Genomic DNA, 55,387 nt, shown 5'->3' with positions numbered 1-55,387 from the left:
CCGTACAGATCGTCGGTTCCCTGCTCGTCATGGCGCTGCTCATCACCCCAGGCGCAGCGGCGGTACAGATTACCTCCTCCCCGCTGCGCGCGGTGGTGTGGTCCACCATCTTCGCGGAGGTCTCCGCCGTGGGCGGCCTGGTCCTCTCCCTGGCGCCGGGCCTGCCCGTCTCGGTCTTCGTCACGAGCATCTCTTTTGTTATTTACCTGGTCTGCCGCGGCATCGGCTGGGCTCGCAGCCGCAAGGCCGTCCGCGACGACGTCGCCGCCCGCCGCGCCTCCCAGGAACACTTCCGCGCCGCCACCGATCGCGCCGACGCCGAGACACACCACACCTCGACGCACGATGAGCACTGCGCGCATCAGGATTAGGCTAGATGCGTGACTTTGGAACGCCGTAGCCTCGAATTACAAGACCGCACCCGCACGTACCTCGTGTACCGCCCGAATGATGACGTCGAGCGCCAGAGAGACCTCCTCCTGTTCTTCCACGGCTCCCTGCAATCCGCGAACGTCATCCGCCGCTTCACTAACGGCACGTTCGATGACCTCGCCACCCGCCACGGCATGCTTGCGGTCTACCCCACCGGCGTGGAACAGCACTTTAACGATGCCCGCGCCACCCTGCCCGTCGCCGCGCGCGAGCTGGGCATCGATGACGTCGCCTTCACGCGCGCCATCCTCGACGAGCTGCGCGCGGAGCAGGAGATTAGCCGCGTGTTCCTCTGCGGCTTCTCCAACGGCGGGCAGATGGTTATCCGCTTGCTCTTCGACGCCCCCGGGCTTGCCGATGCCGCCTGCATCTTCGCCTCCACTCTCGGCGCCGGCGCCAACCATGCGCCCACCAATCCGGACTCGGCGTACCAACCCACCCCGGTCATGTTCGTCCACGGCACGGGCGACCGGCTCGCGCCCTATACGGGCGGAACGGCGGGCATTGACCCGAAGCGCACCCGCGGTGCCGTCACCGGCGCGCAGGAGAACGCCGCACGCTTCGCGGAGCTCAACCATGCCGCCGGCCCAGAGCGCACCCACCTTTTCCCCGACACCGTTGTCGACCGCTGGGAGCCGGCAGACGCCACCGGCGCGCCGGTCGAGCTCGTGAGCGTCGAGGGCATGGGCCACGTCATCCCGTCGGGCAACGAGCTGGACCCACGCCTGGGTAAAAACACGGATTCCTTCATCGCTGCCGAGCTCGTGGAGGAATTCTTCGGGCTCTAGACTGCACGTGCGCCCCATCGTGTCTCACTCCACTCAGCCCCAACCTCGGGTCGAGGCCGTTCGTAGGTGAGCGTCGAGAAGCAATAATTGTGGATTACCGACCAGTGCTTTGGCGATTCCTAGACGCTGTTTCATACCGAGCGAAGCATGCTCGCAGGAAACACTGTGGTGCAATGAAAGGCCTACAAGGGATAAAAGATCCTTCAGTTCATCATTCAGTGAACCTTGTTGTAGTGGTCGGCAATGTCGTTGACGATCGCGTAGAGGTCGCGTTCCATCGCGTAGGTTTTCTTTTCTCGCGTACTGACTAATCACACTTGCGACCCGTTGTTATCTAGAGAATTATTACGTCCCAGCGTGATGTTGCACACGTCTGTGCATGTATGCACTCTCGATGTCACGGTTTGCTGGCGAAGATTCTTCAAGTTACCCGCAGCTGAATCTGTACAAGGTGAAAACGGCAGGCAAAGGACCGAGTTGTCCTCGTCTCTAAGCCGTGGAACCCCAATCCTCCAGAACCTTGTATTCGGCACACGCACGCAATCTGAATGTTCAAGATGTGAAGTACTGGCCAGCAACCAAGAAGTAAAGATCGCCATCCAGCTTTCTCGGCCCTGAATCTAGCATCCGGAGGCGTAGAGAAACTCACGCAACGACTGAAACGCCAGCGTCTGTGTCACGTCGCGCAGCTCAAGGAAGAACCCATCTTCTGTAATTTCAACAATCCGCGCACCGGGGATGGCTGCCACAATCGGCGAGTGCGTCACCACGATGAACTGCGCACCCGCCTCCGCGGCGCGATGGATTTCCGCCATGAGCGTCATCTGCCGCACGAGCGAAAGCCCAGATTCCGGCTCGTCGAGGATGTAGAGCCCGCGCCCATCAAAGGAACGCTGCACGACGTCCATGACGGACTCGCCATGCGACATCGCGGTCGAACCAACGTTGTAGTGCGCCTCCGCTCGCAGGAAGTAGCCGTCCTTGGGCGCGGTACCTAGCCGCAGGCTCGCCCACCTCCGGAGGGGATTGATGGGACCGGCGGAGCGCTGCACACCCCATATCCCACCGCGCTCAGGAAAGCCGTACTCGAAGGCAATGCCCTCGGCGAGCGTCGACTTTCCTACCCCGTTGTCCCCGGTCAGCACGGTCACCGGCGCACGCAGGTCCAGTCCTTGGCGTCGCAGCGCCACGAAACCAGGAACGGAGGACACCCACTCAGGTCCGTGGCCGCCGTCCAGCGCGGCATAGGCGTCGACATAGAAGTCTCTCATTCGCCCTCCCCAATAAGAAACGCGGCGGTTCCCAATGGATCGGCAAGGAACTCGCGCGCGGCGTGGACAGCTTCCGTCGCTTCGGGAGCGACGGGCGCAATCCCCTTGTCGCCGAACGCGTAGACGGTCGCGCCTTGCATGCTGAGGAAGACTGGCGAGTGCGTCGCGAGGATGACCTGCGCGCCCTGGGCGGCGAGGCGCTCGAGCTGCGTGACAACCTCGACCTGCCGGGGATAGGACAAGCCGTCTTCCGGCTCGTCGAGAATGATCATTCCGTCAGAATGGAAGCGTCTCTCGACGAGGGCGAGCAGACCCTGGCCGTGGCTGAGAAACGGCAGGTCACTGAGCGGATCGGGATTCTCCGGGCTGTGGATCTGGTGGTGATACTCGCTCAAGTTGAGGAAGGTCTCGCCGCGCAAGAAGTACACGTCGCGCGGGTTGTGCGCCCGCGAGCAGATGAGCCACTCGGGATAGTCCTCGTCGCCGGTGGCAAACCGGGCGTGGCGCGAGCCGCCCTCGGGATTGACGCCAAGCCCCACGGCGATGGCCTCGAGCAGCGTGGATTTTCCGGCGCCGTTATCCCCCACGACGACGGTCACGGGCGTAGGCAAACGCAAGGCGCCGCCGGGCAGCGCTGCGATGAGCACGCCCAGGCGGCGCATGTGTTCCGGCACGCCGGGCAGTCCCTCCCCAATAAGCTCCGGGGCGGGACGCACACTCGTGAGGAACATGGCGACGAAAGCGTGAGCCTACTTCTGGGCCGCGCGACGCTGGCGGGCGAACTCGGAAAGCACCGCACCTGCCGCCACGGAGGCGTTGAGGGATTCAACCCAGTCGGTCATGGGGATGGACATGATGGCATCGCAGTTCTCGCGGACGAGGCGCGAAATGCCTTTGCCCTCAGAGCCGATGACGATGACAACGGGGTCGGTGCCACCGTTGTAAGTATCGAGGGTGTGCTCGCCTCCCGCATCCAGGCCAACGACCTGGTAGCCGGCTTTCTGGAATTCCTGCACGGTGCGGGTCACGTTGGTCACGCGCGCGACAGGCAGGCGTGCTGCGGTACCGGCCGAGGTGCGCCAAGCCACCGCGGTAACGGAGGCCGAACGGCGCTCCGGGATGATGACGCCGTGGCCGCCGAAAGCAGCGACGGAGCGGATAACCGCGCCGAGGTTACGGGGATCCGTAATGTTATCGAGGATGACGAACATACCCGGTTCCTGAGCATCGCGGGCCCGATCCATCAGGTCATGAACGTCGGCATACTTGTACGGCGGGATCTGCAGGCCAATGCCCTGGTGCATGCCGTTGCCGGTCATGCGATCCATCTCGTGGCGCTGGACCTCAAGAATCGGGATGTTGCGGGTATTGCACATGGCCACTGCCTCCGACAGGCGGGCATCATTACGCGTGCCCTGCACGATGTAGAGGGAGGTAGCAGGCACCTTGGCGTGCAGGCACTCGATGACCGGATTGCGGCCAACGACCATCTCCGCGGTCTCCTTGTGGTGGCGGCCCGAGTTGCGGCGTTCGCGCTCCAGCTTCGCCTTGTGCTTGGCGTGGTAGACGCGGTCCTCCGCCTTCGGCGTGGGCCCCTTGCCGGCTAGGCCCTTGCGGCGCTGACCGCCAGAGCCCTTCGTAGCGCCCTTCTTATTCGTCTTGCGGATACCTGCGCCGCCGCGGCCATGGGTACGTGCCATAATTCTTCTCCTTATGTTGTCCTCGGCTTCTGTGCTGTCCTAGGCCTTTGCCAAGGACGTTAATCCGCCAAGGACCAGGTGGGGCCGTCGGCGGTGTCGGTGATGGTAATACCCGCGGCTGCAAGGCGGTCGCGCACAGCGTCCGCAGTAGCCCAATCCTTTTCTGCGCGGGCGGTAGTGCGACGCTCCAACTCGGCTCGGACGAGGACGTCCAATGCCGCATCAGCGCCGCTTTCTTCGCCACTATCTTTCCACTGTTCATCGAGTGGATCAAAGCCAAGAACCGCAGCCATGACGCGCACCGCCCCGGCAAGGCGCTCGGCTTCCTCACGGTTGCCTTCTCCCAGCGCCTTATTGCCCGCGCGCACCGTGGTGTGGATTTCCGCCAGCGCCTTCGGGACAGCAATGTCATCGTTCATTGCGTCCTCGAAGGCCGCGGTCCACTGGCCCTTCTCGACGCCCTCGAACTTGCCCACAAAGTCCTCAATACGACGGTAGCCCGCCGCGGCCTCGGTCAGCGCTGCCTCAGAGTATTCGAGGACCGAACGGTAGTGCGCGGAACCCAGGTAGTAGCGCAGCTCCACCGGGCGGACGATATCCAGCATGTTGGCAATGGAAAGCACGTTACCTAGGGACTTGGACATCTTCTCACCGGACATGGTCACCCAGTGGTTGTGCATCCAATAGTTGGCAAACCTATCGCCGGCCGCATGGGACTGTGCAATCTCGTTCTCGTGGTGCGGGAACTGCAGGTCCAGGCCGCCGCAGTGGATATCGAACTCGCTACCCAGGTAGTAGGTGGACATGGCCGAGCACTCCAGATGCCAGCCCGGACGGCCGCGCCCCCAGGGAGTGGGCCAGGACGGCTCGCCCGGCTTAGCCGCCTTCCACAGGGCAAAGTCCTGTGGACTGCGCTTGCCAGCGTTGTCTGTTTCGCCCTGTTCCATCTCCTCGACGCGGTTGCCCGACAGCGCGCCGTAATCCGCCCCTTCCGTGGCATTCCACGCGGCGACATCAAAGTAAACGGAGCCAGCCTCATCGTCCTCCCCCGCTGGGCCCCCAGGCACGGCGTAGGCGAAGCCGGCGTCGATAAGCCTCTGCATGTACTCCACCATCTGGGTCACAAAACCCGTCGCGCGCGGCTCCACAGAGGGCGGCAGAACGCCCAGGGTGTTATAGGCCTTGGTGAACTCGCGCTCATAGGTGGATACCCACTCCCACCAAGGGCGGTCATTCTCGGCTGCCTTGGTCAAGATCTTGTCATCGATATCAGTGACGTTGCGCACGAGTGCCACGTCATAGCCCTGTGCAAGCAGCCAGCGGCGCAGGATGTCAAAGGCAACGCCGGAGCGCAGGTGCCCAATGTGCGGCTGGGACTGCGGGGTGGCACCACACAGGTAGATCGACGCATGGCCGGGACGAACCGGCTCGAACTCACGTTGGCTGCGGGTGGCGGTATCAAAAATGCGCAAAGTACTCACCCGGCCCAGTCTAATTGACCCCTTGATAGGATTTCACCACGGCCGATAGTCACACGGAGCAGGACTGGGCGCAGTGCCTGTCCATTCAACCCGATTTAGGTCGCGGATGGATGAGCAACGTCACTTTTAACACTGATACCTGGCGGCTTACAGCAGCGTGATGGGATTGTTCCGCACTCAATTGACCTAAGACAGGAAGGCGTCCCGTAAAAGGCATCTGTCACAAGGCATCTTTGGGTCCAAAAACGCCATCTGCCACGAATAAATGGCGTTTTCAGCCGTGAAAACGCCATTTGACTGATGCCTTTTGTCAGACGCCCTTTGCCAGATGCCTCTAGCACGTCGACGGAGGCACGCAACTGTTCACGGAGCTAACGGTAAAGCATAAGCTCGACGCGTCGGAGCTCGTCATATAAAGCGCGCTCCGCTTTCGAAAAGCGACCGGACTCTGCAAGCATCCGCAAATCTTCAGAGCTAAGGTTTTCACCAACCGCAGCTTCCAAGGCGTGCAGGAGTTCGTCGTGCCGAGCACGAAGTGCCTCGGTATTGGTAATTCGCATTGTCAAAGCCACAGCGTCCTCCTTTTCTGATGACTTTACGTTAGGAATTGGGAGCGCGCCAGACCACGGCGGTGGCCACGGCTGCGCGGCCCTCCTTACGGCCGGTGAAGCCGAGGTGATCCGTCGTCGTGGCCGAAACAGACACAGGGGCGCCGAGGATGTCACTCAGCACGGACTCGGCTTCCTTCCGCCGCGGTCCCATCTTGGGGCTCTGCCCAACCAACTGTGCGGCGGCGTTGCCGATAATGAAGCCTTCCTTCTCCAGCAGCTCGCGGCACTCGCGCAGCAGCTGGGCACCGGAGACCCCGTCGTACTCTGGCCGGCCCACGCCGACGAAGGAGCCGAGGTCGCCGAGGTTGGAGGCGGAGAGCAAGGCGTCGACAAGCGCGTGGCTCACCACATCACCATCGGAATGGCCCTCGCAGCCATCCACGTCCTCGAAGAGGAGACCTGCGATCCAACAGGGTTTTCCAGGCTCGATCTGGTGGGCGTCGGTGGCGATTCCCACGCGCGGGATAATCGGGTTAGTCACTAGGCACCTCGAAGATGGTCGGTTCGGCCTCATCCGTCACGGCCTTGGCCAGGACGAGGTCAATGGGGGTGGTGATCTTGAACGCGAAGGTATCTCCCTGCACGGTCTCCACGCGCTCGCCGTGCCATTCCATGAGGCTGGCGTCATCCGTGGCGACGAAGTCAGGGTCCTGCGCCCAATAGTCTAGGTTGGCGCGGCGCAGCGCGGCCAGGTTAAAACCCTGCGGCGTTTGCACAGCGCGCAGACGGAAACGGTCTGGGGTGGACAGGACCGTCTGGCCCTCCACCTCTTTGATGGTGTCTGCCACGGGAAGGACCGGGATGACTGCGGTGGCGCCGTCGAGCACGCGCTTGGCGACGCGCGCGATCATCCCCGGCGGCGTCAATGCCCGGGCGGCGTCGTGGATGAGCACCACGGCGTCCTCCTCCGGGATTGCTTGCAGTCCCGCCCAGACGGAATCGGCGCGCTCGCCCCCGCCGTGGACGATGCGAATGGGTACGTCAGAATCGATGCGGCCGAGGATGCTGGAGGCATAATCTTCCATGGCCGGGCTGACCAGCACGATGATCTCATCAACGAATTCGGAGGTGATCATCGCCCGAACGGAGCGCTCCAAGAGGGTGCGCCCGCGTAGCTCCACGTAGGCCTTGGGAACGTCTGCGCCGAGGCGTGTGCCCTGCCCGGCAGCCGCGACGAGAGCAATGACGCGGGGGGTGGGCTGGTCCTTAGTCTTCGTCGTCGAAGGAGAGGTCATCGAGATCGACGTCATTGTCAATGTCGGTGGTAATGGACTTGTCATCCACCAGGCCAGCGGCGCGGTGACGCTCGATGGTGGCGTTGATTTCCTCCATCATGGTGTCAGCCTTCTTCTCATCAACCGGCTTGGCCAGGGAGAGCTCACCGACCAGAATCTGGCGGGCCTTGGCCAGCATGCGCTTCTCACCAGCGGACAGGCCGCGGTCCTGGTCGCGGCGCCACAGGTCACGCACAACCTCGGCCACCTTGTTGATGTCGCCGGAGGCGAGGCGCTCCTGGTTGGCCTTGTAGCGGCGGGACCAGTTGCCGGCTTCCTCAACGTCTACTTCGCGCAGAACGGAAAAGACCTTCTCGAGGCCTTCCTTGCCCACGACATCACGCACGCCGACCATCTCAACGTTCTTGGAAGGCACGCGGACCACGAGGTCGGACTGGTTGATTTGGAGAACGAGGTATTCGAGCTCCTCGCCGCCCATCTCCCGGGTTTCAATCGCCGTAATCTTGGCGGCGCCGTGGTGGGGGTAGACGACGACCTCTCCGACCTTAAATTCCATTGCCACTCCTTGTGAAGCCTTTGAGACGGTGCCCATCGTGTGCTCTCGGCGTACTCTCGGTGGGCCGCATATACAGGGAATCTATTCTAGCACGCAGCCATCGTGCCCCGCTCCCCCGCCCGGGTACCGCCTGCCCGCCGCTTTACACCACGGTGACGCCCTATAGAAAGCTCGGCTACCCCCGGTCTACCCAAGGGGTTTGCTGGAAACTGTGTGCTTTCTTCCCAGAGGTACTAGGCTAAAGCGTTGATAAGCTTTGTGATCGCAATTCAATGGAGGACACTCACAGTGCAGTCCCTGAAGTCCGCCGCTCGCTGCGGTGCCATCATGTCAGTTACCGCCCTCTCCGCGCTGGCCTTGGCGTCCTGCTCGGCCGGTCATGTTGCTCAGACCGCGGAAAAGGTGATTGCTGTCGACGGCGCATCCGCAAGCTCCGAAGATGGAAAGGTGGCCGTGCGTGACGTCACCATTCAGGTTGAGCCGGACACCGGTGAGACCTCCCTCAAGTTCATCGCCGTCAACCAGGGCTACAAGGTCAACGACGTCGTCCTCGAGTCCGTCAGCGTCGACGGCCAGGATGTTCCTCTGGAGGGCGTCGAGCCGCTCCCCCGCGATCATTCCCTCTTTGCTGATTCCCAGACGAACCTGGACCGCCTCCCCAAGGACGGCAAGGATGAGAACATCACTTATGTGACCACCTCCCTGGAGAACGAGGACTACGCCTTCGGCGGCTCCCGCCCGGTGACCTTCACCTTCAACACCGGCACCATTGAGGTTGACGCCACCGTGTCCGCCTCCCCGCTGCAGTCCGGTGACTTCGACCGCGACCCGCAGTCCACCGAAGGCTACGCTGAGAACAAGTAAGCCTTTTCTTCAAAGCGCAACCGCCCCAGCTGCCAAAGTTTTCCCGGATCTTCGAATCGGGGAATCAACTTCGTCAGTTGGGGCGGTTGCGTTTCGTATTAGTGCTTCCGTAGATGCACAAAGGCCACCGCATGAGATACACGCGGTGGCCTTTTCTACAGTGCCAGTGAGGTGCTTAGGCCTGAGAAGAGGTCAGAGCCAGCACAACGATGGAGTTCACGATGCCCAGGGAGGACAGAGCAGCCGGAACCAGAAGAAGGTTCGGCGCCTGCGGGCCACCGACCTTAACCATCTGATCCATAACCTGGTTCAGCGGCTCCGGGTAGGTAGCAGCAGAAGCGGCCGGGGTGCCTGCAACGGCCAGAGAGGTAGCAGCGGCCAGGGCAACGAGGGTGCGACGAATCTTCATTTTGTCTCCTTGAATAGTGAGGTTTGTGTGTGAGAGGTCTGGACTAGGACAGCAGGTTCGACAGGAAGCCCAAGGAGGACAGGGCAGCCGGGACGAGGATGATGTTCTGAGCCTCGTAGCCAGCGGTGTTAGCAATCTGGGTCAGAACGGAAGCCAGCGGCTCCGGCGCCTGCGCTGCGGAAGCAGCCGGGGTACCAGCAAAAGCGATGGCAACAGCAGCGCCAGCGGCAACGAGAGTGCGACGAATCTTCATGAGAATTACCTTCTTACTAGAGAATCGGACAGATATGAAGAGGGACAGGCACACACATTGGAGTAACCTGCTTAACACTGTAACGCCTTCATGAGTAGCGCGCGCGGTAAGTGAAAAAGACCTACTTCATTTCACGAGCACACTGGATGTCCACGCGGCTTACTAGAGTGTGAGACATGGCAAAAAAGGTTCGTCCCGTCCACACGTGTTCTGAGTGTGGCTTCGTCTCCCCCAAGTGGCTCGGCCGCTGCCCTGAGTGTGGCTCATGGGGGACGCTGCAGGAAACCGCGGCGACTCAAAGCAGTACCGCCGCCCAAGCCGCCGTGTCTGGGCGGCGCCCCACAGGCTTGACGCCGACGAGCCCGGCGGTGCCGATAACGACGGTCGGCGCGTCAGCGACGAAGGCCATCAATACCGGCGTCGGGGAGCTTGACCGCGTTCTCGGCCGCGGCATCGTCCCTGGTTCGGTCGTGCTCATGGCGGGAGAGCCGGGAGTCGGCAAATCCACTCTGCTGCTGGAGGTAGCCTCCCGCTGGGCACAGTTGGGCCGCACTGCCCTGTACGCCACCGCGGAGGAATCCGCCGGGCAGGTTCGCGCCCGCGCGGAGCGCACCGGGGCGCTGCATGAGACGCTCTACCTTGCGGCCGAGTCAAACCTGGACGTCGTCTTTGGCCATGTAGAGCAGCTTAAGCCCAGCCTGCTCATCGTGGACTCCGTCCAAACCATGCACGCCGCCGGGGTCGAAGGCGTCGCTGGCGGCGTAGCGCAGTCACGCGCTGTGACCGCAGCGCTGACCACGCTAGCCAAAACCACCGGCATCCCTATCCTCCTCGTCGGGCACGTGACCAAGGATGGCAACGTCGCCGGTCCGCGCGTGCTCGAGCACCTCGTGGACGTTGTCTTGAACTTTGAAGGTGACCGCCAATCCTCACTGCGGCTGCTTCGCGGCCTGAAGAACCGCTTTGGCGCTACCGATGAGATGGGCTGCTTCGAGCAGACAGCGGCCGGAATCAGGGAGGTCGCGGATCCTTCCGGCCTCTTTCTCTCCCACCGCGGCAGCACCCCGGATGGCTCCGCGGTGACCGTCGCCATGGATGGTGTGCGCCCCATCTTGGCCGAGGTACAAGCGTTGACCGTCGATCCCGTGGCCAAGAACCCGCGGCGCGTGGTGACGGGGCTCGACGCCAACCGCGTCCCCATGGTGCTCGCGGTGCTGCAGGCCCGCGCGGGCGAGCGCACCAACGATAAGGACGCCTACGTGGCCACGGTGGGAGGAATGAAGATTCAGGAACCAGCCACGGATCTTGCCGTAGCGCTCGCCACGTGGTCCTCCTTGCACGAGCAGCCGCTACCACCGAAGACGGTGGTCATCGGTGAGGTGGGCCTAGCTGGCGAGGTGCGCCGTGTGCCGAACCTAGACCGCCGCTTGGCAGAAGCGTCCCGTTTGGGTTACCGCTACGCCATCGTCCCGCCCGGAAAGGTAGAGATCGGCGGCGGCATGCAGGTGCACCAAGCCGCAACGCTGAGCGAGGCGATTGCAGCGCTTAAAGCAAGTTAAACGGCAACGCTGGGGAGTAGTTTTCCCCGATGACGGTATGCAGGAAGTAAGCACCCGGCTCGGCTTCCTCACGCTCGGTACACTTGCCCGGTTCGGAGCGCTTGCGGGACCAATCCGCCTGGAAGTAGCGGGTCTCACCGGACTTGAAGGTCTGCTTGCCGGTTTCTACAGAGGCATAGCAGTCAGTATCGGCCCACACGCGCTCGTTAGAGCCCATCTTGTAAACCTCAAAGCGCAGCTGCTCTTCATCGAGGTCGATGGAGCAATCCTTTGTCGTCGGGTTAAAAACCTCCAGGTAGAAGGTCGGCATCTTACCGGCCGGGACGCTGTCCTCATTGGTCTTAGCCAGCACCTTGAGGTCCTGGAGGGAGCACGTCGTCTTGGACGGGTCCACGGTCAGCTCATCCGGCTTCGCCTCTGACGTTGGTTCTTCCTTGCCGGACTCGCCCGCCTCGGATTTCGCCGGTTCCGTCGAACCCGTCGCTTCGGCGGATTCCTTGGCTGAGGTGGGCTCCGTCGTTTCCGCTGCGGAGGTTGTTTTTTCCGAAGGTGCCAAGGTATCCGAAACCGCTGCCTGCTGCGACTCGGCCGCCGAGTCCTCCTTCGAACCGCCAAAGAGCGCGGTAGCAGCGAAGATAAGAACAACCACGAGTACCAAGATCGCCACGAGTGCGGCGACGCGACGACGCACGTAGATCTCTCGCGGCAGCTGCTTCGGGGTACGGGATGGCTCAGTCACAGGTCTTAGTTTAAGGGGACTCGAGCCCAACCCGGGCCAGCCCCAAGCCGCGTGTCTTGAGCAGCGGCTTCTACGCGCTTGGGGCCCGCCCAGCGCCCAGGGCTAATGAACTCCGTGCAGGACGACGGTTTCCACGCTGGAATCCTCAAGGAGGTAGCGCAGGCCGACGATGCCGAGCGTTCCGGCGTCGAGAAGCCGGCGTGCAGCCGGAATATCGGAGATGATCTGGGAAACCACCTGCGCGGTGTTTTCGCGCTCGAAGTCAGCGCGCTCTTCGCGGCCATCACGCTTGGCCACCATCGAGGCCGCGGCAACTTGCTCGATGATCGGGCGCTGCAGGCCCGTGGGCAATTCGCGACCATCCAGGAAGTCCTTGGCCGCGCCCACTGCGCCGCAGGACTGATGTCCCATGACAACGAGCAGGTTGGCGTGGAGGTTTTCTAAGGCATAATCCAGCGAGGCCATCACCGCGCTGTCCAAAATGTGGCCCGCGGTACGGATGACGAAGGCATCGCCGAAACCAATGTTGAACACGTGCTCGATCGGCGCGCGGGAGTCCGAGCAGGCCAATACGATGACGCGCGGATCCTGGCCCTGGGTCAGGCCAGCGCGCAGCTTCGCGTCCTGGTTAACGGCGATGAGGTTGCCCGTAACGAGGCGTTGATTACCTTGCTGGAGGGCTTCCCACACTTTCTGTGGATTTTGAGGAACTTTAGCTAAAGGCATGTTTCTTAGCTTAGACCTCAGCGCCCTACACTGAGGTGCCTATGGATACCCAAGCTGTCGTGGAATGGTTCGATGCCCATGAGCGCCCCCTGCCGTGGCGCCGACCGGGTACCTCAGCGTGGGGTGTGCTCTTAAGCGAGGTCATGAGCCAACAGACCCCCGTCGCACGCGTGGCCCCACAGTGGGAGGAGTGGATGCGCCGCTGGCCCACCCCACACGACCTCGCGGCGGCATCCAAAGCGGATGTACTGCGCGCCTGGGGAAAGCTGGGCTACCCGCGCCGCGCGCTGCGCTTGTGGGAGTGCGCGAAGGAGATTGGTGAGGGGGCGGTTCCGGGGGACGTCGACAAGCTCTTGGCGTTGCCCGGGATCGGTGAGTACACCGCGCGCGCCGTGGCGTGCTTCCATTTTGGCTACAACGTCCCGGTGGTGGATACCAACGTGCGCCGCGTCTATGCCCGCGCCGAGGAGGGCCGCTTCCTCGCGCCGCCTCCCACAAAACGCGAGCTGGCACAGGTGGAAGCACTGCTTCCGGAGGAGAATGGGCCACGTTTTTCCGCCGCGCTCATGGAGCTCGGTGCACTGGTGTGCACAGCCAAGAACCCCGACTGCGCCGCCTGCCCCATCAAAGCCTCGTGCGCGTGGCAGCTCGCGGGCTGTCCGGAACCCAGCGAAGAGGAGGCAGCGCGGGCAAAGAAGCGCGTGCAGAAGTTCACCGGCACGGACCGCCAGGTGCGCGGGCTGCTTCTCGACGTCCTCCGCGGCTCACCCCACCCAGTTCCCCAAGCCGACCTGGATGCGGTGTGGCCGGACGCGACGCAGCGCTCGCGGGCGCAGGCCTCGCTTATCGAGGATGGCCTAATGGACATCAACGAGCAGGGCCTGTTTCACCTGCCGCACTAGGCACGTGCGAGAAATCGATGAGGTGACCGAAGGTCCAATCGCGGTCAGTCAGCAGGCGGGCGAGGATGAGCCCGCAACCAATGGCCGCCACGGCCATCGAGGCAGTGGCGAAGTTGTTCAACGCCTGGTCCATGTTGCCAACATTAAGGTGATAAACCGTGCGGAACATGGAGGTTCCCGGGATCATGATGACGGACGCCGGCACCGTCGTGGTGATGCGCGGTAGATGCGCGCGCTTGGAGGCCACCGCGCCCAAGAGCCCCACGATGAGACCGCCGGCGAACGCGCCGACGTAGCTTGTGGCCCCGACCCCGATAAGGATAAGGCGAACGAGGTTGGCCACCGTTCCCACCGCGGCCGCCACGAGCACCATCCGGCGCGAGGAATTAAAGAGGAACGCGAATCCGGAAATGCCCAAGAAGCTGGCCGCCGCGGCGGCGAGGTACCACACCGGCGCATAGTCGGGGATGCCCGGTTCCGGAGTTAGCTCCGTGGTCCAGCTGACCAACGCCACGGTAAAGGTCGCGGCGGTGATCACCGTCAGCGCATAGGTCAGGCGGGAAAGCCCGGCCTCGAAGTCGAAGCGCGCGAGGTCAATGAGCGCGGAGAACAACGGGAAGCCGGGAATGAGGAAGAGCACCGCGGCCACGTAGCCCGAGGAAAACTCTGACGGGTCCGCCACTCCGGCGGCGGCCACGGCCTCGGTGGTGAAGAAGTACACGAGGCTGGCCACCGTTCCGGCTGCCACGATGCACCCCAGTTGGTGGACGTGCTTGCCGTGCAAAACCGCGCGGGTGAGCTGACCACAAAAGGCGGCGAGGGCTACCAGCAGAATCGCCAGCGGCGTAAAGAAGTTCAGGACCGCGAAAGAGGCGCACGCAATGGACGCCGCCGCAGCTAGGAGCCAGCGGTTCCACCGCTTGACCACGTTGGCCTCGATGACGTCGAGCATCTTTGTGAGTTCTTCCGCCGTGATGCCCGCGTACAGCCGGTGGTGGGTCAGGTCCTCAAGGGCTTCGATCCGGGAAGCGTCGACAGCCGGCGAATGCTGTTGCGCCACCACCGTGCGGAAGTCGCGGCCACGGTGGAACGTACAGGTGATCTGTGTGACGCCAACGTTGGCGTCGAGCCGATCAAAGCCGAGCGCGCGGGCGGCACGTTTCATGCCGCGCAGCACGCGGTAGCCGGACGTTCCCGCACCCATGAGCATCATGCCTAGGCGCAGGACGACGTCAGCCTCGTACCCCATACGGACATAGTCGCTGCTGGGGTGAGAAGTCATTAGCGCCAGCGCCCCCGGAAGTTCAGTCCACCGGGAAGATTGACCCACATGCCGCCGCGGGAGTTAAAGGTCACGGGACCGACCTTTGTCGACATCGAGGCACCGGAGCCGGAGAGATTGATCCAGCTATTTTTTCCGGTCTTCTTGCGCTTGCGAAAATAAATGCCCATGCGCGCTAGCTTAGCGCAGCGACGTCTCAGCGCAGCGAAGTCGCTGCGTACCGGCGACAGAACGATTACCCTTACGGCATGAATCTAATCTCTCCTCGCGCGCTCGCGGCGGCCCTTACGCTGGCGGCTTCTGCGCTGTTGCCCGTCACAGCATCGGCTACACCCGGCACGCCGACCTCTGCCCATCCGATTGACCACCTCGCAGGCGTCTCCGGCGTCACTGCGGAGAAGATCTCCTATGAGTCCACGCTCATGGACGGCTCCCCCGCCACCGTCACCGGCGTCATCTACGAGCCTTCCGCTGCCTGGAGCGGCCCGGGTGAGCGCCCCACCATCATCTTCGCACCCGGCACCCGCGGCGCGGGCGACCAGTGCGCTCCGTCCAATGCCACGCAGTCGGTGGGCAACGTCGCGCTGGGTCCGGCCAATCAGGTCACGCTCAATATGAACTACGAGTACGCACTGTATCAATACGCCGCGCAACAGGGCGTGCGCGTGGTCACGACCGACCTGGTTGGACTCGGCACACCAGGTCACCACACCTATGTCAACCACATCGAGGAAGCACACGCGGTTCTCGACGCCGCCCGCGCCGCCCTCCGCCACGCGAACGCGCCGGCCGATGCCCCCGTTGGCTTCGCCGGCTATTCCCAAGGAGGCGGTGCGGCCGCGGCCGCAGCCGAGTACGCGGAAACCTATGCACCGGAGCTCAACGTCAAGGGCACGTACGCCGGTGCCCCGCCGGCCGATCTTTTCGAGGTCATGAACGCGGTCGATGGCTCCTCCATCGTTCACGTTTTGGGCTATGCCATCAACGGCTATGCGGAACGCAGCCCTGATTTTTATAACGAGATCGTCACCGAGATGAACCCGCGCGGCATGCACTTCCTTGCCAGCGCCGCCCACGCCTGCATTGGTGATTCGATTGCGACGTGGGGCTTTACCCGCACCAGCCAGCTGACCAAGACGGGCGAGTCCTTCGGCGAACTTGTGCGCCGCAAACCGGCTGCCGCCCAGATGCTTGCGGAGCAACGACTGGGCCAGCGTGCCCTCAACGCCCCGATGCTGGTCATGAACTCCCCCACCGATGACCTCATCCCCTACGAGCAGTCCCGCACGATGGCGAGCAACTACTGCTCACTCGGTGGCGCCGTGCAGTTTGAGGCCGCGAACCCCGTCGATATTCTTCCCCGCTCCGGGGCTAACCACGCCGTTGGAATTGTGAACTCGGCTCCACGCGGCGTGGACTATCTGATCGACCGCTTCAAGGATGTCCCTGCACCCTCTAACTGCCAAGCTTCCTAAGGGCTTAGTGCAGGGGCTCTAGTGCAAACCACCCAAGGACGAGAATGGCTCCTCGGCCTGGATGTCGTGCAAGGGCACGCGCACCCAAGGCGAATCACTGTGTGCGAGCAGCTCGGTGATCCGTTGCGATTGATCCTTCATCGCAGCGGTGACGTCGGGCTCACCATCACTCGCCCAGATCATTCGACCCCACCAGAAACTTGCGGCTACGTCAGCCCACGACACGAAGTAGCGCTGCAGCGCCGCCACGGCCTTGTCTGAAATCTGAAGGAACTCTTCTGGAGAGATCCACCCCAGCTCCGTTGCCGGGCCACCAACGTTGTGAACACGGATTATGTCCCATGCGCGAGTAGTGGCGGGCAGTGCCGGGGCCGCTGCTTTGGCAAAGCCCTCCGAGCGCAACATCCTTACGAGATAGCGGAACTTATGTTCTCCACGACGCGGATCCGCGCCTTGGGCAATAAAGAAGTCTTTGAGGAACTCGACCTTTTCCTCCACTTCCGCATCTAGCTCGCGCTCGGGGACGTCCTTCATGGCGTATGCGAGGGGTAAAACCAGGTCATCTTCCACGTGCTGGCCACCTTCGAGCAGAGCATCAATAACCTGATACGCTTCCTGTGCACCAGTGACCCCCCAGTTTTGCTCGAGAGATGTTTTGTAGTACTTGGCCGCCCTTGCGTTGTTGCCCTCAACCCCTAGCGGGGTCGCAAACGCCTTATTGCTTTTGTACACCATTCCCCACGAGTGGCGGCGCACCTCATCTTTGCTCGGCGCCGGTTCCGGCCACGGGAACTTTGTAAGGCGGTAGATCCAAGTATCATCAAACTTTGCTGGCGTGAACGTTGAGCTCATACCCACACAACGTACCGAGGTTTCTGGCACGGTACCGTGGTGCCCCATCCATCACCCCTATGCTGGGGGGTGATCTACGCCATAATTCAGCACACCCAGTCACAGTTTTTGATGTGTTGTTAGTCTCGTGTGCATGACAGGACCCCAAATTGCAATGACAGACCGGCCAGATCTCGGTGCTGCACTTAAACGTGCTGGTGATTCCGAGATTGTGCACGCTGCCGCCGCAGCCGTTGTAGAAGGCCTTGGTGTCGACGAAATTGTGCTGGAAGCCGCCGCCACGAAAGCAAGCGGGGTGGATGGTGCCGCGTTTGTCACCAACCGAAGGATCCTCGTGACCGCCGATAAGAAGGATCCATCTCATTTTGAGTTCCTTGAACTTGACAACCTGGGCAACGTCACAGTTCTGCCCTACCAAGATGGCTGGGCCGTCGTGGCTCAGCTCTACAACACGTACAAAGTGTGGAGCGGGTTCACGGAAAAGGCCGCGCGTCGCGTGCAGTTTGCCGCCCAGTGGGCCCTGACCGCAGGCCGTGAAGCACGGACGGAGGCCTCGCGCGCGGTGTCTTCGGAGGAGCTTTTTAAGCGGTGGAAAGAAAACAAGCACCGTCTCAATCGCGACAGCGTGGAAGCGCGCGTTGAGTCGATGCGCTCCCTGTATTCCGATATTGATTCACGGTGGTGGACTGAATAATGAGCCGACTTGCATACCCGGGTTCGCCCGATCACCTTAACGGGGCGGAAGACACATCACACATCAAAGAAGGCCAGACAGTTGCGGATAATGGCTACCGCCATTTCATCAAGCATGGCTCACTACTAGACCCAGGCGCAGCTTCGAAGAATGCATCAGGCACCGCCTCCACGTCAAACCCCACCGCGGGCACGACAGGTTCCCATACCGATGCCCCGAAGCAAGGCCTCAGTGTAAAGAAGCAGCTGTTGCTCCTTCCGATAGTAATCGCGGTCATCGTGGTGGTAGCGATTGGTTACGTCGCAGCTAAAGATGCCCTCTTTGGTGACAAGTCTGAGGATTCCGCCGCGCCTGCGCAGCCCGCCGCTGAAGCACCTGCCGATTCCGGGGCTTCCAACGGTGACACCGCCGGCGAGACCGGTGGCGATACTGCTGGCGACGCTCAAAGCGGCCTCACTCCTACCGACCATGCGCCCGAGCCGATTGCTGACTTCGTGGAAGTGTGCACAGATTATGAAGTGATGTTCAGCTACTACGGCGCGGATAACTCCCCTGCCCCAGAAGCGAAGGGCACCAACTGTTCCGTGGATACTACGAAGGCGCCTGAGGTTGGTTATGTAGTCTTCACCGATGATCCTGCTGCCACCGCCGCCGTTCGTGACGGCAAGCCCGTCTTGGACGCCGCTGAGATTCCGGCAGAATCAACGCGCGGTTCCACATTCAAGGCACAGCGATTGGAGGCCATCTTCACTGTTCAGGAGATCCTCGCGGATGATAAGGGAATCGTTGAGTACATGATCAAGAGTGATGACCCTGAAGTAGCAAAGAAAGCTCTGGTAGACCTCGGCGTGGCCAAGTAGAGCTAGAACGCACACTTTTGCCCGCCGCCATACGTTTTCATTTTATTGTCAATAAGCGTTGGTGGTGATAGGCTGAGTGCATGGCACACGAGCACCACGACCATGATCACTCCAGCACGCCGCTGCGCGCGCTCCTGATTGCGCTCAGTATTACCGGCATTGTCTTCTTCGCGGAGCTAATCGGCGGATGGTTGGCGGGCTCGATGGCACTGATGGCGGATGCGATGCACATGCTTTCCGACGCCGCGGGACTCATCATTGCGGTGATCGCAGTGTTGGTTGGGCGGCGCCAAGCATCAGCCCAGGCCACCTACGGCTACCGGCGAGTAGAGGTACTTGCGGCGCTAGCCAACGCAGTAATGGTGCTGGCAATCTCAGTGTGGATTGTCGTCGAGGCGGTGCGCCGCCTGCAGAGCCCGGCCGAGGTACAGGGCAAGGCGATGCTGATCATCGCGGTGATCGGCCTGGTAGCCAATGCGCTCTCGGCGTGGGTGCTGCACCGGCACCGCGAGTCCTCGATCAACGTGGAAGGCGCGTTCTTACACGTACTGGTGGACTTGCTCGGCTCGGTCGCGGTGATCGTAGCGGGCATCGTGGTGCTGACCACGGGATTTGTGGCGGCGGACGTGATCGCCTCTTTAGTCATCGCGGCGATGGTGCTCCCACGCGCGTGGCAGCTCATGCGGTTGTCGGCAAGCGTTCTGCTCGAGCAGGTTCCGGCGGGCTTCGACGCCAGCGTGATCGAACCCGTGCTGCGTCGGGTCGAAGGCGTTGCCGACATCCATGACCTGCACCTGTGGAGCCTGGACGGAGTCAACGTTCTCACGACCGTGCACATCGTGCGCGACGGCACCGTCGACACCGGTCCGCTGTTAGATGCCGCCCAGCACGTTCTGCGCGAACACGGCATCGAGCACTCCACCATCCAGATCGAGCCCCCGGAACACGAATCCCACGAGACAGTGTGCTGATTCTGTTCTAGTTGTGGGCACGCCGCCCACCGGGCCGTCCCGCCCACCGGTCACGCAAAGAAAGCCCCGAACCGCACGGAGTGTCACTCGCATGCGGTTCGGGGCTAATCCTTATGGGCCCAGCGCGGGGCCCAAGTCAGCGCTTAGAGCGGCTGGCCAGCACCGGCACCAGCCGGCGGCGGATTGCCGTCATCACCATCGTTGTTGTGGGATTCCTCGGCGGAATCGCTACCAGACTCGTCGAGGACGTCCGGGGTGACGGTGTCAGGACCATCGGAATCCGGACCGTGGGACTCCTCATCGATCTCGGTGGCGAGTTCCTCATCGGCCTCACGCACGGCGGTCTCCTCGAGCTCCTTGTCGAAGGTGTCCTCCGGCAGCGGGCGCGGACGCGGGGTGAAGGTAAAGGTTGCGGAAGAGTTGTCCTTGGACTCACCATCCCAGCCTTCAACATCCACGGTGATGATCTCACCGGCGCCAATTTCACCGAAGAGGATCTTCTCGGAGAGCTGGTCCTCAATCTCGCGCTGGATGGTGCGGCGCAACGGGCGAGCGCCCAAGACCGGATCGAAGCCACGCTTGGCAAGAAGATCCTTGGCCTTCTGGGTGAGCTCGATGCCCATGTCACGCTCGGAAAGCTGCTTCTCGACGCGTCCGATGAGCAGCTCCACCATCTCGACGATCTGCTCCTGGGTGAGCTGGTGGAAGACCACAATCTCATCGATACGGTTGAGGAACTCAGGGCGGAAGTGCTTCTTCAGCTCGTCGTTGACCTTGTTCTTCATGCGCTCATACTGCGCATCCGAATCATTCTCCGAGGAGCCGGTGAAGCCCAAGCCCACGGCCTTCGAGATGTCCTGGGTGCCCAGGTTGGAGGTGAAGATGAGCACCGTATTCTTGAAGTCCACGATGCGGCCCTGGCCATCGGTCAGGCGGCCGTCCTCCAGCACCTGCAGCAAGGTGTTGTAGATCTCCTTGTGGGCCTTCTCGATCTCGTCGAAGAGGACCACGGAGAACGGCTTACGGCGGACCTTCTCCGTCAGCTGGCCGCCTTCCTCGTAGCCGACGTATCCCGGAGGAGCACCGAAGAGACGGGAGGCGGTGAAGCGGTCGTGGAACTCACCCATATCGATCTGGATAAGGTCATCATCCGAACCGAAGAGGAAGTTAGCCAAGGACTTCGACAACTCCGTCTTACCCACACCGGACGGGCCGGCGAAGATGAAGGAACCGGAAGGACGGCGCGGATCCTTCAGACCAGCACGGGTGCGGCGAATGGCGCGGGACACAGCCTTGACGGCTTCGTCCTGGCCAATGATGCGCTTGTGCAGCTCCTCCTCCATGTTGAGGAGGCGGTTGGATTCCTTCTCCGTGAGCTTGAGAACCGGAATGCCAGTCCAGTGAGCCAGGACCTCTGCGATCTGTTCCTCACCGACCTCAGCGATCTCCTCTAGGTCACCGGAACGCCACTGCTTTTCCTTCTCCGCGCGCTCTTCACCCAGCTTGCGCTCCTTATCGCGCAAGCCAGCGGCCTTCTCAAAGTCCTGGGCGTCGATCGCAGCTTCCTTCTCCTTGCGGACCTCAGCGATGCGGTCATCGACCTCGCGCAGGCCCTCCGGAGCGGTCATGCGCTTGATACGCATGCGGGCACCGGCCTCATCGAGGAGGTCCACGGCCTTATCCGGCAGGAAGCGGTCGTTGATGTAGCGGTCAGACAGGGAGGCCGCCGCCTTCAGTGCCTCGTCGGTATAGGAGACACGGTGGTGTGCCTCGTACTTATCGCGCAGGCCTTTGAGGATGAGGATGGTGTCATCGAGAGAAGGCTCTTCCACCTTGACCGGCTGGAAGCGGCGCTCGAGAGCGGCGTCCTTCTCAATGTGCTTGCGGTACTCATCCAGCGTGGTGGCACCGATGGTCTGCAGCTCGCCACGGGCCAGCTTCGGCTTCAGCAGCGACGCGGCGTCGATAGCGCCCTCGGCGGCACCGGCGCCGACCAAGGTGTGGATCTCATCGATGAAGAGGATGATGTCACCGCGCTGGTTAATCTCCTTGAGCACCTTCTTCAGGCGTTCCTCAAAGTCACCGCGGTAGCGCGAACCGGCCACCAGGGAGCCCAGGTCCAGCGAGTAGAGCTGCTTATCCTTGAGGGTCTCCGGGACCTTGCCGTTGACGATATCGAGAGCCAAGCCTTCGACCACGGCGGTTTTACCCACGCCGGGCTCACCGATGAGCACCGGGTTATTCTTCGTGCGGCGGGACAGCACCTGCATAATGCGCTCGATCTCGGAATCGCGGCCCACCACTGGGTCCAGCTTGCCATCGCGCGCAGCCTGGGTGAGGTTGCGGCCGAACTGGTCCAGCACCAGAGAGTTGGAACGCTCACCGGAGCCGCCCGAGCCGCCACGGCCGCCCTGGCCAGCGCCAGCACCAGCGCCAACCGGGCCGGCACCGCCCTGGGACTGGTTGCCTTCGCCCTCGTTGCCCTCATATCCGGAGAGCAGCTGGATAACCTGCTGGCGAACGCGCGGCAAGTCAGCACCCAACTTGGTCAGCACCTGCGCAGCCACACCATCACCCTCACGGATGAGGCCGAGGAGCAGGAACTCGGTGCCAATGTATTTGTGCCCCATCTGGAGGCCCTCACGCAGCGAGAGCTCGAGGACCTTCTTGGCGCGCGGGGTAAATGGGATGTGGCCTGTGTGCGGCTGAGAACCTTGACCAATGATCTCTTCCACCTCACGGCGGACATCCTCCAGCGAGATGCCCATGGACTCCAAGGCCTTGGCTGCTACACCTTCACCTTCATGGATAAGCCCCAGGAGGATGTGCTCGGTGCCGATGTAATTGTGGTTGAGCATGCGTGCTTCCTCCTGCGCCAAAACGATGACGCGGCGAGCACGGTCAGTAAACCTCTCGAACATTACCTCTTACCTTTCGCTTTAAATGTGTCATCCACTCTAACGCGCGGGGCGGACACTCCATTCACGATTTTTCTCCCCACTTCCCCTAAACCCCCGTTTCCGCAGGCAGCGGTACTGTACGCCGGTAGCGAACAGGCGCTAGAAAGCCCGCGTCACGCACCAGCCTGCCATGGAGGCTTCATCCCCTTAGAATGAAGAGGATTCTATAAATCTCATCGTCGACTCTCCGCGAAGGATTTCCTCTCACCGTGTCTATGCTCCCAGAATTTTTCACCACCCAGCACCAGCTGCGCCAAAAGGCAGTCTTGGACCAAGGAGCCGACTCCACGCTCTTCCTCGTGGAAGATCCCTCACACAATGAGATGCTCGTGGAAATCTACGCCTCAGAGCACCGCGGCGTGCTCCGCCAGTCCGGCATTGTGGGGCAGCTACAGCACAGCGCCATCGCACCCATCGTGGGTACAGGCACGATGAACAGCGGTCAGGAATTCTTTGTGCGCCGCAGTCTGCCGGGCGAGCAGCTTTCTAACTTCACCTCCTCCGGCGTTGGCGCGCACCACCTGTCCCGGGAGGAAGCCCTCGCCGTCTTTGCTCCCCTGGCAGACGCCACCGACTTTCTACTCAACAAGGGCCGCGCCAACTACGCCGTCCGCGCACTCAATCCGCGTCGCATCATCCTGACCGATAACCGCTCGAATGCCTTCTTCGCTGCGGTCGGACCAGCCTCAAATAACGAAGCTCCCACCGCAACAGCGAAAGAAGCAATCGACCGCCTCGCGCGCATCGTCGCCGCCGCCTGCCCTTCCTTCCGCGCAGCTGCCGCCTACCCCTCGGCTGCTGCCGTCGTTGATTCTCTCCGTAGCGCGGGCACGACCAGCGCCAATGTTGCTGGCGCGAACACCACTGGCGCGAACACCGCCACAGCGGGCACACCGCAGTGGCAAGCAGAACAGCCCTACACCCCCGCCCCGCAGGAGGGGTGGGGAACGCAGCCGCAACCGTCGATCCCCGCTTCTGCCCCCGCGGCGGACTCTTCCAAGCGCAGGTCGACCTCGAAGAAGAAAGTCTTCACCGGGCTCGGCGTGGGGCTTCTCCTCTTAGCTCTGATCGGCGGCCTACTGTGGTTCTTCTTGGGACGGCCGGCTTGGTCCGAGGCTGAGCAGGCGCTTGTCGACGACCACCCGGGACTCATCAGCTCCCGTCCCGGCGGGGAAGGCTTCAGCGGTGCCACCTGCGATGCCCGCGAACCGGAAGATGGTCAGGACGCAAAGATCACCTGCGTTGGTGACGGTGTGGGATACTCCGTGGCGCGGTACGGGGACGTCGCCAAGCGCGATGCAGCCGCCCCGACGCAGGATGCACAGGAACTATCCAACGGGCAGTGCACCGTGCGCAGCTACGACGTTTCCGACACCGAGCCGGTGTTCTACATGGGCGCCGAGGACTCCACCGACGCCGTCCTCGTATGGGGTGAGGACGCAGAGGAGCTTCGACTGAACATGCCGCTGTGCTAATCCACGCGCTTGAGCAGCGGTGCAATCACCGCAATGGCGGTGCCGGCCACGCCAGCGAAAAGGAAAGCCCAGTGCGTTCCCTGTGCCGTCGCTGCGGCCGGCCCCATCCCCGCCGCGACACCGGCCTGGGTGCCGCGCGTGAGGAAGACAACGAGGAAAGCCGTTCCCATCGCACCCGCCAGTTGCTGGAAGGTGTTCATGATGGCCGAGCCATGCGAATACAGCTTCTCCGGAAGCGAGGACAGCGCTGTTGTCATCAACGGCGTCATCATCAGGCACATGCCGAAGGAGAAGAGAACGTGCATGCCCACAACCATCCACACGGCTGAGTTCTCGCCCAAGGTGGCCAAGAGCCACAGGCTGGCCACCATAAACAGCGAGCCAGGAATCATGAGCGGGCGCGGGCCATAGGAATCGAAGAGTCGGCCCACAATCGGGGAAAGAAATGCTTGGAGAATACCACCCGGCATCACCGCCAATCCCGTGGCAAAGGCGGTGACGCCCAGGGTGGTCTGCAGGTAGATGGGCAAGACCGTAACCATTCCCAGCATCAGGCCGAAGGACAATACCAGGATGAGCACCGCGAGCGTGAAGTTGCGAACGCGGAAGGGGCGCATATCCATTAGTGCACGATCCTCGAGCGCCAGACGCCGCTGCCGGCGGATGAAGACGATGAGCGCGATGACGCCCACCACGGTGACGGTGATGTCTACCCAGGCACCACCCTGCAGCATCTTTTCAATCGAAGACAAACCATAGACCAGACCGCCAAATGCACAAGCAGAAAGGAGTACGGAGGGACCGTCGAGTGGGGTATCGCGGTTCTCACCCACATCGCTCAGGCGCCAGAGACCAGCCACCAGGATGAGAGCGATGAGCGGCACCATGGCCCAGAAGATGACGTGCCAGGTGAAGCGGTTAAGGATTGCCCCGCCGACCGTGGGGCCCAGCGCCGGGGCGACGGAAATAACCACAGAAATAATTCCCATCACCGTGCCGCGGCGCTGCGGTGGGACCAAAGTCATGGCCACGGTCATGAGAGTGGGGATCATCAGCGCAGTCCCGCCTGCTTGCAGGACGCGCCCGAGGAGCAAAGCGACGAAGCTCGGCGCAAGGGCCGCGACCACGGTGCCTGCCAGGAAGAACCCGGCAGAGGCGAAGAAAATCTGGCGCGTGGTGAGCCTCTCCAGCAGGTAACCGGTGGTCGGAATGACGACGGCCATGGTGAGCATGAATCCCGTCAACAACCACTGTGCGCTCGTGGCGGGGATGCCATAGTCCGCCATGATGGCTGGTAGTGCGACGGACAGCGAGGTCTCGTTGAGAATCATGACCATCGCTCCCAGCACCAGGATGCTGAGGTTGATGACTACCTTGGAGGGAATCTCAGCGGACATGCGGCCAGCCACACCTTTCTTTTCTCTGCTCTGGGGATACTCGCGCCAACGCTTCCGATGTCAGCGCGCAAGGAGTTTAGAGTACTCGCAAGCTAGCCGGGGATGCCACATGAGCCAGGGCAGCGAGGTTTCCTCGCTCCCCGGCAGGTGGTGGGGTTTTAAGGAATCGTTTCCATGTTGCGGGACGTGATGACCACGACGCTGCCACCGCTATCCAGGCTGCAGCCCAGCAGCCGGTTTTCTGGGGTATCCTCCCACAGTTTCGGCGCACCGTATGCACAGTGTCCTAGGTCAGTCTCGAGGTGGCCACGGCTTCCGCCCTCGCCAGCCTGCCAATCATGGTTGGCGTATTCATCCAACAATTCCATGGCGTCATTGCAATTCGTGCCGTCCTCTTGCACGTAGACCAAACCGGTGTCTTCACCACGCGTGCCGCTCTCACCACACACCGCACCGGTGTTGGCAATGCCATCCGCGTCCGGTTTCGCCGGGAAGGTATCGGAGTAGTACTGTCCATCATCCTTGACGGTGAAGTGGTGCCCGTTCGACTTGACCACGAACTCATTGCCGCTGTGCGCCTCAAAGGTTCCACCGTCAAAGCTCACGGTCTCGCCCTCGTTGAGCGTTTCAACCTCGGTGGGCCTATAGAACTCGATGGCCCACACAGGGAAGAAGCCACGGTCACTGCGGTAGCTCACCGCGTTTGACCTCCAGCTTTGCATGACTGGCCCCGGATAGATTGGCGGATCAGCAAACTCCACCTTGCAGTTTGGGCCGTCAGTCTCTTCGTGAATGAGGCAGAGGACGCGCCCATCAGGGCTCTTGACGGCCGGGATGGGGTTCGGAATACTCGCCCGATCACCGCCGGCCATAAAGTCCTTCGGATCGCGTTCCTTCAATCCGCCGGGTTTGTCTTTATCGGGCTTGGCGCTGCTCGACGCCGCGGCCTCAGTAGAGCTACTGGAGGCAGACTCAGAGCTAGTGGTGCTGGCTGAGTTCTGTTGAAACTGTGGCTCATCACCCACCGGTTCGCTCGTGGAAGAACACGAAGCCACGGCGCAGGCCATGAGGGAGGCAGAAAGGATAGAGAGAAGCTTCTTCATAACAATCATCGTCCCACGAATTAGTGCTGCGCTAGTAGTTATATGTGTATTTCGGAACATCTGGGTGTACAGCGTCGAGAAGAATGACCCGACCATTACCGGACAAATCACCGCAGTGCAGACGGCGTGCATCCGGATCCGGCATGTCAATGTACTCCGGTTCTCGGTAGGAACACTTCCAGCCGTCAAGCTCCAAAATTCCGCGAGAGTTCATTTCTTTGATGTCCCACTCGTAGTTGAAGTACTTGTCCACGATGTCCATTGCAGTCGTGCAATTCGTCCCGTCTGTCTGCACAAAGACTTTCTGACGGCCAAAATTGGTGTCAGCCTCGCCGCAGACGGTACCCACGGGCGCATAGCCATTGGAGTCCGGTTTAAAAGGATAGGTATCCGCCGAAAACTGGCCGCCGTATTTCACGGTGAACTGGTGCCCTTGGGCCTGAACGGTGAATTCATCTGCGCTGGGGGCTTCAAAAACCACACCGTCTATTTCGACCTTCTCGCCTTCCCCCAGCTGCTGCGATGGAACCTGGTCGCCGGCATCCACCACGCCGTTGGGGAAGAAGCCTGCGCCATCTTTGAAGGAAACCATGTTCGCTTCCCATTGCGGGTTCTCGGGGTCGGGCAGGATGGGCGGGTTCTCGAAGCCAACGCTGCACCACGGCCCTTTGGAACCCTCAGTCAGAGAACACGACACCCTGCCGTCTGGGCTCCTTACTCCCCAGGCAACCGTGGTCTCATACCTGAACCCAGTGGCGCGGAAGTCCTCGGCATCGCGTTCTTTGAGTCCGGAAGATTGAGAGCCAAACTCCGGCTCGCGATCTGTGGAATCGCTTTCTTCGGCGCTTTCAGAGCTTTGCGCACTGCTTTGAGAACCGGAGGACTCCACAACTTCGAATCGATGGGTTTCCTCGGTTCCTTCATCAGAAGAACACGCAACCAAGCCAGCCGTTACAAGCGGCAGTGTGAGAAGAGAGAGTAGCTTTTTCATGCTTTGTATTTTTCCACGCAGGCAGGCTTCTCGCTGAGTGATGTGCGCTGTGGCAACAAACTGGAGGCTGCAAAACAACAACGCACAAGCCTTCAGCTGTGGGGCTGGTGGCTTGTGCGTTGCGCGCGGAATGTGCCGCGGGGTGAGCTCGGTGCGAGTTGGCCTCGGGCCTACTTCTCCGGCTTCACAATCGGGAAGAGCACGGTCTCACGGATGCCCAGGCCGGTCAGGGCCATGAGCAGGCGGTCGATGCCCATGCCCGTGCCGGCTGTCGGCGGCATTCCCTGCTCCATGGCGGCGAGGAAGTCCTCATCCAAGACCATGGCTTCCTCATCACCGCCGGCGGCCAAGCGCGCCTGATCCTCAAAGCGCTCGCGCTGGATAACGGGATCCACCAGCTCCGAGTATCCGGTAGCCAGCTCGAAGCCGCGCACGTAGAGATCCCACTTCTCGGTCACACCCGGCAGGGAGCGGTGCTGGCGGGTCAGCGGAGAGGTCTCGACCGGGAAGTTCTTCACAAAGATCGGGCCCTCGAGCTGGTCCTCGCAGAGCACCTCCCAGATCTCTTCCACCAGTTTGCCGTGGCCCCAGCCGCCGTCCTTCGGGACGTCGAGCCCGATGACGTCGGCAAGCGCCTTCAGCTCCTCGACGGTGGAGTCGATGGTGACCTCCGGCTGGCCCGGGAACTTGCGTTGCAGAGCCTCGTTGAGTGAGGGGTACATTTCAATCTCCGGCCACTCTTCACCACCGAAGTCATACTCAGTGCCATCCGCCAAAGTAACGGTGGTGGAACCGAAGACCGCACGTGCCACCGACTGGATGGACTCGCGGGTGGTACGGGCGCAATCGTTGTAGTCGCCCCACGCGGCGTAGGTCTCCAGCATGGCGAATTCCGGGGAGTGGGAGCGGTCGACGCCCTCGTTGCGGAAGTTGCGGTTGATCTCAAAGACGCGATCGATGCCGCCGACGACGGCGCGCTTAAGGAAGAGCTCCGGCGCGATGCGCAGGTACAGGTCAATGTCCAAAGCATTGGAGTGCGTTACGAACGGGCGGGCTGCTGCACCGCCGTGGAGGGTCTGCAGCATCGGGGTTTCGATCTCTACGAAGCCCTCATCCTCCAGGTAGTTGCGCAGTGCACGCATGACCTTGACGCGGGTCATGGCATTCTTGCGGGCTTCCTCGCGCACGATGAGGTCGTTGTAGCGCTGGCGCACGCGGGTTTCCTCATTCATGTCAGCGAAGGACACCGGAAGCGGGCGCAAGGACTTCGCCGCCATGGTCCATTCGCTAGCCATGACGGAGAGCTCGCCGCGGCGCGAGGCAATTACTCGGCCGCGCACGGAGATGAAATCACCCAAGTCAACGTCGGACTTCCACGCGGCTAGGCGCTCCTCCCCTACCTCTGCAAGGGACAGCATGGCCTGCACCTGGGTACCGTCGCCATCCTGCAGGGTGGCGAAGCACAGCTTGCCGGTATTGCGCATGAAAATGAGACGGCCGGCGATGGCCACCTCAACGTCAGTCTCCTCACCAGCGCTGAGGTAGGTGACGCCCTCTTCCGCGGCCGGCTCCTCGCCTTCGGCCACCACCTGGAACTGCTGGCGAAGATCCCGCAGGGAGATCGTGCGGTCTACGGTCACCGGATAGGGCTCGGTGCCGGACTCCAACAGTCGGGCACGCTTCTCGCGGCGAATGCGCAGCTGCTCGGGGACGTCAGTAACTTCAGTATTCTTCTTCTCGCTCACGGTTGTCTAGGGTAGTCGATCCCTATACGCTGGCGCGATCCCGGTTCACAGAGTGTTCATCTAGCGGTTAGACAGGATCAACCGCGCGGTCATCTCAACCGTATTAACTCATGACGTCCGTTGCGACACTTCGTTGCGACATCCCCTTGCGCAACCAACGATTTTCGATTTTTGGAGCATAACTTTCATGGCACTCAACGGCCGTAATCTCTTGGCTAACATGTTCACCTCGTCTCGTTCTTCTCTTACCTGCACCTACAAGTGCGGTAATGCCTGTTTCGGCGAATGCGAGAACACCTCCGACAACCCTTACTTCGGCGACCAGTTCTCCCGCCGTACCGCCCTGCGCGCCGGTGGCTTGGCTGTCGTCGCCGTTGGTGGTTCCTCTGCGCTGGCTGCATGCGCTGCTCCGGATGACAACGGGTCTGCGGCGGGCGGCTCCTCCAACAAGACCAGCGAAGTTAAGGGCTCCGACATCGAGCTCACCTCCGCCGAAGGCATGCACTTTGAAGCCGTTGAGGCCAATACCAAGGATGAGGTCGTCATCCCGAAGGGCTATGAGCAGTCCGTTCTGATTGCCTGGGGTGACCCAGTCATCGAGGGCGCTCCGGAATTCGACGTCAACAACCAGACCGCCGAAGCGGCGGAGAAGCAGTTCGGCTTCAACAATGACTTCGCCGGCCTCATCGAGCACCCGGATGACAAGAACCGCATGATCTACATGTGCTCGCACGAGTACACCACCGAGCCGATGATGTTCCCGGACTACGATCCGGAGAACCCCACCGAGGAACAGGTGAAGATCGGCTGGGCCGGTCACGGCCACACTATCCTCGAGGTGTCCAAGGTCAAGGGCTCCGGCGAGCTCAAGCGTGAGTTCGGCCCGCTCAACCGCCGCATCACCGCCACCACCCCGTTCACCCTGGTGGGCCCAGCTAAGGGCACTGACCTGGTGAAGACCTCCGCCGACCCGAAGGGTGAGAAGGTCCTGGGTACCCTCAACAACTGCTCCGGCGGCGTGACCCCGTGGAACACCATGCTCTCCGGCGAAGAGAACTTCGACCAATACTTCGCCGGCGGCGACATCAAGGATAAGAAGGCTGCTGAATCCCTCAAGCGCTTCGGCATCGAGGAAGGCCCGTCCGACCGCAAGTGGGAAAAGTACGATGCCCGCTTTGATGTGACCAAGGAGCCGAACGAGCCGAACCGCTTTGGCTGGCTCGTGGAGATCAACCCGCTGGACCCGAAGTCCACCCCGATTAAGCACACCGCAGTGGGCCGCTTCAAGCACGAGGCCGGCAACATCCACATCACCAAGGATGGCACTGTGGTGTGCTACTCCGGCGATGACTCCCGCTTCGAGTACGTCTACAAGTTCGTCTCCACCAAGAAGTACAAGGAAGGCGATCTCGAGCACAACATGACCATCCTGGACCACGGCACCTTGTACGTGGCCAAGATGGAGGGCAACTCCCCGGAGAAGGAAATCGACGGCTCTGGTGTCCTGCCGGAGGACGGCGCTTTCGATGGCAGCGGCGAGTGGGTCAAGCTGCTGACCTCCGATACTGAGAACAACAAGTTCGAGTCCCACGTGGACGGCATGTCCGCCGAAGAGGTCGCCGTCTTTACCCGTGAGGCCGCCGACAAGGTGGGCGCCACCAAGATGGACCGCCCGGAAGACGTCCAGGTTCACCCGGAGACCGAGAAGGTCTACATCGCGCTGACCAACAATAAGTACCGCGGCGCCACCGGCGAGAACGCTAAGAAGAACAAGGAAGACGCCAAGGAATGGGCTCCGGTCAAGGAGAACAAGAACGGCCTCGTCATGGAGCTCGAGGATGACCACGCCGGTGAGAAGTTCACCTGGAACCTCTTCCTAGTCTGCGGTGACCCGCGTGAGGCCAGCACCTACTTCGGTGGCTTCGACAAGGAGAAGGTCTCCCCGATTTCCTGCCCGGATAACCTGGCCTTCGACAACCACGGCAACCTGTGGATCTCCACTGACGGCAACGCGCTGGACTCTAACGACGGCCTCTACGCCGTGACCACCGAGGGCGAGACCCGCGGCGAGCTCAAGTGCTTCCTCACCGTCCCGGCGGGCGCGGAGACCTGTGGCCCGATCGTCGACGATGACCGCGTCATGGTCAACGTTCAGCACCCGGGCGAGTCTGATGACGCCACCTTCGACAAGGCCACCTCCCACTGGCCTGATGGCGGTAAGTCCACCCCGCGCCCGGCCGTGGTTGTGGTGTGGAAGAAGGGCGGCAAGATCGGTACCGAATAAGGCACCGACGCTGCGTAGTGCGCACTCTTAGGCGGTGCGCAGCTGCGCCTCCAGCACCTCCTGTGCGAAGTCCCACAACGGGGTTGCAACCCCAGCTTTGACGCCCATGCGTCGGATCGCTCCGACCTGGGCGTCTAATTCGTTGGGCAATCCTTCCTTGATATCGCGCTGCATTGAGGACGTGCTGTCCGGGTGCTGCTGGCGGGCAAACTCCATGGTCTGTTCCACCACGTTCTCTGGTAGCTCCACGCCGAGTGCGCGCCCGACGGCCTCAACTTCCCGCATGAAGGCCTCGAGCTGGCCGGGGATTTCCTGGCAGAGGTACCCAATCGGTTTATCCACCAAGGCGCCCAGAGTGCCGGTAGGGGTAACGAACATGGCTTTCGACCAGACGTCGACAAGCGCTGCGTCGTGGAACTTGCTGGCGGCACCCGCCTCTTTCAGCGCGGCCGCCAGATCCTCACCTGTACGGCGCAGTGACTCCGGCGCATCAGCACTCAGCGGACCAAAAGCCAAAGCCAAAGGCCCCGGATTGCGCTTGATCTGAGCCGGCCCCAGACGGGTGGCATAAACACGGGCAACCCCAGCAAGGATGTTTTCCTCCCCAAATTCCTCGGCCGCAAGGTACGGAATCTCGACCGAGTTGTGCGTGGTCACCACTGGAACGCTCTGCAAGGCCTCGCGGTCCTCAGCGCTGCCAAAGGTCTCATTGCCTGGCAGCGCCTTCGACGCGATAATCGCCACGTCCAGCCCACCCAACAGCTCCTTGATCTCAGCAAAGGATTGCGCAGCCGGGACCTTAATAACCTCGGTGGTGGTGGGTTCCGCGTGGGCGTCGATCAGCGTCACGCCCGTCTCCCCCAGCCCCCGCAAGGTCTCGCCACGGGCGACGAAGGCGACGTCGTGGCCCGCTGCTTTCAGTTTTCCGCCAAAGTATCCGCCGATGGCGCCGGCTCCCAGAATTCCAATCTTCATGTCTCCAACCTAACCGGTGGAGACCTGCGCCACAGACTTTTATCCGCGCTGTTCTAAATTTCGGAAGCCAATTCCCAACGGCACGCCCACGTTATCGATGAGCCGCACGCCGCCGATGGTGGCGGCGAGAAAGAGGCGGGCATCGCCCTCTGCGGGTGGCTCCCCAAGGTCGCGCCCACGCAGCTCCACGTATTCCGGCTCGACGCCCGCGGCAGTGAGCACCTCACGTGCCACACGGACGACTTCCTCGGCCCCGGACTCCGCCGCGTACGCGCCGGCGGTAAGTGCCGCTGACAATGCGCTGGCTTGCTCGCGTGCTTCAGGTGCCACGTCGGCATTGCGCAGGCTCATCACCACACCATCGGGCATGCGCACCGAGGGCACACCCTGCACACGCGCCCCGATGTGAAGGTCCGTAAAAGCTTGTTGGGTAGCCACGAGCAGCTCGTAGTCTTTCTCCCCCATGAACACATCACTGGGGCCAAGCGCACAGGTCAGCGCCACAATGCGGGTCAACTCCGCACTGACGTCTTCCATGCCGTGATCGGGTGCAAGGACCCGCGTGCGCTGGCTCTGCGTGCCATAGCGCCACACCACATCAACGCTGTCGAGGGCGGTGATGTCAGTGTCGTCGTCAACGGCGACGACAACCACGCTTCCGCGCACGCCCTGTGCTGCCTGCACTAAGGCAAGGTGCCCGGCGTGAATATCGCGGCCCAGCGGTACGAGCACCACGCGCTTGCCCGTCCTGCGGTAGGCGCTGCCCACCATGCGGATGCGCTCAATGTCCTCCACTAGGAGTTGTTCGGCCACGGCGCTTCCTTTCTTAGTGCCCACAGTTCCAGTTCTTCCATGTTCTTCTTCTCACCCACCATGCGGGCGACGTCGCGGTAGTTGCGCGCCATGCCGAGCTCCACCGCGGCGGGGTAAGCATCGATGATGTCACCGGCGTCAAGCTCAAAAGCGCTGCCCATGAAGTCTTCGATGATCTTCGCCTCTACAGACGCCCAAGCACTCAGCACACCGAGCATCTCCGCGTAGTACAACCGCGCGGCTCGCTCCGCACGTTGTGCCTCAGGCACTGTTTCTGCGGTCTGATGAATCTCTGAAAGCAACAGACTAATGACGGTATCCGCCACCTCATCGAGAGCGCCCACCGCGTAGGAGTCGCCCAGGGGAGCTGCGGCAATCGTCAGACACCCGCGCGTTTCCAGCTCATCAAGGGCTTCCACCCCAGCCAGCAATGAGGTGTGGATGACGATTTGCTTGGGGCGCACGTGCTTTTCGACGTCCCCCACCGCCCCCTCCAGCTCCCTCGCCGTCGCGGCGAGAATCAGCGCATCGAAGCGGTCCAGCTGGGCGGGGTCCTCAAGCTTCTCAATGGTGTGGCCAGCCATCTCCAGACGGAGGGCGAAGTTAATGCCGGCCCGGGAATTACCCCAGACCGCCACCCGCATGCGTGGTGCCTGCATCTACTTCTTCACGTCCTTGTCCGGCTCCTGCTGTTGCTTACGGCGCGCCAAAAGCTCCGCGACGGACACCGCACCCTCACGGTGTTCATCGCTGCGGCGACGGCCACGGGTGCTGGGCTGTGCGCTGTCTGACTCCGGCTTGCGGTGGCGGTGGTGCGGCTGTGCGGGGCCAGCATCCTCCTTGACGTGCTGCGCGCCTGCGGCACCCTGGTTCCATTGCACGGCTTGGAAGCTATCGGTCTTGAACTCCGGCGCCTTCGGCTGCGACTGAGTCTGAGGCTTCTGCTGTTGCGGCTTCTGCTCGGTGCGCGCCTGCTGCTTCTCTGCCTTTACCTGCGGCTTTTCGGCCTTCGGCTGGGGCTGCGGCTGCGGCGCCTGCGGCTTCTGCTGTGGTTCACCCATGGGGCGAAACGCCGGGGCACGGTTCTGCGACGGCTGTGGTGCACCGAAGGGAGATGGTGCTGGGCGGGTGCCCTGCTGATCTGCGGGCTGCTCGGCGGGTTTCGCAGCAGGCTGCTGGGCGTTGCCACGAGCATTATCCGCCAGCAGATTATCCAGCGGATTGCTCACCGGGTGGGTTGGCTGCGAACCGAGGCGGCCTGCCACGGCGTCGGCAGACGGCGCTCCACCGGACTTCTGGGTGAAGTTCACGTTGGGGGCATCGCCACGCTCATCCACGCTCGCGCCGCCGGCCTTGCGCTCCAGCTCCTGGATGCGGCGAGCCTCCGCATACAGGGCGGCGGGCTCGTAGACCCACTCGCGCCCGGAGATCTCCTCGATTTGGGCGCGGATGGCTTCTAGCTCAGAGCGGATCTCCGCCAGGACCTGACTGTTGTCCGTAGTGGAAGCGCCGGAAGCGGTCAAAGTGGATGCAGCATGGGCGCGCTCTACTGCCAGAAGCTCCTTGGCCTCATGGGCCTGGCGGCGGTAGCGCACAACCAGGAAGAAGCCCAGCACCGCAGCCCACAGGGAGGCGAGCAAGGCGATCTTCAGCGCATTCGCCGAACCCGAAATCAGCATGACCAGGCTGGCAATCACCGCGAGGATGACCAAGACGATAAGCCCGATGGAACCCGCATCCGTCTTCGAACCGGTCTCAGAAGACTCCGCCGGCGTTGGTGGCTGAGAGTCCGGCTGCGCAGAAAATTGGGCCGTCGGATAATCGTCCGGGGCCGACTCGTGCTGGGGCTCAGGGGCGTGATGCGGGCTCGTCATGCCCACTAACTTACCGCTTGTGCCCCATCAGTTGGAGGTGGCACCTCGCAGTGTCGCTCCAGCACCACTCCGGCGACACACATCGCGGCACCACCCAGCGCAGAGGTCACCACCCCAGCCAGGTCACCAGCCGCCGCGACGAGCTCACCCGCACGAGGCACCACGTAAACTGCCATGCCTGCATAGGCCCCGCCCACGATGGCGCCGGTCCACGCCGAGGCTTTGCCGACCAGCAAGAATTGCGCGATGGTCATGGGATTGAGCTGCGAGTTGTCCAGGCCGATGCCGTGCTCGTCCTCCTTGGCGCCGCGGACTTTAAGGGTCAACAGCACGCACACCAGCGCCATGGCCCACAGGGAAATCGACACCATTGCCGGGATGGCCAGCATGGAGCCATAAAAGCGGGTGGTGAGGATGGCGGCCGCTGCGGCCACGAAGAGGGCTGTGCCGATGAGCGCGCCGATCGACGTCCTCGTCATTACTCCCCCAGTTCCTTCACCGCCGCGACCTCGTCCTCATCGAGGTCGGCGATGAGTTCGCGCACCAGGGTGCCGTTAAGCTGCGCGTGCTCATCCGCGGCCAGCCACGGCACGAGCACAAAGGCGCGCTCGTGGGCATAAGGGTGCGGCAGAGTAAGTTCCGGATCTTCGGAGGTCACGCCGTCTATCTGTACGATGTCCACGTCCAAGGTGCGCGGGCCCCAGTGCCGCACGCGCACACGCTCAGCGGCCTCCTCCAACTTCTGGCCGCGGCGCAGCAGCTCCAGCGGGGTGCAGTCCACGTCCACGATGAGCACCGCGTTGAGAAATTCATCTTGGTCGGTCACGCCCCACGGCGGGGTGGCAAAGACCGGAGAGGCAGCGACGGTCTCCTCAGCAAACTCATCAAAGACGGTCTGCAGCAGCGCGCGGCGATCCTCCATGTTGGAGCCGATGGACAGCACGGCGCGCATTAGCCTGCCATCCTCTTCCGGGAGCGGCGTGCTACGACGGCGACGTCGGCAAAGGTGCGTGGGATGGGTGCCTTCGGCTTGTGGATGGTCACCTCGATGGCGTGGAGAATCTCGAAGCGCCGCATGGCGGTCTCGGCGACTTCTTCAGCCACCGTCTCGATGAGGTCCCGGGAGGGGCCTTCGACGATGTCTGCGGTGACGTCAGCAAGCTCGGCGTAATTCACCGTGCGGGACAGGTCATCCTCGATGCCCGCGGTGTCCAACCAGCAGGTGACATCCACGATGAAGGGCTGTCCTGTCTTCTTCTCTTCCTCGAAGACTCCGTGGTAGCCAAAGCACTCCAGGCCGGTGAGCTCGATGCGATCCGCCATGTTTTATGCCTTTCCCAAAGAAGTGGACACCACTGTTCCGCCGTCCGCGCCGTTGGCGTAGCTGCCGGAGGCATGCGCGCCACCGGTGTAGGATGCGCCCGCGTTCCACGCCGCGGCAACGTCCACGGCATCGCGCGAGACATCCACCTCGTGCACGCGCACGCCCCACGCGCCCATCTGCGCGGAGATGGCGGTCACGGCGGCGGTGGCCGGGTCCGCGAGCAGCGGGCTGGACTCGGCACCGCGATCCTCCCGGATAGCGGCGAGGAAGCGCTTGCGGGAGGCTCCCACCAACAGCGGGAATTCGCCCTGGAGGAACTCCGGCAAGGCCTTGAGCAAAGCCCAGTTATCTTGTGGGGACTTGGCAAAGCCCAGGCCCGGATCCACGACGATATTGTCGTGGCTGACACCTGCTTGCAGGGCGCTATCGGCCAGCTTCGCCAAGGATTCGTGGACATCGCGCACAACATCCCCGCCGTGGTCGGCCACTCCGGCCGCGCTGCCGAATTGGACGGTGCGCCAGTGCATGAGGCACACCGGCAGGCCGGTCTCGGCCATGGTGCGGTACATGTCTGGGTCGGCGGCACCACCGGAGACATCATTGATCATGTCGACGCCGGCCTCCGCAGCGGCTTTGGCAACCGAGGCCCGCATCGTATCCACGGAGGTCTTAATCCCCTCCTCGTGCAGCGCCTTGATGACGGGCACGACGCGGCTCTCTTCCTCCTCGGCAGCCACGCGCACTGCGCCCGGGCGGGTGGACTCGCCGCCGACATCGATCATGTCCGCGCCGGATTCCACGAGGTGGCGGGCGTGGTTGAGCGCATCGTCGATGTTGATCCAGCGCCCGCCGTCGGAGAAGGAATCCTCCGTGACGTTAACAATGCCCATGACCAGCGTGCGGCCGGGAACAGTGAGATCGCTGACTGCCATTGCTGCTAGCTCCTAATCAGGCTCATGACCTCCGCGCGGGAGGCCGCATTCTTCTTGAAACCACCGCGCACCGCGGAGGTTGTCGTGGTCGCTCCCGGCTTGCGGATGCCGCGCATGGCCATGCACAGGTGCTCGCACTCGATGACGACGATGACGGACTGCGCGTGGAGGACCTCCACCAGTGCATCGGCGATCTGGCTCGTGAGGCGCTCCTGCACCTGCGGGCGCTTGGCGTACATGTCCGCCAGGCGAGCCAGCTTGGACAGTCCAGTGACGTGGCCGTCGGGACCGGGGATGTAGCCGATGTGCGCCGTGCCATAGAAGGGCACGAGGTGATGCTCGCACGTGGAGTAGATGGGAATATCACGCACCAGGACAAGCTCTTGGTGCTCCTCGGCAAAGGTCTTGTGCAGGACCTCAGTCGGATCCTGGTGGAGTCCTGCGAAGACCTCGGCATAGGCGCGGGCCACGCGGGCCGGGGTCTCGCGCAGGCCCTCGCGGTCGGGGTCCTCGCCCACTGCGATGAGAAGCTCGCGGATGGCTGCTTCGGCGCGCTCGTGATCGAAGTCGTGTTGCGCCGGGATGTTATCGCTCATTGGTGTCGCCATCCTTGTATGGGTTGTTGCGGTATTCGTTCTCTCCCCAGCCGGGTGCTCCCCAGGAGTGATCCTCCGGCTTGGCATGGCGGCCGCGGCGTTCCGGTTCGCGCGGTTGCGGCTGGGCTTCCGGCTGCGGTGCAGCGGCATTCGGCACACGCGGAATCTCTTGGGTGTCCTCGTGGCTAGGGCCGGCCTGTTCTGGGGCCACGGTCTCCTCTTGCGCCCCATCGCTGGCGGCCTCGTCTGCGCTGAGCTCGCGGCCGGTGGGCTCGGTGATATCGGACTCGCCGAAGAAGGTATTGCCCTTCTCCGGATCCACAAAGTCGCCTGCGTGCTGGCCAAAGCTGAAGCCGATCTCCTCGACCGGCGCCGCCGATGTCGCGGCGGCGCCATCGGCCTCCCCGCCGTTTTCCTTCGCGCGCTCGAGCTCCGCGTGGCGGCGCGCACGGGCGGCACGGGAGGCGTCGAGAAGCGTCATGCGCTTCGGCAGCTCCTCACCGCGCTCCTGGGCAAGCTCCACCGGGGTCTTTACCGGCTCGCGGCCGGCCTGGCGCGGGAAGCGGGCGTCCTCGTTCGGGAAGACGTCGAAAGCCTCGCGCGGCTCAATGCCTTCGAAAATGCCCTCGAGGTCCGGGCGGCGCAGGGTTTCCTTCTCCAAGAGCATCTCGGCGAGCTTATCCAGGTAGTCGCGGTGCTCGGACAGGATGTCATAGGCCTGCTGGTGCGCGCGGTCCAGCAGGTAGGCCATCTGCTCATCAATCTTGGCGGCCACGGCATCCGAATAGTCGATGGAGCCACCGCCGCCGGCGGCATAGGCGAAGGGATCGCCCTGCTCCTTGCCGTACTTGACGGTTCCCAAATCCGGGCTGAAGCCATACTCCGTGATCATGGAGCGCGCAATCTTGGTGGCGTGCTCAATATCCGAAGAAGCGCCGGTGGTGGGTGCTCCGAACACGAGCTCTTCCGCGGCGCGCCCACCCATGGCAAAGACGAGGCGTGAGAACAACTCATCGCGGGTGTACATGCCCTTATCGTCTTCCTGCGCGGTCATGGCATGGCCGCCGGTGCGGCCGCGGGCCAAGATGGTCACCTTGTAGACGCGCTCGATATCCTTCAGCGCCCACGCGGACAGGGTGTGGCCGCCCTCGTGGTAGGCGGTGACCTTCTTCTCATGTTCGGAGATGATCTTGCCCTGGCGGCGCGGGCCGCCGACGACGCGGTCGGTGGCCTCCTCCAGCGCGTCATAGGTAATGACGTTGCCGCCGATGCGGGCGGTGAGCAGGGCAGCCTCGTTGAGCACGTTGGCCAAGTCCGCGCCGGACATACCGGCGGTGCGCTTGGCCAGCTGCGCCACATCCACTTCCTTAGCCAGCGGCTTGTCCTTGGCGTGCACGCGCAGGATTTGCTCGCGGCCGGCCAGGTCCGGGTTGGTCACCGGGATCTGGCGGTCGAAGCGTCCCGGGCGCAGAAGCGCCGGGTCCAGAATGTCGGGGCGGTTGGTCGCGGCGATGAGGATGACGCCTTCGCGGTCGCCGAAGCCATCCATCTCCACGAGCAGCTGGTTCAGCGTCTGCTCGCGCTCATCATGGCCACCGCCGGTGCCGGAACCACGCTGGCGACCCACAGCGTCAATCTCATCGACGAAGATGATGCACGGGCTGTTCTGCTTAGCCTGCTTGAACAGGTCACGCACGCGGGAGGCACCCACGCCGACGAACATCTCCACGAAGTCGGAGCCGGAAATGGAATAGAAAGGCACGCCAGCCTCGCCCGCGACCGCGCGGGCCAGAAGGGTCTTACCGGTACCCGGCGGGCCATAAAGCAGCACGCCGCGCGGGATCTTTGCGCCCAGCTCATGGTAGCGCTCCGGATCATCCAGGAAGTCCTTGATTTCCTGCAGCTCATCCACAGCTTCATCCGCGCCGGCCACATCCGCGAAGGTGTTGGTAGGCATGTCCTTGGTCAGCTCCTTCGCCTTGGAACCACCAATGCCGAACATGCCGCCCGCGCCCTGCTGCATGCGGGTCATCATCCAGAACAGCAGCGCGAAGAGAATCAGCATCGGCAGCAGGAAGCTGATCATGGAGCCAATGAAGGAATCCTGTGTGACCTTGGTCTGGTACTTATCCGCACCGGAATCCTTGACCGCGTTGAAGACCTGCTCGGAGGCGCGTGCCGGGTACTTGGCAATGACCTCTTCGATGCCCTCTTGCTCTTCTACCGTCACCGGCTTCTTGAGCTTGAGGCGCAGCTGTTGCTCGCGGTCATCGATCTGCGCTTCCTCAACGTTCTGTTCCGCCAACTGCTGCATGGCCACCGAGGTGTCAACCTGCTTGAAGCTGCGGGCATCATTGCTAAAGAACGTAAAGGCGTACAGCAGAATGAGAACGAGGCCCGCGATCGAGCCATAGCGAATGATGTTCTTATTTTTCATTAATTACCTTGCGAATTCGAGGCCTCATGGTGAGAGGACAAGAAAAGACTAGTCGTTGCTGTAGACCGCGGGGTCCAGCGTGCCCACGAAAGGAAGATCGCGATAGCGCTCCGCGAAATCCAGGCCATAACCCACGACGAACTCGTTAGGGATGTCAAAGCCCACGTCAAAAAGATCCAGCTCCGCCTTGACTACTTCGGGCTTGCGCAGCAGCGTGACCACTTCCAGGGAACGCGGCTGGCGGCCCTGCAGGTTGCGGATGAGCCAGGACAAGGTCAGGCCGGAGTCGATGATGTCCTCCACGATGAGCACATCGCGGCCCTCGATATCGCGGTCCAGATCTTTTAGAATCCGCACCACTCCCGAGGAGGAAGCCGAGTTACCGTAGGACGAGACCGCCATGAACTCCAGCTGGGAGGGGATGCTGAGCTTGCGGGCGAAGTCCGTCAGGAAGAAGACCGCGCCTTTGAGCACGCAGACCAAGATGAGGTCCTCGTCGGTGTTGCGGTATTTCTCGGCAACGCGGTCCGCCATCTCCTGGATGCGCGCCTGAAGATCGTCTTCGGCGATGAGAACGTTTTTGATGTCCTCTCCGTAGGGGTGGGCGGGGACGGCTGATTCATGGGTGTCGTGCACGTGAGCGCTCCTTTGCTGACCGAGGCAATAGTGACAGTTTGCCACCAACGCGTGCTACTTCCAACCTTGTACCTTTCTTTTCGCTGCGGACGGCGACGGGGCCTTGTCCATGCCAGCGCGTGCACAGGGCATCGATGCCGCGCACCGCCTCGCGCGTAACCTCCGCTCCTTCTTCGCGCAGCCACGCGGCGATCGCCCGGCGGCGCTTCGGTTCTGGAAGAACGGCCAGCTCGGTGCAGTCGGTGGTGGGGTGGGTGCTGAGGAGGGCGTCGTCAAGCGCGGCGTCGTGGGCTGCCTGGGCTAGGGCCGGGACGGGGTCTCCACCCACGATCTCCTGCAGTCGCGGGAGGATCTCGCGGCGCAGTGCTACGCGGCGGAAGGCCAGGTCCTGGTTCTGGGGGTCCTGCCAGACCTCCAGCCCCAGCTCCGCGCAGGCGGCCTCGGTCTGGGCGCGGCGCACGCTCAGTAGGGGCCGCAGGATGCGTACACCTTCCACCGCGGAGCGCTCGCGCATGCCCGCCACCCTCCCGCGGAGGGCGCTGAGCAGCAGGGTTTCAGCCTGGTCATCGGCGGTATGCGCCACCGCCACCTCAGCCCAAGGCGCGAAGGCACGGTACCGGGCGGCGCGGGCTTCGGCCTCGACGGAGCCTTGCTTGGCGACGTCCACCCGCAACACATCCGCTCCCGCCCCCAAGGCGCGGGCCTGCTCAGCAGCTCGGCGCGCCTGCGCGGCCGAGCCTTCCTGCAGACCGTGGTCGACGCACAGCGCTGTCACCTCGTGCCCCTCCGCGAGGAGTGCTGCGGTCAGCGCCAAGGAATCGGCGCCGCCGGATAGACCCACCGCTATGGCGCGTGGTTGCTCACCCACCACAGCGCGGACGGCGACGCGGCAGGCCAAGAAGTTGGGGCTTTTACGTGGCCAAAAAGGTTTCTTAGAAGTCATGAAGTGCGGCGGCGAGGGCGTCTTGGGCCTGACGGGCGGAGGTGACTTCGCCGTCGTTGACCAGGAAGGCGAAGGCGTAGACGCGGCCCGACTGGCCCTGGGCGGTACCGGTCAGCGCGGAAGTTCCCGTGAGGGTGCCGGTCTTGGCGCGAACAAATCCGCGCGCAGAAGAATCGTGATAGCACTCATAGAGGGTTCCTTCGCCACCGGCAAGAGGGAGGTAGCCCAAGAGCGGGCGAAGCTCGTCGGTGGCTACGGCTTGGTCCGCGATGTGGGCGAGGAGCCCAGCGGGAATGCGGTTATCGCGGGAGAGGCCGGAGCCGTCCTTGACGGTGACGCCGTTGACGTCGATGCCGGCGCCACGCAGCTCGTCGAGGATGGCCATCGTGGCGCCGTCGAAGCTTGCTTCCGTGCCCTGGCCGACGGCCAGCTCGCGGGCGATGGCCTCCGCCATGACGTTGTCTGAATACTTTATTGCTTCCTGGGCGCGCAGGGCCAGTGGCTCGGACTCGCTGGTGCCGAGGACCTCGGAATTCTCGGGGGCTGAGCTTAAGTCGGCTTTGTCGGCGCCCAGGCGGGCGGCCAGCGCGCGGGCTACATCGAGGGCAGGCTCGTGGGAGCGCGGAACGTCGCCGGTCTTTTCCCCAATGCGCCCGCCATAGAGCATGGCAGGCTGGATGGGAGCGACATAGCCGCCATCGATATTGTCATCGTCCCAGCCTGGTGCCTGGTCGGGACCGGCCCAGATGGAGGTGTCGATGGAGACTCGCGTGACGGTATCCATCTTCTGCTGGATCTGTTCCGCCAGCTCATCGAGACGCTCGTCCGTCAGCCAGACATCGCCGGCGGCCTTGATAACAACTTCGCCCTCGTGCGCACCTGCGACCACCTCGGTGGTGAGGCGCTCTTCCTCATCGAGAGCGAGTGTTGCTGCGGCGAGGGTGAGGACCTTAGTAGCGGAGGCCGGGGTCAGCGGCTTCGCGGGCTCGCGCTCCCACAGCACCTCGTGGGTGGTGGGGTCGATGACCTGCCCGCCGAAAGTAGCTAGAGCCTTGTCTTTGCCCAGCTCATCCAACCTGGCTTTGAGCGCAGCGGCGTCGAAATCGCCGGGCTCGACGGGCTGGACCAGTGTTGTGGGTTCTTCCTGCTTATAGGGCTGGCCGTGGTCCAGGTGATCGTAGGTGCGCTGGACTTCTACGCCCACGGCGGCCGTCGCCGCCACGGCACCAGCCGTGACGAGGGCCGCAGTACTCCACCAGACATGCTTAGCTTTCATCGCCCTTTAGACTAGCGCGGTAGACTAAGCGGAGCACATACCAACCTAATAGTTATGGAGGATTCAGCCGTGAGCGTTGAAGTAACCATCGAGATCCCTAAGGGCTCCCGCAACAAGTACGAGATCGACCACGAGACCGGCAAGGTCCACCTCGACCGCTACCTGTTCACCCCGATGGCCTACCCGGCTGACTACGGCTTCATCGACCACACCCTGGGTGAGGATGGCGACCCGCTGGACGCACTGGTCATCCTCCCGGAGCCGGTCTTCCCCGGCGTTGTCGTAGAGGCTCGTGTCCTCGGCGTGTTCAAGATGACCGACGAGGCCGGCGGCGACGACAAGCTGCTCGCCGTCGTCGATGACCCGCGCTGGGAGCGCTACCAGGACATCAACGATGTGGAGCAGCACATCAAGGATGAGATCGAGCACTTCTTCACCCGCTACAAGGACCTGGAGCCGAACAAGGAAGTAACCGGCTCCGGCTGGGGCGACAAGGCTGAGGCAGAGAAGATCCTCGAGGAAGCGAAGGCTCGCTTCAAGTAAGCCGCTGCTTCCGCGTGCCAGCTAGAGCACTGTCAGGTACGTTTTGGTAAATAAGGGCTGAAAACCTACCAGTTTTTCGCCACTATTTGCGAAAACGTACCTTTTTCGTTCCGGGGGGAACATTGATTGAGATTTATCGGGGACGCGATGTCTCCCGCGGGGCTCGGCGCAAGGGAGCCATCAAGATTGCGAATGGCTTTTACCTCTCAAAGGAGCCAACACCGCTTCAGCTAGCACAAATCATGTCGCGTGAATGGCCTGACTTAGCGCTTGACGGCTATTCCGCCGCTCGCCGGTACTTAGAACAGCCCCTTCAATTCCCGCTCGAGTTTATTCGCGACTCCACTCTCCCATCGAGCACGTACTTTCGCAGTCGGCGGGCGCGCCCCAAGGCACTGGGCAGCATGAACGGAGTCAATGTATGTAGTCCCCTGCAATGCATTGAGACGATGGCGCAGGAGGATGCCGTAGCCTTCATCGAAGCCTTCTTCGCCGGGCCGCACGGACGCTCGCGCATCGAGACCGAACAGCTGGACTTTCGCCGCCTGCCCAAGCACACGCGTGAAATCCTAGAGAAGGCCATCGTTGGGGCGGATAGCAAGCCGGAGCGCGACCTCACCCGGGGTCTCGAGCCGCACGTCAAGGTCCGCAACAACGTGCGGGTTGGGTCCTACCGCTGGGACTTGGTGCTAGAGGAGTACAAGGTGGCCATCGAGGTGGACGGCTATGCCTATCACAAAGGCGAGAACCGGCAGCGTTTCGAAATCGACCGCCAGAAGCTTAACGACGCCATCCAGCGCGGCTACCGGCCCCTCCACTTCACCGCCGCCACGATTGAGCACCACCTCGACGTCGCTGTGCACCAGGTGCTCGCGGTCATACAAGGGCGGGGTGAGTTCGTGCCTCCGCCGTGGAAGTGGCACCACTACTGGCGGTGGGAAGGCGAGCGTTGGGCAGGCTAGCGTTGCAGCTGTTCAGCCGCAACGTGCCGACAACGAACTGGGCTGACTAACGCTGCGGCTTACTAACACTGCAGCTAACTAACTACAGTGGGAAGCGAGCCAAGAGTCGAGCTCGGATTCGGGAGCGTCCGGAGCGATGGGATCTTCGGCGAATTCCTCGCCCGTGCGCGCCTTGTCCTTGGCCGTGGTGAGCATGAGTGAGCGGCCGTCCGGATAATCCAGGGCCACGTTGGCGGAAGCATAGCCGGCAGTCGGCTCACCGAAGGTGCGTACGTTATCCAGTCCACGGAAGGCCAGTAGGGTGGCTTCGGCGGAGGAGGCGGTCTCACCGTCGGTCAGCACGGCGACAGGGACGTCGAGCTTGCCACCCGACGTGGTGGTGGGCGTACCTCCGCCGGTCACGGAGTTTCCGTCGATGACCACGTCAGTTGTGCCCATACGGCTGACGAAGGAGAGCGCGGTGCCATCCGGTAGCAGGGGGCTTAAGCCCGCATACATCGGCCCCATGTCGCCGCCGTCATTGCCCCGCAGATCCACCACGGCAGCGCAGGCCTCCGGCTGCGCGGTCAGGCCCTGAGCAAGCGTGTCGGCGTAGGCCTGGCCGTCATCGTGGCGGCCGATGGAGGGCACGGTCGCGCGCAGGACGCCGTCCTCGAAGTCGACCGAAGGCTCGGTGCTTTCGGCGGCCTTTTCCTTTTCGGTGCTAAAGACCTTGGAGTGCTTGCCGCCGGCGGCGTTGATGGCAGCATCGAGGAGCTCGGTGTTCGTGGGGTCCTCCTTGAAGGCCTCGCGTGCGCGCTGGAATTCCTCACTTTCGCCATAGATTCCGGAGAGCGCTGCGGTATCCACCATCGCGGTATTAATGCGCTTCTCGCTGGCATTAAAAAGAAACACGGGTTTTCCGAAGAATGCCCCGCCATAGGAGGGGCCGAAGAAATACACGGCCGCAGCCACGGCGATGAGGGCAACGAGAAAAAGTCCGCCGAAGATTTTCAGTACAGTTTTCATTCTTTTCTCCCTCCGGTTCGCAGCACGTAGCCGCGCAGGGGCTCAACAAGGATAATGGCAAGCAGCGTGACCAGCCAGCCCACGGCTAGGAATCCGAAGGCCATGAGCAGACGGCCAAGAACGTCGACATCGCTTTGCTCGACACTGGAGAAGAACATCAGCGAGGCGATCCCACCGCCGAAGAGGAAGCCGAAGAAGCTCAATCCCACCACAGGCCCCATGATGGTCAGAGCACCAGAGCGGAACTGGAAGCCGCGCGGCACTCCCATGAGATCCAGGGAGCGGATGAGTTCCTTGTCTTCGAAGATGCCGGAGACCTGCCCCAGAATGATGGACATGGTGGTCAGCGTGAAGCCGAAGATGAGGGTTAATAAGACACCGGTGGAGATGTCCTTAAACACCACGTTCATCCCCGGGTCCTCTTTGAGAACCATGGCCAAGGCATCAGAGCCCAAGGGGGCGGCAACGAGGAAGCCCGCCAAGTAGCCGAAGAACGCGATGGCCGCACTTCGCTTCCATGCCGGGCGTGCATTGCCCGCCACTCGCTGGCAGGCCACGAAGTGCGCGGTGCCAGGAAAGAGAGACATGATGTGTGCGCCGAGCTGCAAGATAAAAGGGGAAATGAGGTTGATGCTCATCACCATGCCAAACATGACCACGATGACCATGGCGGTCGGCGGGCCCGCCTTTCCGGAGAGCAACACACCACCGATACCCGCGATGATGAGGAAGACGATGACGCGCCACCAACGATAGGCCGCGGGCATCTGGCGCTTGGCCACCCCCAGGGGGCTCACGCGCACGCGCTGCATGCCGACGAGTGCCGCACCGATAGCCAACACAAAGAGCACACCGGCCACGGCTAGATAGCCCCACCACGGGAGAAGAATCTCGGATACAGCAATAGAACGCATCTGGAAGTCCACCTGCGTAAAGACCGGCGCGATGAGCAGGCTGATCAGCCCACCGAGCACGATGCCGATGATGGCTTGCAGGCCCGTCTCCACGATGGCCATGCGCTCCACCTGGCGGGAGCTCAACCCCAGAAGACGCAGGGTGGCCAGGCGCTGCTCCCGGCCGGAGGCGCCGAGGACGGCGGCTTGGGCTGTGAGGTTAAACAGCGCCGGAAGAATGAAGGCGCAGGCCAGCAGGGCCAGGGCAAACCAAGGATAAAGAAAGGCCTCCATCTCGTTGCCGAAGGCCTCCTTGAGCGCGGGCGCGGCCTCCTCGACGTGCTGGGCGCGCTCCCAAAACATCCACGTACCGCCCGCGACGAGGAAGGCAATGGCGGAACCAATGGTCAGGCTCACAATAGCCAACAAAGAAACGATTCCCGTTCCGGAGCGCGCGCGAATGGATTCGCGTTGCAGGTCAAAGACTAAAGTCGCGGTGTTCATCGAATCACCTCGAGGCGGCGGTCATCGTGGATGATGCCATCGCGAATCTCCACGCGGCGCTGCATCCAGTCGGCCACCTTCGGGTCGTGCGTGACCATGACCAGGCTCGCCCCGGACTGGCGCACGATGGTGGTCAGCATCTGCATGACCTCGTGACCCGTGGATTGGTCCAGCGCACCGGTGGGCTCGTCGGCGAAGACCACGCCCGGATTGGCCACCAGCGCACGCGCGATAGTCACGCGCTGCGCCTGGCCACCGGACACCTGCGCAGGGCGGCGCTCCGCCAGACCGCCCAATCCCAGCTGGTCCAGCAGCTCCATCGCGCGCTTGCGTGCAGCACCGCGCGAAACGCCGTTAAGCATCGCGGGCAGCGCCACGTTATCCACGTTGCTCAGCTCCGGCAGCAATTGGCCATCCTGGAAGACGAAGCCGAAGTTGCGCAGGCGGAGGCGGGATCGGGGGCCGTCGCCAAGCGCGGAGAGCTCCTCATCTCCGTAGCGCACGCTGCCGTGCGTGGGGGTCAGCACGCCGGACATGCAATGCAGCAGCGTGGACTTACCGGAGCCGGATGGCCCCATGACGGCCACGAGCTCGCCCGGTTCAACGTCGAGGGAGATTCCGGCGAGCACCGGGCCGCCGCCGAAATCCTTGGTGATGTCTGTCAGGGAAAGTGTCTGTGCCATGTCTCTCATTCCACCGTGAAGGGCCCGCAGAAAGAACAGCCCTAGCGTTGCTCTTTACGGTAGTGCCAGCACTACCCCTGTAGTCGGTGGCGCCCGTTATGCTGAAAGCCGTGTTCCGAAGAAAGCCCCAGCCCGCCAACCATGAGCAACAGCAAGCACAGAAGATTGCGCAGCTCACGGCCTCGCGCCGCGCCATCGCGGATGCCTATGAGGTGGAGCGCGCACGCATCGAGCGCGACCTGCACGACGGCGCGCAGCAATACCTCGTGGCCGCGAGCATGAAGTTGGGAGAGGCACTTCTCGACGCCCCCGCAGACCTCGCCGAGCTGCTCACCGCCGCCAAGCAGGACGTGGACCGCGGCCTGCACTCCCTGCGTGCCACGGTGCACGGCATCCACCCGCAGGTCCTGCAGGATCATGGTTTGGTGGCCGCGCTTGCCGACGCTGCTTCTTCCCACGGCCCCCACGTCAGCGTCTTCGCCCCGCATCCTTTGCCAAAACTCTCCGCTTCCGTGCTGGCCTGCGGCTACTTCTTCGGCACGGAAGCTCTGACGAATGCGGCCAAGCACGCGCCCGGCGCGCCGGTTTCCGTTTTAGTGACCGCAGATGCCTCTTTAAAAATCACCGTGGTGGATGAGGGGCCGGGCGGCGCGCAGGTTGTACAAGGTCACGGCCTAGCGGGGATGGCCGAGCGCCTCGCCGCTTTCGGCGGAGAGATGACTTTATCGTCTCCCCCGGGCGGGCCCACGAGGCTGGCGTGCTCGATTCCTCTTCTTCTCGATCGCGGACAGTCAGGAGTGTAAGAAATGAGTTTGAGAATCGTGGTGGCGGATGATTCCGCCATTCTGCGTGAGGGTCTCGCCGGCCTTCTGGAGCGCCGCGGGCATTCGATTGTGGGCCAGGCGGATTCTGCGCCGGCGCTCGAGGCGGTGGTGGACAAGCTGCGCGATGAGCTGCCGGATATCGTCATCACGGACGTGCGCATGCCACCGGCCATGGGCGATGACGGTTTGAAAGCCGCCGTGAACTTGAGAAATGCCTACCCGGGCTTACCCGTCATGGTGCTCTCCCAGTATGTAGCCCCCGCATACGCGGTGGAGCTCTTCGACTCCCCTGATGCCGGGACCGGCTACCTTTTGAAAGACCGCGTCTCCGAGGTGCGGGACTTCCTCTCCAGCTTGGACGTGGTGGCCCAGGGCGGTACCGTCATCGATCCCACCGTGGCGCAGGCCCTCATGAGTTCTGGGCGCAGCGGCTTGGGCGAACTCACCCCGCGCGAGCGCGAGGTGCTCGAATTGATGTCGCGCGGCAAGTCCAACAAGGACATCGCCGCCGAGCTCGTCCTGTCTTCCGCCGCGGTGGCCAAGCACGTCTCCAATATCTTCACCAAGCTGCGTTTAGATCCCAGCGAAGACAACCGCCGCGTCAAGGCAATCTTGGAGTATCTCTCCGCGCACCGCTAAACCGGCCGCTGCCGTTTTGACCCCGTACTCCACACGGGTAGCAGCTGTATGCTTTCGCCCCTCGAGCACGTTATCTTGACTACGTTCACGGTAAATAAGGCCCAAATTTTCGCGATTTTTCGGCCTTATTTACCGTGAACGACATCACCCCCTCGCACACTCACACAAAGAACCGGTGCCACATCCACGGCGGGTCCAGATACCGTTTCGTCCCTTGTGCCACCCCGCGCACCTGCTCCACCACCTTGTCTAGATGATGCTCAATCGTGGTCGCGGTGAAGTGGAGGGGCGTGTAGCCGCGATGCACCACATCATTCAACTTTTGGCGGTCAAGCTCGAACTGCCGGCGGTTTTCCCCGCGGTGATAAGCGTAGCCGTCGACCTCGATGGCAATCTTGTGCTCTTCTAAAAGGAGATCCCACCGGTAGGGGCCAATTTTCGCGTTGTTGAGCACCTTAAAGAAGGGCTCCAGTGCACGAGTAAGGGCCCGCTCGGGCACACTATCCGCACCGATGACTGCTTTCTCTAACACTCGCCGAGTGTGTTGCGGGAACCGCCGAAAGTCCATGGAGAGCGACTTCAGCCGCTTTTCCGCGTCCCTACCAGATAAGAACGTTTCCAGGAACTTCACCGCGTGCTTTTCTTCTATGGCCTCCACCGCCTGCAGTGGATTACAGACGTTTATCCCGTCATAGGGGAATACCCCCTTTGGGCGGGCACGGCGACCGACATAAAAGCGCGTATCCTCTAAGCCTTTTTCGCGAATGAGCTGCAGTGGAAAGCCAGGTTTCCGCTCAAGAAGCACCATCGCTGCGGAGTATCCGTCCAACGCACTGTCTGGCCAATGCCGGCTGAGCACCTGCGCTAGCTCGTATGCCGTTGGTTCACGCGGTAGGTACAGCCCCCGCGTAATTTTGATCGCCTCACCTTTGGCCGCTGCCGCTGCGCCTGCGCGGCCGACAATCTCCTCCATTTAGCCCCCTCCGATTGATTACCCCACCCCGTACTCCTCACAGTAAAGTGCCCCAACCAGTCCCGCAAGAAAACCCCGTAAGCTGGTGCGCATGCAGAACGTACAACCCACTGAAGTACCTGAAAGCGCCCAGCTCATCGACGTCCGCGAGGGCCACGAGTGGAACACTGAGCATGCCCAAGGCGCCACGCACATCCCGATGGGAGACCTCGTAGAGCGCCTCGACGAGATTGACCCAGACCGCGATATCTACGTCATCTGCCATGCAGGCGGGCGCAGCATGCAGGTCTGCCAGTACCTCGAGCACGCGAAAGGCTGGGACGTCATCAATGTCGAGGGCGGCACGGACGCATGGAAGGCCCAAGGCCGCCCCATGGTTTACCCAAACTAGTGGGCCATAACCCATGATTTAAGTTTGCTACGGTAGGCGCGTAGTATCGTCGGCATGCCTACCTTTAACTCCGTATCGATTCCCACCTCGCTCCTAGAGTCCCCCTCCTTCCAGCTGGAGCGCCTCCGCCGCCGCACCCGCGAAGGCGTCGAGGCCGCACTACAAACGCAGAAGACCACCCTGCGCGAGTACTGGGTTCTCACCTGCCTGGTTGCGGAAGCCGCGTCCTCCCAGTCCGCACTATCGGAAACCTTGGCCATTGACGCTTCCGACATGGTGCGCCTGCTGGATTCACTGGAGTCTCGCAATTGGGTTAAGCGTGAGCGTGACTCCAAGGACCGCCGCCGCCAAATCATTGCCTCCACCAAGAAAGGCGTGAAGGCGCACAAAGAGCTCACCGTTTTGGTAGCGAAGGCCGAGGACGAAGCCCTCGACGCGTCCACCAACAAGCAGCTCAAGCACCTGCGCAAACTGGCCACCGCCATCATCGCGGCGGACACACCTGCCGATACAGAAAGCAGTGATGCTTAAATGACGGAACCCGATAATCTTCCCAGTACAGGGGGCCGCCATGCCCTACACACAGACGAGCCCGAGACCCCGGTAATGCCCGAGGTCCCCAAGCACTACCTCCTTGGTGATGAGGCCGCACCGGCGCGCACCCTCTGGGACATCGTTAAGACCACAGCAGAGCACTTCCCCGAGGCTGCTGCCCTCGACGACGGTGAAATCCTCACCTACGCCGAGCTGCTTGCCGACGTCTCCGCATGGGCCACCGAACTCCACGCCAGCGGTGTGCGCCGTGGCGACCGCATCGGCATCCGCATGACCTCGGGCAAGCGCGAGCTCTACCTGGCTATCCTGGCCACGCTCGCCGCCGGCGCGGCCTACGTGCCCGTCGATGCCGACGACCCCGATGAGCGCGCCGAGATGGTCTTCGGCGAGGCCGATATCGATGGTGTGTTCACCGACGAAGGTTTCCGCATGTTGCGGGAGGGCGGGGCGCGGATGGCGCGCCCCGCGTTCGACGAAAAGGATGGCGGTGGAGATGGCGTCCCCTTCGAGGAACCGCGACCCGAAGACACCGCGTGGATCATCTTCACCTCCGGCTCAACGGGTAAGCCCAAGGGCGTGGCCGTAAGCCACCGCTCCGCGGCCGCCTTCGTTGATGCCGAGGCTGCCCTCTTTTTGGTGGATAGCCCGCACGGTCCGCTCGGTCCGGAGGACCGCGTCCTGGCTGGCCTTTCTGTAGCCTTCGATGCCTCCTGCGAGGAAATGTGGCTGGCCTGGGGCCACGGTGCCTGCTTGGTTCCGGCCCCGCGCTCGCTGGTGCGCTCCGGCATGGACTTAGGTCCCTGGCTGATTCGCCGTGACATCACGGTGGTCTCCACCGTCCCAACCTTGGCCGGCCTCTGGCCCGCCGAGGCCCTGGACAACATCCGCCTCCTCATCGTCGGCGGCGAAGCCTGCTCCCAAGAGCTCACGGACCGCCTGGCCACCGAGGACCGCGAGATGTGGAATACCTACGGCCCCACCGAGGCCACGGTCGTGGCCTGCGCGCAGCGCATGCTGCCGGGCAAGCCCGTGTCGATTGGGTTGCCGCTGAAGGGCTGGGACCTGGTGGTCGTCGACAAGCACGGCGTCCCCGTGAACATCGGTGAGGTGGGCGAGCTCGTCATCGGTGGTGTGGGCCTGGCTGCTTACCTGGACCCGGTGAAGGATGCGGAGAAGTACGCGCCGCTGGAGTCCCTGGGCTGGGAGCGCGCCTACCGCACCGGTGACCACGTGCGCCTGGAAGAGGACGGCCTGTACTTTGTGGGTCGCGTCGATGACCAGGTCAAGATTGGTGGCCGCCGCATCGAACTCGGTGAGGTCGAAGCTAACGTCGCCGCGTTGCCGAACGTGTACAACTCCGCCGTGGCCGTGCAGAAGACACCGGGCGGCGAGTCCGTGCTCGTCGGCTACGTCTCCCTGGATGACCCGGATGCCGGCTTCGACCACGAGGCCGCGCACGCCCGCCTGGCGGAGTCCATGCCGGCAGCGCTCGTCCCGCGCATCTGCGTCATGGAGGAGCTACCGATTCGCACCTCCGGCAAGGTGGATAAGAAAGCCCTGCCGTGGCCGCTGCCGGGAGTGGGCGTGGAGGCAGACGGCCTCAACCCCACCGAGCAGTGGCTGGCGGAGCTGTGGGTGGACACCCTGGGTGTTTCCGTGGAGGACGTCAACGCTGATTTCTTCTCCCTCGGCGGCACCTCGCTGGCCGCGGCGACCTTGGTCGGCCGCATCCGCGAGCGCTTCCCCACCGTGGCCGTGCGCGATCTCTACGACCACCCGCGCCTGGGTTCCCTGGCGGAGCAGCTTGCCGGTGCCGAGTCCGTCGAGGACGCCGGACCCGCACGCGAGGTGAAGCCCGTCGGCGCCGGCACGCGCCTCGCGCAAACACTCATCCAGATCCCCGTGATGACGCTGGCCGCCACGACGTGGCTGGCCTGGCTGCTGCTGGGCTCCAACCTGGCGAACCTGCTGGGCGTGGAGTGGGCCATGACCACGCCATGGTGGCTGGTCATCCTCCTTATCGTCATCTTTGTCACCCCCATCGGCCGCATCCCCATCGGCGGTTTCGGCGCGCGGCTTATCACCGCCGGGATTAAACCCGGCGACTATCCGCGCGGTGGCTCAACACACCTGCGTATTTGGGCAGCGGAACGCTGGGCCGATGCTTCTGGCTCGCGCTCGATTGCGGGCGCGACGTGGGTCAATAACTATGCCCGCGCGCTGGGAGTGAAGATGGGCCGCGGAGTGGACCTGCACTCGCTGCCTCCTGTAACGGGTCTGCTAACCCTGGGCAAGCACGCCGCGATTGAGCCCGAGGTCGATCTCTCCGGCTACTGGCTCGACGGCGATATCCTGCGCGTCGGCGCCATTGAGGTCAAGGAAGGTGCTCGCGTGGGCGCGCGCTCGACGCTGCTTCCAGGCACCGTCGTGGGCAAGGATGCCCACGTCGAGGCCGGCTCCACCGTCACTGGGCGCAAGAAGATCAAGGACGGTCAGCGCTGGTCCGGATCTCCTGCCAAGAAGGTGGGCCGCTCCAAGCATCGCTTCCCGTCGCATGCCCCGAAGCGCCGCCCGTGGTGGGTAGCCATCTACGGCGCTACTTCTATCTTGCTGGCCCTCCAGCCCATCGTGGCGCTGGCCGTGGGTGCTGCCGTGGTCGTTGCCCTCATCGCGGTGACCGAGGGCTCTGCCTTCGTCGGCTCTATCTTCTTCGCCCCGCTGGGCGCGCTTGCGGCATTCGCCACCTTCATGCTGCAGACCTGGCTGGGCGTGCGCATCCTCTCGCTGGGCATCAAGCCCGGTGTGGCACCGGTGCGCTCCGCCAAGGGCTGGCGCCTGTGGGCCATCGAACGCCTCATGGACGAGGCCCGCACGCAGCTCTTTCCCATCTATGCCTCGCAGCTCACCCCAGCGTGGCTGCGTTCCTTGGGCGCGACGATTGGCAAGGACGTGGAGATTTCCACGGCCGTCATGGTTCCCAAGCTCACCGAGGTCAAGGACGGTGCGTTCCTGGCGGATGACACCATGATCGGCGGCTATGAGCTCGGTGGCGGGTGGATGCTCACGGGTGAGACCAAGGTGGGCAAGCGTTCCTTCGTGGGCAACTCCGGCATCACCGGACCCGGACGCAAACTATCGAAGAACTCGCTGGTTGCCGTGCTCTCCTCGACGCCGAAGAAGACCAAGTCCGGTGCCAACTGGTGGGGTTCCCCGCCGGAGCGCATGCGCCGCGTGGAGGCCCACGTGGACGGTGTGGAGGGCGAATCCCTCACCTATAACCCGGGCTTTGGGGTCAAGGCCGCGCGTGGTGCGATTGAAACCATGCGCCTGCTGGCTCCGATGACCTCGGCCATGTTGCTGGCGGGCACGTTGGCATCGCTCTACGCTCTTGCCGACGCCCTCGGCATCGCCACCGCCTGGGCCCTCGGCGGCCTCATCCTCATGGTGGCGGGCGCCATCGCGATGGCGATCACCGTGGCGGTCAAGTGGATCTGCGTGGGCACGCAGACCGCTGGCGATCACCCTCTGTGGTCCGCCTTCGTGTGGCTCAACGAGCTACAGGACACCTTCGTGGAGGCGGTGGCCGCCCCGTGGTTCTTTACTCACACCTATGGCATGGGCGAAATCAACCAGGGCCTGCGCGCGCTGGGCGTGACGATTGGCCGCGGCGCCTGGATCGATTCCTACTGGTTCCCGGAGACGGACCTGTGCTTTGTGGGCGAAGGCGCGTCCGTCGGCCCGGGCACCGTGGTGCAAACGCACCTCTTCCAGGACCGCGTCATGAGCCTAGATACCGTCACCATCAAGGCCGGCGCTACCCTGGGCTCGCATTCGGTGGCGCTGCCGGCCTCGGTCATCGGCAGCGTGGCAACGGTTGGCCCCGGCTCCTTGGTGATGCGTGGCGACCAGGTTCCGAGCAACTCCGAGTGGCAGGGAAACCCTATCGAGCCCTGGAAGAAATAGATAAAAAAATAAAGGAGGCGGCAGGTTT

At 62.8% G+C, this 55,387-nt stretch carries 56 protein-coding genes (1 of these 56 only partly in view); 18 read left to right on the top strand and 38 right to left on the bottom strand.

The features are described from left to right. Positions 1–371, top strand: the 3' portion of a protein-coding gene (locus HMPREF2896_RS05090; protein WP_198531109.1) for a metal ABC transporter permease. 592 nt of this gene lie to the left of the window's left edge; only the last 371 of its 963 coding nucleotides appear in the window; its start codon lies off the left edge, out of view; the stop codon is at positions 369–371. A 9-nt stretch (positions 372–380) separates the two neighbouring features. Further along, on the top strand, positions 381–1,220 hold the full coding sequence (locus tag HMPREF2896_RS05085; protein WP_070522820.1) for a CE1 family esterase: 840 nt from the start codon (positions 381–383) through the stop codon (positions 1,218–1,220). Between the two features lie 33 nt (positions 1,221–1,253). Here HMPREF2896_RS05085 and HMPREF2896_RS12380 read toward each other — a convergent pair whose 3' ends face one another. The 9 genes from HMPREF2896_RS12380 to HMPREF2896_RS05045 all read right to left on the bottom strand — a co-directional run bounded on the left by HMPREF2896_RS12380 (position 1,254) and on the right by HMPREF2896_RS05045 (position 8,074). Further along, positions 1,254–1,535, bottom strand: coding sequence for an ATP-binding cassette domain-containing protein (locus HMPREF2896_RS12380; protein ID WP_080550367.1), 282 nt, complete (start codon positions 1,533–1,535; stop codon positions 1,254–1,256). Positions 1,536–1,840: 305 nt separating this feature from the next. Continuing rightward, entirely contained in the window at positions 1,841–2,491 is a 651-nt protein-coding gene (locus tag HMPREF2896_RS05080; protein WP_010188886.1) for an AAA family ATPase, read from the bottom strand. Next, positions 2,488–3,222, bottom strand: a complete 735-nt coding sequence (locus tag HMPREF2896_RS05075; RefSeq protein ID WP_010188884.1) for an AAA family ATPase — start codon at positions 3,220–3,222, stop codon at positions 2,488–2,490. Before HMPREF2896_RS05075 ends, HMPREF2896_RS05080 begins: the two co-directional genes overlap by 4 nt. A gap of 18 nt (positions 3,223–3,240) precedes the next feature. Then, positions 3,241–4,191, bottom strand: coding sequence for a 23S rRNA (guanosine(2251)-2'-O)-methyltransferase RlmB (gene rlmB, locus HMPREF2896_RS05070; RefSeq protein ID WP_070562308.1), 951 nt, complete (start codon positions 4,189–4,191; stop codon positions 3,241–3,243). Positions 4,192–4,250: 59 nt separating this feature from the next. Further along, positions 4,251–5,672 carry a cysteine--tRNA ligase gene (gene cysS / locus HMPREF2896_RS05065; protein WP_070562311.1) on the bottom strand — a complete coding sequence of 474 codons (1,422 nt, stop codon included), beginning with the start codon at positions 5,670–5,672 and terminating at the stop codon, positions 4,251–4,253. A 371-nt stretch (positions 5,673–6,043) separates the two neighbouring features. Then, positions 6,044–6,244 (bottom strand): hypothetical protein, encoded by a 201-nt coding sequence (locus tag HMPREF2896_RS05060; RefSeq protein ID WP_141746401.1) that lies wholly within the window; start codon positions 6,242–6,244, stop codon positions 6,044–6,046. Positions 6,245–6,272: 28 nt separating this feature from the next. Continuing rightward, positions 6,273–6,764, bottom strand: coding sequence for a 2-C-methyl-D-erythritol 2,4-cyclodiphosphate synthase (ispF, locus tag HMPREF2896_RS05055; RefSeq protein WP_070562317.1), 492 nt, complete (start codon positions 6,762–6,764; stop codon positions 6,273–6,275). Further along, positions 6,757–7,518: a 2-C-methyl-D-erythritol 4-phosphate cytidylyltransferase gene (gene ispD, locus HMPREF2896_RS05050; protein WP_070562320.1), complete on the bottom strand. Its 762-nt coding sequence runs from the start codon at positions 7,516–7,518 to the stop codon at positions 6,757–6,759. The genes ispF and ispD overlap by 8 nt, the downstream gene beginning before the upstream one ends. Then, complete coding sequence (locus tag HMPREF2896_RS05045) at positions 7,490–8,074, bottom strand: CarD family transcriptional regulator (protein ID WP_070522798.1); 585 nt, start codon at positions 8,072–8,074, stop codon at positions 7,490–7,492. The genes ispD and HMPREF2896_RS05045 overlap by 29 nt, the downstream gene beginning before the upstream one ends. 288 nt (positions 8,075–8,362) lie before the next feature. Between HMPREF2896_RS05045 and HMPREF2896_RS05040 the strand changes: the two genes are divergently transcribed. Further along, positions 8,363–8,938, top strand: a complete 576-nt coding sequence (locus HMPREF2896_RS05040; protein WP_070532295.1) for a hypothetical protein — start codon at positions 8,363–8,365, stop codon at positions 8,936–8,938. A gap of 175 nt (positions 8,939–9,113) precedes the next feature. Here the strand turns inward: HMPREF2896_RS05040 and HMPREF2896_RS05035 are convergent, their stop codons facing one another. Together HMPREF2896_RS05035 and HMPREF2896_RS05030 are read right to left on the bottom strand one after the other, a co-directional pair. Continuing rightward, positions 9,114–9,347 (bottom strand): hypothetical protein, encoded by a 234-nt coding sequence (locus HMPREF2896_RS05035; protein ID WP_070532292.1) that lies wholly within the window; start codon positions 9,345–9,347, stop codon positions 9,114–9,116. Between the two features lie 43 nt (positions 9,348–9,390). Continuing rightward, complete coding sequence (locus HMPREF2896_RS05030) at positions 9,391–9,600, bottom strand: hypothetical protein (protein ID WP_070532290.1); 210 nt, start codon at positions 9,598–9,600, stop codon at positions 9,391–9,393. A 176-nt stretch (positions 9,601–9,776) separates the two neighbouring features. Here HMPREF2896_RS05030 and radA point away from each other — a divergent pair, with 176 nt between their 5' ends. Next, a complete protein-coding gene (gene radA, locus HMPREF2896_RS05025) occupies positions 9,777–11,159 on the top strand; it encodes a DNA repair protein RadA (RefSeq protein ID WP_070718224.1) in 1,383 nt (460 codons plus the stop codon). Here the strand turns inward: radA and HMPREF2896_RS05020 are convergent. Further along, positions 11,146–11,898, bottom strand: coding sequence for a hypothetical protein (locus HMPREF2896_RS05020; protein WP_070522784.1), 753 nt, complete (start codon positions 11,896–11,898; stop codon positions 11,146–11,148). The two genes, radA and HMPREF2896_RS05020, sit on opposite strands and share 14 nt — an antisense overlap. 102 nt (positions 11,899–12,000) lie before the next feature. After that, the gene (locus HMPREF2896_RS05015; protein WP_070718219.1) at positions 12,001–12,624 is read right to left on the bottom strand and encodes a carbonic anhydrase; all 624 of its coding nucleotides are present in this window, start codon (positions 12,622–12,624) and stop codon (positions 12,001–12,003) included. Between the two features lie 41 nt (positions 12,625–12,665). Here HMPREF2896_RS05015 and HMPREF2896_RS05010 point away from each other — a divergent pair, with 41 nt between their 5' ends. Continuing rightward, complete coding sequence (locus HMPREF2896_RS05010; RefSeq protein ID WP_070522778.1) at positions 12,666–13,526, top strand: HhH-GPD family protein; 861 nt, start codon at positions 12,666–12,668, stop codon at positions 13,524–13,526. Here HMPREF2896_RS05010 and HMPREF2896_RS05005 read toward each other — a convergent pair. Together HMPREF2896_RS05005 and HMPREF2896_RS12375 are read right to left on the bottom strand one after the other, a co-directional pair. Next, positions 13,492–14,808, bottom strand: a complete 1,317-nt coding sequence (locus tag HMPREF2896_RS05005) for a threonine/serine exporter family protein (protein ID WP_070532280.1) — start codon at positions 14,806–14,808, stop codon at positions 13,492–13,494. The two genes, HMPREF2896_RS05010 and HMPREF2896_RS05005, sit on opposite strands and share 35 nt — an antisense overlap. Next, positions 14,808–14,978 (bottom strand): DUF4236 domain-containing protein, encoded by a 171-nt coding sequence (locus HMPREF2896_RS12375; RefSeq protein ID WP_083299135.1) that lies wholly within the window; start codon positions 14,976–14,978, stop codon positions 14,808–14,810. The genes HMPREF2896_RS05005 and HMPREF2896_RS12375 overlap by 1 nt, the downstream gene beginning before the upstream one ends. 78 nt (positions 14,979–15,056) lie before the next feature. On the opposite strand from HMPREF2896_RS12375, the gene HMPREF2896_RS05000 reads away from it, so the two are divergent. Further along, positions 15,057–16,283, top strand: a complete 1,227-nt coding sequence (locus HMPREF2896_RS05000; protein ID WP_070718216.1) for a lipase family protein — start codon at positions 15,057–15,059, stop codon at positions 16,281–16,283. Positions 16,284–16,301: 18 nt separating this feature from the next. On the opposite strand, the gene HMPREF2896_RS04995 is transcribed toward HMPREF2896_RS05000, so the two are convergent. Beyond that, positions 16,302–17,135 (bottom strand): DUF1266 domain-containing protein, encoded by an 834-nt coding sequence (locus HMPREF2896_RS04995; RefSeq protein WP_070718213.1) that lies wholly within the window; start codon positions 17,133–17,135, stop codon positions 16,302–16,304. A gap of 133 nt (positions 17,136–17,268) precedes the next feature. Here HMPREF2896_RS04995 and HMPREF2896_RS04990 point away from each other — a divergent pair, with 133 nt between their 5' ends. From HMPREF2896_RS04990 to HMPREF2896_RS04980, 3 genes are all read left to right on the top strand, one after another. Further along, on the top strand, positions 17,269–17,829 hold the full coding sequence (locus HMPREF2896_RS04990; RefSeq protein ID WP_070564096.1) for a hypothetical protein: 561 nt from the start codon (positions 17,269–17,271) through the stop codon (positions 17,827–17,829). Then, positions 17,829–18,689 carry a hypothetical protein gene (locus HMPREF2896_RS04985; protein ID WP_070718209.1) on the top strand — a complete coding sequence of 287 codons (861 nt, stop codon included), beginning with the start codon at positions 17,829–17,831 and terminating at the stop codon, positions 18,687–18,689. Before HMPREF2896_RS04990 ends, HMPREF2896_RS04985 begins: the two co-directional genes overlap by 1 nt. Before the next feature lie 80 nt (positions 18,690–18,769). Beyond that, positions 18,770–19,660, top strand: a complete 891-nt coding sequence (locus HMPREF2896_RS04980; RefSeq protein WP_070522760.1) for a cation diffusion facilitator family transporter — start codon at positions 18,770–18,772, stop codon at positions 19,658–19,660. Positions 19,661–19,803: 143 nt separating this feature from the next. Here HMPREF2896_RS04980 and HMPREF2896_RS04975 read toward each other — a convergent pair whose 3' ends face one another. Then, positions 19,804–22,581, bottom strand: a complete 2,778-nt coding sequence (locus HMPREF2896_RS04975; protein WP_070685745.1) for an ATP-dependent Clp protease ATP-binding subunit — start codon at positions 22,579–22,581, stop codon at positions 19,804–19,806. A 254-nt stretch (positions 22,582–22,835) separates the two neighbouring features. Between HMPREF2896_RS04975 and HMPREF2896_RS04970 the strand changes: the two genes are divergently transcribed. Next, positions 22,836–24,095, top strand: a complete 1,260-nt coding sequence (locus HMPREF2896_RS04970; protein ID WP_070718206.1) for a serine/threonine protein kinase — start codon at positions 22,836–22,838, stop codon at positions 24,093–24,095. Here HMPREF2896_RS04970 and HMPREF2896_RS04965 read toward each other — a convergent pair. The 4 genes from HMPREF2896_RS04965 to lysS all read right to left on the bottom strand — a co-directional run bounded on the left by HMPREF2896_RS04965 (position 24,092) and on the right by lysS (position 29,331). Further along, the gene (locus HMPREF2896_RS04965; protein ID WP_070718203.1) at positions 24,092–25,492 is read right to left on the bottom strand and encodes an MDR family MFS transporter; all 1,401 of its coding nucleotides are present in this window, start codon (positions 25,490–25,492) and stop codon (positions 24,092–24,094) included. The two genes, HMPREF2896_RS04970 and HMPREF2896_RS04965, sit on opposite strands and share 4 nt — an antisense overlap. Before the next feature lie 158 nt (positions 25,493–25,650). Continuing rightward, positions 25,651–26,595 carry a hypothetical protein gene (locus tag HMPREF2896_RS04960; RefSeq protein WP_070718199.1) on the bottom strand — a complete coding sequence of 315 codons (945 nt, stop codon included), beginning with the start codon at positions 26,593–26,595 and terminating at the stop codon, positions 25,651–25,653. Between the two features lie 31 nt (positions 26,596–26,626). Further along, entirely contained in the window at positions 26,627–27,586 is a 960-nt protein-coding gene (locus HMPREF2896_RS04955; protein WP_070532267.1) for a hypothetical protein, read from the bottom strand. A gap of 170 nt (positions 27,587–27,756) precedes the next feature. After that, positions 27,757–29,331, bottom strand: a complete 1,575-nt coding sequence (lysS, locus tag HMPREF2896_RS04950; RefSeq protein WP_070718196.1) for a lysine--tRNA ligase — start codon at positions 29,329–29,331, stop codon at positions 27,757–27,759. Between the two features lie 187 nt (positions 29,332–29,518). Here lysS and HMPREF2896_RS04945 point away from each other — a divergent pair, with 187 nt between their 5' ends. Beyond that, positions 29,519–31,615, top strand: coding sequence for a PhoX family protein (locus HMPREF2896_RS04945; RefSeq protein WP_070564108.1), 2,097 nt, complete (start codon positions 29,519–29,521; stop codon positions 31,613–31,615). Positions 31,616–31,642: 27 nt separating this feature from the next. Here HMPREF2896_RS04945 and HMPREF2896_RS04940 read toward each other — a convergent pair whose 3' ends face one another. The 13 genes from HMPREF2896_RS04940 to dacB are packed head-to-tail and all read right to left on the bottom strand — an operon-like array spanning position 31,643 to position 43,421. Next, on the bottom strand, positions 31,643–32,590 hold the full coding sequence (locus tag HMPREF2896_RS04940) for a 2-dehydropantoate 2-reductase (protein WP_070718193.1): 948 nt from the start codon (positions 32,588–32,590) through the stop codon (positions 31,643–31,645). Positions 32,591–32,629: 39 nt separating this feature from the next. Continuing rightward, positions 32,630–33,361 (bottom strand): pantoate--beta-alanine ligase, encoded by a 732-nt coding sequence (locus HMPREF2896_RS04935; RefSeq protein WP_070718272.1) that lies wholly within the window; start codon positions 33,359–33,361, stop codon positions 32,630–32,632. Positions 33,362–33,384: 23 nt separating this feature from the next. Then, positions 33,385–34,062, bottom strand: coding sequence for a Rossmann-fold NAD(P)-binding domain-containing protein (locus tag HMPREF2896_RS04930; RefSeq protein ID WP_083311453.1), 678 nt, complete (start codon positions 34,060–34,062; stop codon positions 33,385–33,387). After that, the gene (locus HMPREF2896_RS04925; protein WP_070718268.1) at positions 34,063–35,277 is read right to left on the bottom strand and encodes a DUF6779 domain-containing protein; all 1,215 of its coding nucleotides are present in this window, start codon (positions 35,275–35,277) and stop codon (positions 34,063–34,065) included. It lies immediately after the preceding gene. Positions 35,278–35,282: 5 nt separating this feature from the next. Beyond that, positions 35,283–35,756 (bottom strand): DUF3180 domain-containing protein, encoded by a 474-nt coding sequence (locus HMPREF2896_RS04920; protein WP_070718189.1) that lies wholly within the window; start codon positions 35,754–35,756, stop codon positions 35,283–35,285. After that, a complete protein-coding gene (gene folK / locus HMPREF2896_RS04915; RefSeq protein ID WP_070718186.1) occupies positions 35,756–36,229 on the bottom strand; it encodes a 2-amino-4-hydroxy-6-hydroxymethyldihydropteridine diphosphokinase in 474 nt (157 codons plus the stop codon). The genes HMPREF2896_RS04920 and folK overlap by 1 nt, the downstream gene beginning before the upstream one ends. Beyond that, positions 36,229–36,600: a dihydroneopterin aldolase gene (gene folB / locus HMPREF2896_RS04910; protein WP_070445894.1), complete on the bottom strand. Its 372-nt coding sequence runs from the start codon at positions 36,598–36,600 to the stop codon at positions 36,229–36,231. The genes folK and folB overlap by 1 nt, the downstream gene beginning before the upstream one ends. Positions 36,601–36,603: 3 nt before the next feature. Beyond that, on the bottom strand, positions 36,604–37,533 hold the full coding sequence (gene folP / locus HMPREF2896_RS04905) for a dihydropteroate synthase (RefSeq protein ID WP_070445890.1): 930 nt from the start codon (positions 37,531–37,533) through the stop codon (positions 36,604–36,606). Between the two features lie 5 nt (positions 37,534–37,538). Further along, a complete protein-coding gene (gene folE / locus HMPREF2896_RS04900) occupies positions 37,539–38,129 on the bottom strand; it encodes a GTP cyclohydrolase I FolE (RefSeq protein WP_070445888.1) in 591 nt (196 codons plus the stop codon). Continuing rightward, positions 38,119–40,566, bottom strand: a complete 2,448-nt coding sequence (ftsH, locus tag HMPREF2896_RS04895) for an ATP-dependent zinc metalloprotease FtsH (protein ID WP_070718183.1) — start codon at positions 40,564–40,566, stop codon at positions 38,119–38,121. Before ftsH ends, folE begins: the two co-directional genes overlap by 11 nt. 48 nt (positions 40,567–40,614) lie before the next feature. After that, the gene (hpt, locus tag HMPREF2896_RS04890) at positions 40,615–41,202 is read right to left on the bottom strand and encodes a hypoxanthine phosphoribosyltransferase (protein WP_070645541.1); all 588 of its coding nucleotides are present in this window, start codon (positions 41,200–41,202) and stop codon (positions 40,615–40,617) included. Next, positions 41,186–42,145, bottom strand: coding sequence for a tRNA lysidine(34) synthetase TilS (gene tilS / locus HMPREF2896_RS04885; RefSeq protein ID WP_083311452.1), 960 nt, complete (start codon positions 42,143–42,145; stop codon positions 41,186–41,188). The genes hpt and tilS overlap by 17 nt, the downstream gene beginning before the upstream one ends. Further along, entirely contained in the window at positions 42,135–43,421 is a 1,287-nt protein-coding gene (dacB, locus tag HMPREF2896_RS04880) for a D-alanyl-D-alanine carboxypeptidase/D-alanyl-D-alanine endopeptidase (RefSeq protein ID WP_070718178.1), read from the bottom strand. The genes tilS and dacB overlap by 11 nt, the downstream gene beginning before the upstream one ends. Positions 43,422–43,490: 69 nt before the next feature. Here dacB and HMPREF2896_RS04875 point away from each other — a divergent pair, with 69 nt between their 5' ends. Further along, positions 43,491–43,964: an inorganic diphosphatase gene (locus HMPREF2896_RS04875; protein ID WP_010188812.1), complete on the top strand. Its 474-nt coding sequence runs from the start codon at positions 43,491–43,493 to the stop codon at positions 43,962–43,964. A 404-nt stretch (positions 43,965–44,368) separates the two neighbouring features. After that, positions 44,369–44,926, top strand: coding sequence for an endonuclease domain-containing protein (locus HMPREF2896_RS04870; RefSeq protein ID WP_246817308.1), 558 nt, complete (start codon positions 44,369–44,371; stop codon positions 44,924–44,926). 78 nt (positions 44,927–45,004) lie between these two features. Here the strand turns inward: HMPREF2896_RS04870 and HMPREF2896_RS04865 are convergent, their stop codons facing one another. From HMPREF2896_RS04865 to HMPREF2896_RS04855, 3 genes are read right to left on the bottom strand one after another with little or no spacing between them, the layout of a single operon-like run. Beyond that, positions 45,005–45,934, bottom strand: coding sequence for a S41 family peptidase (locus HMPREF2896_RS04865; protein WP_070718173.1), 930 nt, complete (start codon positions 45,932–45,934; stop codon positions 45,005–45,007). Next, on the bottom strand, positions 45,931–47,331 hold the full coding sequence (locus HMPREF2896_RS04860) for an FtsX-like permease family protein (protein WP_070718170.1): 1,401 nt from the start codon (positions 47,329–47,331) through the stop codon (positions 45,931–45,933). The genes HMPREF2896_RS04865 and HMPREF2896_RS04860 overlap by 4 nt, the downstream gene beginning before the upstream one ends. Then, positions 47,328–48,014, bottom strand: a complete 687-nt coding sequence (locus HMPREF2896_RS04855) for an ABC transporter ATP-binding protein (RefSeq protein ID WP_070718167.1) — start codon at positions 48,012–48,014, stop codon at positions 47,328–47,330. The genes HMPREF2896_RS04860 and HMPREF2896_RS04855 overlap by 4 nt, the downstream gene beginning before the upstream one ends. 98 nt (positions 48,015–48,112) lie before the next feature. On the opposite strand from HMPREF2896_RS04855, the gene HMPREF2896_RS04850 reads away from it, so the two are divergent. Both HMPREF2896_RS04850 and HMPREF2896_RS04845 read left to right on the top strand, forming a co-directional pair. After that, positions 48,113–48,817, top strand: a complete 705-nt coding sequence (locus tag HMPREF2896_RS04850; RefSeq protein ID WP_070718164.1) for a sensor histidine kinase — start codon at positions 48,113–48,115, stop codon at positions 48,815–48,817. Positions 48,818–48,820: 3 nt separating this feature from the next. Then, a complete protein-coding gene (locus tag HMPREF2896_RS04845) occupies positions 48,821–49,477 on the top strand; it encodes a LuxR C-terminal-related transcriptional regulator (RefSeq protein ID WP_070645531.1) in 657 nt (218 codons plus the stop codon). A gap of 160 nt (positions 49,478–49,637) precedes the next feature. Here HMPREF2896_RS04845 and HMPREF2896_RS04840 read toward each other — a convergent pair whose 3' ends face one another. Next, positions 49,638–50,450, bottom strand: a complete 813-nt coding sequence (locus HMPREF2896_RS04840) for an endonuclease domain-containing protein (protein WP_070718163.1) — start codon at positions 50,448–50,450, stop codon at positions 49,638–49,640. 91 nt (positions 50,451–50,541) lie between these two features. Between HMPREF2896_RS04840 and HMPREF2896_RS04835 the strand changes: the two genes are divergently transcribed. Genes HMPREF2896_RS04835 through HMPREF2896_RS04825 form a run of 3 tightly spaced genes read left to right on the top strand, consistent with a single transcriptional unit; the run spans position 50,542 to position 55,359 of the window. After that, positions 50,542–50,841, top strand: coding sequence for a rhodanese-like domain-containing protein (locus HMPREF2896_RS04835; RefSeq protein ID WP_070718264.1), 300 nt, complete (start codon positions 50,542–50,544; stop codon positions 50,839–50,841). 54 nt (positions 50,842–50,895) lie between these two features. Next, positions 50,896–51,372 (top strand): MarR family winged helix-turn-helix transcriptional regulator, encoded by a 477-nt coding sequence (locus HMPREF2896_RS04830; protein ID WP_070546251.1) that lies wholly within the window; start codon positions 50,896–50,898, stop codon positions 51,370–51,372. Further along, positions 51,373–55,359: a Pls/PosA family non-ribosomal peptide synthetase gene (locus tag HMPREF2896_RS04825; RefSeq protein ID WP_070718160.1), complete on the top strand. Its 3,987-nt coding sequence runs from the start codon at positions 51,373–51,375 to the stop codon at positions 55,357–55,359. Positions 55,360–55,387: the final 28 nt, after the last annotated feature.

The sequence above is a fragment of the Corynebacterium sp. HMSC069E04 genome (assembly GCF_001813175.1).
Taxonomy (GTDB): Bacteria; Actinomycetota; Actinomycetes; order Mycobacteriales; family Mycobacteriaceae; genus Corynebacterium; species Corynebacterium aurimucosum.
This window is presented reverse-complemented; position numbering and strand designations above follow the sequence as displayed.

Coding starts and splice junctions, on each gene's coding strand:
- HMPREF2896_RS05015 (WP_070718219.1), bottom strand. CDS start 12,624: ATGCCTTTAGCTAAAGTTCCTCAAAATCCACAGAAAGTGTGGGAAGCC.
- radA (WP_070718224.1), top strand. CDS start 9,777: ATGGCAAAAAAGGTTCGTCCCGTCCACACGTGTTCTGAGTGTGGCTTC.
- rlmB (WP_070562308.1), bottom strand. CDS start 4,191: ATGGCACGTACCCATGGCCGCGGCGGCGCAGGTATCCGCAAGACGAAT.
- HMPREF2896_RS04920 (WP_070718189.1), bottom strand. CDS start 35,756: ATGACGAGGACGTCGATCGGCGCGCTCATCGGCACAGCCCTCTTCGTG.
- ispD (WP_070562320.1), bottom strand. CDS start 7,518: ATGACCTCTCCTTCGACGACGAAGACTAAGGACCAGCCCACCCCCCGC.
- HMPREF2896_RS05035 (WP_070532292.1), bottom strand. CDS start 9,347: ATGAAGATTCGTCGCACCCTCGTTGCCCTGGCCGCTGCTACCTCTCTG.
- HMPREF2896_RS04960 (WP_070718199.1), bottom strand. CDS start 26,595: ATGAAGAAGCTTCTCTCTATCCTTTCTGCCTCCCTCATGGCCTGCGCC.
- HMPREF2896_RS05000 (WP_070718216.1), top strand. CDS start 15,057: ATGAATCTAATCTCTCCTCGCGCGCTCGCGGCGGCCCTTACGCTGGCG.
- HMPREF2896_RS04935 (WP_070718272.1), bottom strand. CDS start 33,361: ATGGTGGGCAGCGCCTACCGCAGGACGGGCAAGCGCGTGGTGCTCGTA.
- HMPREF2896_RS05045 (WP_070522798.1), bottom strand. CDS start 8,074: ATGGAATTTAAGGTCGGAGAGGTCGTCGTCTACCCCCACCACGGCGCC.
- HMPREF2896_RS05005 (WP_070532280.1), bottom strand. CDS start 14,808: ATGACTTCTCACCCCAGCAGCGACTATGTCCGTATGGGGTACGAGGCT.
- HMPREF2896_RS04970 (WP_070718206.1), top strand. CDS start 22,836: ATGCTCCCAGAATTTTTCACCACCCAGCACCAGCTGCGCCAAAAGGCA.
- HMPREF2896_RS04825 (WP_070718160.1), top strand. CDS start 51,373: ATGACGGAACCCGATAATCTTCCCAGTACAGGGGGCCGCCATGCCCTA.
- HMPREF2896_RS04940 (WP_070718193.1), bottom strand. CDS start 32,590: ATGAAGATTGGAATTCTGGGAGCCGGCGCCATCGGCGGATACTTTGGC.
- folK (WP_070718186.1), bottom strand. CDS start 36,229: ATGCGCGCCGTGCTGTCCATCGGCTCCAACATGGAGGATCGCCGCGCG.
- ftsH (WP_070718183.1), bottom strand. CDS start 40,566: ATGAAAAATAAGAACATCATTCGCTATGGCTCGATCGCGGGCCTCGTT.
- HMPREF2896_RS04865 (WP_070718173.1), bottom strand. CDS start 45,934: ATGAAAACTGTACTGAAAATCTTCGGCGGACTTTTTCTCGTTGCCCTC.
- HMPREF2896_RS04870 (WP_246817308.1), top strand. CDS start 44,369: ATGAACGGAGTCAATGTATGTAGTCCCCTGCAATGCATTGAGACGATG.
- HMPREF2896_RS04985 (WP_070718209.1), top strand. CDS start 17,829: ATGAGCCGACTTGCATACCCGGGTTCGCCCGATCACCTTAACGGGGCG.
- HMPREF2896_RS04980 (WP_070522760.1), top strand. CDS start 18,770: ATGGCACACGAGCACCACGACCATGATCACTCCAGCACGCCGCTGCGC.
- HMPREF2896_RS04955 (WP_070532267.1), bottom strand. CDS start 27,586: ATGAAAAAGCTACTCTCTCTTCTCACACTGCCGCTTGTAACGGCTGGC.
- HMPREF2896_RS04845 (WP_070645531.1), top strand. CDS start 48,821: ATGAGTTTGAGAATCGTGGTGGCGGATGATTCCGCCATTCTGCGTGAG.
- HMPREF2896_RS04965 (WP_070718203.1), bottom strand. CDS start 25,492: ATGTCCGCTGAGATTCCCTCCAAGGTAGTCATCAACCTCAGCATCCTG.
- HMPREF2896_RS12375 (WP_083299135.1), bottom strand. CDS start 14,978: ATGGGCATTTATTTTCGCAAGCGCAAGAAGACCGGAAAAAATAGCTGG.
- HMPREF2896_RS05080 (WP_010188886.1), bottom strand. CDS start 2,491: ATGAGAGACTTCTATGTCGACGCCTATGCCGCGCTGGACGGCGGCCAC.
- dacB (WP_070718178.1), bottom strand. CDS start 43,421: ATGAAAGCTAAGCATGTCTGGTGGAGTACTGCGGCCCTCGTCACGGCT.
- HMPREF2896_RS04860 (WP_070718170.1), bottom strand. CDS start 47,331: ATGAACACCGCGACTTTAGTCTTTGACCTGCAACGCGAATCCATTCGC.
- HMPREF2896_RS05075 (WP_010188884.1), bottom strand. CDS start 3,222: ATGTTCCTCACGAGTGTGCGTCCCGCCCCGGAGCTTATTGGGGAGGGA.
- HMPREF2896_RS05010 (WP_070522778.1), top strand. CDS start 12,666: ATGGATACCCAAGCTGTCGTGGAATGGTTCGATGCCCATGAGCGCCCC.
- folE (WP_070445888.1), bottom strand. CDS start 38,129: ATGAGCGATAACATCCCGGCGCAACACGACTTCGATCACGAGCGCGCC.
- HMPREF2896_RS04840 (WP_070718163.1), bottom strand. CDS start 50,450: ATGGAGGAGATTGTCGGCCGCGCAGGCGCAGCGGCAGCGGCCAAAGGT.
- folB (WP_070445894.1), bottom strand. CDS start 36,600: ATGGCGGATCGCATCGAGCTCACCGGCCTGGAGTGCTTTGGCTACCAC.
- HMPREF2896_RS04930 (WP_083311453.1), bottom strand. CDS start 34,062: ATGCAGGCACCACGCATGCGGGTGGCGGTCTGGGGTAATTCCCGGGCC.
- HMPREF2896_RS05030 (WP_070532290.1), bottom strand. CDS start 9,600: ATGAAGATTCGTCGCACTCTCGTTGCCGCTGGCGCTGCTGTTGCCATC.
- tilS (WP_083311452.1), bottom strand. CDS start 42,145: ATGACTTCTAAGAAACCTTTTTGGCCACGTAAAAGCCCCAACTTCTTG.
- HMPREF2896_RS04925 (WP_070718268.1), bottom strand. CDS start 35,277: ATGACGAGCCCGCATCACGCCCCTGAGCCCCAGCACGAGTCGGCCCCG.
- folP (WP_070445890.1), bottom strand. CDS start 37,533: ATGGCAGTCAGCGATCTCACTGTTCCCGGCCGCACGCTGGTCATGGGC.
- HMPREF2896_RS04855 (WP_070718167.1), bottom strand. CDS start 48,014: ATGGCACAGACACTTTCCCTGACAGACATCACCAAGGATTTCGGCGGC.
- HMPREF2896_RS04990 (WP_070564096.1), top strand. CDS start 17,269: ATGACAGGACCCCAAATTGCAATGACAGACCGGCCAGATCTCGGTGCT.
- HMPREF2896_RS04995 (WP_070718213.1), bottom strand. CDS start 17,135: ATGAGCTCAACGTTCACGCCAGCAAAGTTTGATGATACTTGGATCTAC.
- HMPREF2896_RS04945 (WP_070564108.1), top strand. CDS start 29,519: ATGGCACTCAACGGCCGTAATCTCTTGGCTAACATGTTCACCTCGTCT.
- HMPREF2896_RS04835 (WP_070718264.1), top strand. CDS start 50,542: ATGCAGAACGTACAACCCACTGAAGTACCTGAAAGCGCCCAGCTCATC.
- HMPREF2896_RS04975 (WP_070685745.1), bottom strand. CDS start 22,581: ATGTTCGAGAGGTTTACTGACCGTGCTCGCCGCGTCATCGTTTTGGCG.
- HMPREF2896_RS04850 (WP_070718164.1), top strand. CDS start 48,113: ATGCTGAAAGCCGTGTTCCGAAGAAAGCCCCAGCCCGCCAACCATGAG.
- HMPREF2896_RS04830 (WP_070546251.1), top strand. CDS start 50,896: ATGCCTACCTTTAACTCCGTATCGATTCCCACCTCGCTCCTAGAGTCC.